The organism is Bradyrhizobium sp. USDA 3650 (assembly GCF_054057395.1).
This window is the reverse complement of record NZ_JBSRZG010000001.1, coordinates 1,346,878-1,404,239: the sequence shown is the minus strand read 5'-3', so window position 1 is coordinate 1,404,239 and position 57,362 is coordinate 1,346,878. Positions and strand designations below refer to the sequence as shown.

General features: G+C 64.1%; 51 protein-coding genes (2 of these 51 only partly in view). 35 read left to right on the top strand and 16 right to left on the bottom strand.

The window, feature by feature from the left end:
• The 11 genes from ACVIN2_RS06900 to ACVIN2_RS06850 all read left to right on the top strand — a co-directional run.
• Positions 1–46, top strand: the final stretch of a protein-coding gene (locus tag ACVIN2_RS06900; protein ID WP_456765011.1) for an SDR family oxidoreductase. The gene continues 704 nt to the left of window position 1, outside the view; the window shows 46 of its 750 coding nt (coding positions 705–750); its start codon lies off the left edge, out of view; the stop codon is at positions 44–46.
• Positions 43–1,479: an NAD(P)-binding domain-containing protein gene (locus ACVIN2_RS06895; protein WP_456765010.1), complete on the top strand. Its 1,437-nt coding sequence runs from the start codon at positions 43–45 to the stop codon at positions 1,477–1,479. The genes ACVIN2_RS06900 and ACVIN2_RS06895 overlap by 4 nt, the downstream gene beginning before the upstream one ends.
• A gap of 119 nt (positions 1,480–1,598) precedes the next feature.
• Positions 1,599–3,218 (top strand): ABC transporter substrate-binding protein, encoded by a 1,620-nt coding sequence (locus tag ACVIN2_RS06890; protein ID WP_456765009.1) that lies wholly within the window; start codon positions 1,599–1,601, stop codon positions 3,216–3,218.
• Positions 3,219–3,243: 25 nt separating this feature from the next.
• The gene (locus ACVIN2_RS06885; RefSeq protein WP_456765008.1) at positions 3,244–4,278 is read left to right on the top strand and encodes an ABC transporter permease; all 1,035 of its coding nucleotides are present in this window, start codon (positions 3,244–3,246) and stop codon (positions 4,276–4,278) included.
• Positions 4,275–5,123 carry an ABC transporter permease gene (locus tag ACVIN2_RS06880; RefSeq protein ID WP_007608569.1) on the top strand — a complete coding sequence of 283 codons (849 nt, stop codon included), beginning with the start codon at positions 4,275–4,277 and terminating at the stop codon, positions 5,121–5,123. Before ACVIN2_RS06885 ends, ACVIN2_RS06880 begins: the two co-directional genes overlap by 4 nt.
• On the top strand, positions 5,120–6,790 hold the full coding sequence (gene nikE, locus ACVIN2_RS06875) for a nickel ABC transporter ATP-binding protein NikE (RefSeq protein ID WP_456765007.1): 1,671 nt from the start codon (positions 5,120–5,122) through the stop codon (positions 6,788–6,790). The genes ACVIN2_RS06880 and nikE overlap by 4 nt, the downstream gene beginning before the upstream one ends.
• Before the next feature lie 141 nt (positions 6,791–6,931).
• Positions 6,932–8,533: an ABC transporter substrate-binding protein gene (locus ACVIN2_RS06870; protein ID WP_456765006.1), complete on the top strand. Its 1,602-nt coding sequence runs from the start codon at positions 6,932–6,934 to the stop codon at positions 8,531–8,533.
• 17 nt (positions 8,534–8,550) lie between these two features.
• Positions 8,551–9,492 carry an ABC transporter permease gene (locus ACVIN2_RS06865; protein WP_456765005.1) on the top strand — a complete coding sequence of 314 codons (942 nt, stop codon included), beginning with the start codon at positions 8,551–8,553 and terminating at the stop codon, positions 9,490–9,492.
• Positions 9,489–10,412 carry an ABC transporter permease gene (locus ACVIN2_RS06860; protein ID WP_456765004.1) on the top strand — a complete coding sequence of 308 codons (924 nt, stop codon included), beginning with the start codon at positions 9,489–9,491 and terminating at the stop codon, positions 10,410–10,412. Before ACVIN2_RS06865 ends, ACVIN2_RS06860 begins: the two co-directional genes overlap by 4 nt.
• Positions 10,413–10,431: 19 nt before the next feature.
• Positions 10,432–11,421: an ABC transporter ATP-binding protein gene (locus ACVIN2_RS06855; protein WP_456765003.1), complete on the top strand. Its 990-nt coding sequence runs from the start codon at positions 10,432–10,434 to the stop codon at positions 11,419–11,421.
• The gene (locus ACVIN2_RS06850; RefSeq protein ID WP_456765002.1) at positions 11,418–12,410 is read left to right on the top strand and encodes an ABC transporter ATP-binding protein; all 993 of its coding nucleotides are present in this window, start codon (positions 11,418–11,420) and stop codon (positions 12,408–12,410) included. Before ACVIN2_RS06855 ends, ACVIN2_RS06850 begins: the two co-directional genes overlap by 4 nt.
• Positions 12,411–12,570: 160 nt before the next feature.
• On the opposite strand, the gene ACVIN2_RS06845 is transcribed toward ACVIN2_RS06850, so the two are convergent.
• The 11 genes from ACVIN2_RS06845 to ACVIN2_RS06795 all read right to left on the bottom strand — a co-directional run bounded on the left by ACVIN2_RS06845 (position 12,571) and on the right by ACVIN2_RS06795 (position 23,440).
• A complete protein-coding gene (locus tag ACVIN2_RS06845) occupies positions 12,571–12,858 on the bottom strand; it encodes a YciI family protein (protein ID WP_456765001.1) in 288 nt (95 codons plus the stop codon).
• A gap of 74 nt (positions 12,859–12,932) precedes the next feature.
• Positions 12,933–13,907: a sugar ABC transporter substrate-binding protein gene (locus ACVIN2_RS06840; RefSeq protein ID WP_027517121.1), complete on the bottom strand. Its 975-nt coding sequence runs from the start codon at positions 13,905–13,907 to the stop codon at positions 12,933–12,935.
• Between the two features lie 42 nt (positions 13,908–13,949).
• Entirely contained in the window at positions 13,950–14,927 is a 978-nt protein-coding gene (locus ACVIN2_RS06835) for an ABC transporter permease (protein WP_456765000.1), read from the bottom strand.
• On the bottom strand, positions 14,924–15,874 hold the full coding sequence (locus ACVIN2_RS06830) for an ABC transporter permease (RefSeq protein ID WP_456764999.1): 951 nt from the start codon (positions 15,872–15,874) through the stop codon (positions 14,924–14,926). The genes ACVIN2_RS06835 and ACVIN2_RS06830 overlap by 4 nt, the downstream gene beginning before the upstream one ends.
• Positions 15,867–17,393 carry a sugar ABC transporter ATP-binding protein gene (locus ACVIN2_RS06825; protein ID WP_456764998.1) on the bottom strand — a complete coding sequence of 509 codons (1,527 nt, stop codon included), beginning with the start codon at positions 17,391–17,393 and terminating at the stop codon, positions 15,867–15,869. Before ACVIN2_RS06825 ends, ACVIN2_RS06830 begins: the two co-directional genes overlap by 8 nt.
• Positions 17,390–18,784, bottom strand: a complete 1,395-nt coding sequence (locus tag ACVIN2_RS06820; RefSeq protein ID WP_456764997.1) for an FAD-linked oxidase C-terminal domain-containing protein — start codon at positions 18,782–18,784, stop codon at positions 17,390–17,392. The genes ACVIN2_RS06825 and ACVIN2_RS06820 overlap by 4 nt, the downstream gene beginning before the upstream one ends.
• Before the next feature lie 55 nt (positions 18,785–18,839).
• Entirely contained in the window at positions 18,840–19,724 is an 885-nt protein-coding gene (locus tag ACVIN2_RS06815) for an intradiol ring-cleavage dioxygenase (protein ID WP_456764996.1), read from the bottom strand.
• 15 nt (positions 19,725–19,739) lie between these two features.
• A complete protein-coding gene (locus tag ACVIN2_RS06810; protein WP_456764995.1) occupies positions 19,740–20,642 on the bottom strand; it encodes an NAD(P)-dependent oxidoreductase in 903 nt (300 codons plus the stop codon).
• Between the two features lie 20 nt (positions 20,643–20,662).
• The gene (locus tag ACVIN2_RS06805) at positions 20,663–22,036 is read right to left on the bottom strand and encodes an amidohydrolase family protein (protein WP_456764994.1); all 1,374 of its coding nucleotides are present in this window, start codon (positions 22,034–22,036) and stop codon (positions 20,663–20,665) included.
• Between the two features lie 4 nt (positions 22,037–22,040).
• On the bottom strand, positions 22,041–23,120 hold the full coding sequence (locus ACVIN2_RS06800) for a maleylacetate reductase (protein WP_456764993.1): 1,080 nt from the start codon (positions 23,118–23,120) through the stop codon (positions 22,041–22,043).
• Complete coding sequence (locus ACVIN2_RS06795; RefSeq protein ID WP_456764992.1) at positions 23,117–23,440, bottom strand: Dabb family protein; 324 nt, start codon at positions 23,438–23,440, stop codon at positions 23,117–23,119. Before ACVIN2_RS06795 ends, ACVIN2_RS06800 begins: the two co-directional genes overlap by 4 nt.
• Before the next feature lie 108 nt (positions 23,441–23,548).
• On the opposite strand from ACVIN2_RS06795, the gene ACVIN2_RS06790 reads away from it, so the two are divergent.
• From ACVIN2_RS06790 to mdlC, 6 genes are all read left to right on the top strand, one after another.
• On the top strand, positions 23,549–24,472 hold the full coding sequence (locus tag ACVIN2_RS06790) for a LysR substrate-binding domain-containing protein (RefSeq protein WP_456764991.1): 924 nt from the start codon (positions 23,549–23,551) through the stop codon (positions 24,470–24,472).
• Between the two features lie 43 nt (positions 24,473–24,515).
• Positions 24,516–24,983, top strand: coding sequence for a MarR family winged helix-turn-helix transcriptional regulator (locus ACVIN2_RS06785; RefSeq protein WP_456764990.1), 468 nt, complete (start codon positions 24,516–24,518; stop codon positions 24,981–24,983).
• Between the two features lie 46 nt (positions 24,984–25,029).
• Positions 25,030–26,739 (top strand): FAD-dependent oxidoreductase, encoded by a 1,710-nt coding sequence (locus ACVIN2_RS06780; protein ID WP_456764989.1) that lies wholly within the window; start codon positions 25,030–25,032, stop codon positions 26,737–26,739.
• A 77-nt stretch (positions 26,740–26,816) separates the two neighbouring features.
• Positions 26,817–28,142, top strand: coding sequence for an MFS transporter (locus tag ACVIN2_RS06775; RefSeq protein ID WP_456764988.1), 1,326 nt, complete (start codon positions 26,817–26,819; stop codon positions 28,140–28,142).
• A gap of 28 nt (positions 28,143–28,170) precedes the next feature.
• Positions 28,171–29,619, top strand: a complete 1,449-nt coding sequence (locus tag ACVIN2_RS06770) for an aldehyde dehydrogenase (protein WP_456764987.1) — start codon at positions 28,171–28,173, stop codon at positions 29,617–29,619.
• Between the two features lie 35 nt (positions 29,620–29,654).
• Positions 29,655–31,262, top strand: a complete 1,608-nt coding sequence (gene mdlC, locus ACVIN2_RS06765; protein ID WP_456764986.1) for a benzoylformate decarboxylase — start codon at positions 29,655–29,657, stop codon at positions 31,260–31,262.
• Here the strand turns inward: mdlC and ACVIN2_RS06760 are convergent.
• Both ACVIN2_RS06760 and ACVIN2_RS06755 read right to left on the bottom strand, forming a co-directional pair.
• Positions 31,259–32,794, bottom strand: coding sequence for a glucosamine inositolphosphorylceramide transferase family protein (locus ACVIN2_RS06760; protein WP_456764985.1), 1,536 nt, complete (start codon positions 32,792–32,794; stop codon positions 31,259–31,261). The genes mdlC and ACVIN2_RS06760 overlap by 4 nt on opposite strands.
• A gap of 30 nt (positions 32,795–32,824) precedes the next feature.
• Entirely contained in the window at positions 32,825–34,000 is a 1,176-nt protein-coding gene (locus ACVIN2_RS06755; protein WP_456764984.1) for a glycosyltransferase family 4 protein, read from the bottom strand.
• 282 nt (positions 34,001–34,282) lie between these two features.
• Here ACVIN2_RS06755 and ACVIN2_RS06750 point away from each other — a divergent pair, with 282 nt between their 5' ends.
• Positions 34,283–36,376, top strand: a complete 2,094-nt coding sequence (locus ACVIN2_RS06750) for a GumC family protein (RefSeq protein ID WP_456764983.1) — start codon at positions 34,283–34,285, stop codon at positions 36,374–36,376.
• A 55-nt stretch (positions 36,377–36,431) separates the two neighbouring features.
• Here ACVIN2_RS06750 and ACVIN2_RS06745 read toward each other — a convergent pair whose 3' ends face one another.
• Entirely contained in the window at positions 36,432–37,778 is a 1,347-nt protein-coding gene (locus ACVIN2_RS06745) for a lipopolysaccharide biosynthesis protein (RefSeq protein ID WP_456764982.1), read from the bottom strand.
• A 434-nt stretch (positions 37,779–38,212) separates the two neighbouring features.
• On the opposite strand from ACVIN2_RS06745, the gene ACVIN2_RS06740 reads away from it, so the two are divergent.
• Positions 38,213–39,436: an FAD-dependent oxidoreductase gene (locus tag ACVIN2_RS06740; RefSeq protein ID WP_456764981.1), complete on the top strand. Its 1,224-nt coding sequence runs from the start codon at positions 38,213–38,215 to the stop codon at positions 39,434–39,436.
• Positions 39,437–39,465: 29 nt separating this feature from the next.
• Here the strand turns inward: ACVIN2_RS06740 and ACVIN2_RS06735 are convergent, their stop codons facing one another.
• A complete protein-coding gene (locus ACVIN2_RS06735) occupies positions 39,466–40,602 on the bottom strand; it encodes a GNAT family N-acetyltransferase (protein ID WP_456764980.1) in 1,137 nt (378 codons plus the stop codon).
• Between the two features lie 227 nt (positions 40,603–40,829).
• Between ACVIN2_RS06735 and ACVIN2_RS06730 the strand changes: the two genes are divergently transcribed.
• From ACVIN2_RS06730 to ACVIN2_RS06680, 11 genes are all read left to right on the top strand, one after another.
• Positions 40,830–42,140 (top strand): O-antigen ligase family protein, encoded by a 1,311-nt coding sequence (locus ACVIN2_RS06730; protein ID WP_456764979.1) that lies wholly within the window; start codon positions 40,830–40,832, stop codon positions 42,138–42,140.
• Positions 42,137–43,162 (top strand): glycoside hydrolase family 5 protein, encoded by a 1,026-nt coding sequence (locus ACVIN2_RS06725; protein WP_456764978.1) that lies wholly within the window; start codon positions 42,137–42,139, stop codon positions 43,160–43,162. The genes ACVIN2_RS06730 and ACVIN2_RS06725 overlap by 4 nt, the downstream gene beginning before the upstream one ends.
• A gap of 903 nt (positions 43,163–44,065) precedes the next feature.
• Entirely contained in the window at positions 44,066–45,214 is a 1,149-nt protein-coding gene (locus ACVIN2_RS06720; protein ID WP_027569289.1) for an ABC transporter substrate-binding protein, read from the top strand.
• A gap of 241 nt (positions 45,215–45,455) precedes the next feature.
• On the top strand, positions 45,456–46,160 hold the full coding sequence (locus tag ACVIN2_RS06715) for a GntR family transcriptional regulator (RefSeq protein ID WP_456764977.1): 705 nt from the start codon (positions 45,456–45,458) through the stop codon (positions 46,158–46,160).
• A 51-nt stretch (positions 46,161–46,211) separates the two neighbouring features.
• A complete protein-coding gene (locus tag ACVIN2_RS06710; RefSeq protein WP_456764976.1) occupies positions 46,212–47,180 on the top strand; it encodes an ABC transporter substrate-binding protein in 969 nt (322 codons plus the stop codon).
• Between the two features lie 2 nt (positions 47,181–47,182).
• Complete coding sequence (locus ACVIN2_RS06705) at positions 47,183–47,938, top strand: ABC transporter permease (RefSeq protein ID WP_027517148.1); 756 nt, start codon at positions 47,183–47,185, stop codon at positions 47,936–47,938.
• Complete coding sequence (locus tag ACVIN2_RS06700; RefSeq protein ID WP_456764975.1) at positions 47,917–48,723, top strand: ABC transporter ATP-binding protein; 807 nt, start codon at positions 47,917–47,919, stop codon at positions 48,721–48,723. Before ACVIN2_RS06705 ends, ACVIN2_RS06700 begins: the two co-directional genes overlap by 22 nt.
• Positions 48,724–48,730: 7 nt before the next feature.
• Positions 48,731–49,567: an ABC transporter permease gene (locus ACVIN2_RS06695; protein WP_456764974.1), complete on the top strand. Its 837-nt coding sequence runs from the start codon at positions 48,731–48,733 to the stop codon at positions 49,565–49,567.
• Between the two features lie 11 nt (positions 49,568–49,578).
• Positions 49,579–50,238 carry a polysaccharide deacetylase family protein gene (locus ACVIN2_RS06690; protein WP_456764973.1) on the top strand — a complete coding sequence of 220 codons (660 nt, stop codon included), beginning with the start codon at positions 49,579–49,581 and terminating at the stop codon, positions 50,236–50,238.
• Between the two features lie 3 nt (positions 50,239–50,241).
• Positions 50,242–51,111, top strand: coding sequence for a fumarylacetoacetate hydrolase family protein (locus tag ACVIN2_RS06685; protein WP_456764972.1), 870 nt, complete (start codon positions 50,242–50,244; stop codon positions 51,109–51,111).
• Between the two features lie 36 nt (positions 51,112–51,147).
• On the top strand, positions 51,148–52,191 hold the full coding sequence (locus tag ACVIN2_RS06680; protein WP_456764971.1) for a uroporphyrinogen decarboxylase family protein: 1,044 nt from the start codon (positions 51,148–51,150) through the stop codon (positions 52,189–52,191).
• A 49-nt stretch (positions 52,192–52,240) separates the two neighbouring features.
• Here ACVIN2_RS06680 and ACVIN2_RS06675 read toward each other — a convergent pair whose 3' ends face one another.
• A complete protein-coding gene (locus tag ACVIN2_RS06675) occupies positions 52,241–52,999 on the bottom strand; it encodes an SDR family NAD(P)-dependent oxidoreductase (protein WP_456764970.1) in 759 nt (252 codons plus the stop codon).
• A gap of 163 nt (positions 53,000–53,162) precedes the next feature.
• Between ACVIN2_RS06675 and ACVIN2_RS06670 the strand changes: the two genes are divergently transcribed.
• The 5 genes in view from ACVIN2_RS06670 to ACVIN2_RS06650 are tightly spaced (at most 22 nt apart) and all read left to right on the top strand, a layout consistent with a single transcriptional unit that may run on beyond the window.
• Complete coding sequence (locus ACVIN2_RS06670) at positions 53,163–54,422, top strand: extracellular solute-binding protein (protein ID WP_456764969.1); 1,260 nt, start codon at positions 53,163–53,165, stop codon at positions 54,420–54,422.
• A gap of 2 nt (positions 54,423–54,424) precedes the next feature.
• Positions 54,425–55,366 (top strand): carbohydrate ABC transporter permease, encoded by a 942-nt coding sequence (locus tag ACVIN2_RS06665; protein ID WP_456769661.1) that lies wholly within the window; start codon positions 54,425–54,427, stop codon positions 55,364–55,366.
• Positions 55,359–56,207: a carbohydrate ABC transporter permease gene (locus ACVIN2_RS06660; RefSeq protein ID WP_456764968.1), complete on the top strand. Its 849-nt coding sequence runs from the start codon at positions 55,359–55,361 to the stop codon at positions 56,205–56,207. The genes ACVIN2_RS06665 and ACVIN2_RS06660 overlap by 8 nt, the downstream gene beginning before the upstream one ends.
• A 22-nt stretch (positions 56,208–56,229) precedes the next feature.
• Positions 56,230–57,327: a Gfo/Idh/MocA family protein gene (locus ACVIN2_RS06655; protein WP_456764967.1), complete on the top strand. Its 1,098-nt coding sequence runs from the start codon at positions 56,230–56,232 to the stop codon at positions 57,325–57,327.
• Between the two features lie 10 nt (positions 57,328–57,337).
• Positions 57,338–57,362: the start of a ThuA domain-containing protein gene (locus ACVIN2_RS06650; RefSeq protein ID WP_085352425.1), read on the top strand. The gene runs 620 nt beyond the window's last position; only the first 25 of its 645 coding nucleotides appear in the window; the start codon lies at positions 57,338–57,340; its stop codon lies beyond the right edge, outside the window.

Sequence of the window (57,362 nt, the reverse complement as noted above, 5' to 3'; positions counted from 1 at the left end):
GACCGGCACGGTGATGGTGGTCGACGGAGGCTGGCTCGCGGCATGAGCAATGCGCTGACAGAGCTCGAAGTGAACGTTCGCGCCGATCTCGCCCGGATTGCGCATCCCGGTGCCGCCTGGCTCGAACCGAAGACAGGACCGGACGGCAAGCCGACGCTGGATGTGCTCGTGATCGGCGCCGGCCAATCCGGCATCGCCATCGGCTTCGGCCTGATGCGCTCCCGCGTCAGCAACATCCTGCTGCTCGACAAGGCCGAGGAGGGGAAGGAAGGCCCGTGGCTCACCTATGCCCGCATGCCGACGCTGCGCAGCCCGAAGGACTATACGGGACCAGACCTCGATATTCCGAGCCTGACCTATCAGTCCTGGCACGAGGCCCGCTTCGGCAAGGAAAGCTGGCAGACGCTGAATCTGATCCTGAGGGAGCACTGGGCCGAGTATTTGCTCTGGCTGCGACGTACGATCGCATTGCCGGTTCGGAACGGCTGCGAGCTCCTGGAAATCCGGCCGGCGGCGGATGGTTTGCTAGCTGCACGCGTGAAACGTGGCGATGGCGTCGAGACGCTCCATGCGCGCAAGATCGTGCTGGCGACGGGGCAGGAGGGGATGGGAAACTGGATGATCCCCGAGCCGCTGAGCCATCTGCCCATGAGCTCGGTCGCAACTGTCGCAGATGACATCGATTTCGAAAACCTTCGCGGCAAGCGCGTCGCCGTGATCGGCGCCGGCGCATCTGCCTTCGACAATGCGGCAACCGCGCTGGAAGCGGGCGCGGCGGAGGTGCATCTGCTGTGTCGTCGGGCGCAGATCCAGCTGATCCAGCCCTATCGCTGGCTGACGTTTCGCGGCTTCCTCCGCCATCTCAGCGATCTCGATGATGCCTGGCGCTGGCGCTTCATGCGCACCATCCTCGAGATGCGCGAAGGCTTTCCGCAGCCGACCTATGATCGCTGTGCGCGCCATGCCAATTTCACATTGCACGAGGGCGCTCCGCTTGAGGCCGCGCGCGAGACCGGCAAGGGCATCGAATTGCAGACGCCGCGCGGCGTCATCGCGGCCGATTTCGTCATCTGCGGCACCGGCATCGACATGGATTTTTCTGGACGTGGCGAGCTGCGCACATTTGCCGGCAATATCGCAACCTGGGCCGACCGCTACCATCCCCCGGAGAGCGAACGCAGCGCGCGGCTCGGCCGCTTTCCCTATCTCGCCGACGACTACGCCTTCACCGAGCGTGTCGCGGGCGGGACGCCGTGGATCTCGAATATCCATCTTTTCGCCATCGCCTCCACCATGAGTTTTGGCCCTTCGGGATCGTCGATCAACGCGATGACGACCGCAGTGCCGAAGCTGGTCAATGGCCTGACGCGCGGCCTGTTCCGCGCCGATGTCGAACGGCACTGGGCCTCGCTCCGCGCCTATGACGTGCCGCAGGCCGTGGTCACGCGGCCAGCGCGAAACATGGAGGAATCGCGATGATTGTCCATGCGCCGCCGCGACAAAGCGTCCGCAAGAGCGCATCATGAGACTGGCGCGCAACTTGCTTCTTTCTTAACCTGTCCTGCTGGCGTTCCTGTCGAGAATTTTGGGGAAAACAAATGCGTTTTGTGTCTTTCAGGTCGGCATCCTCCGTGCTCGCCACCACCGCGTTGTTGCTCGTCGCCACCGCGCCCTCGCAAGCGCAGACCAGGGCCGAGACGTTGCGCTATGTCACCGGCGCGTCCGTCAACACCCTTGATCCCAACATCCCGGGCTCGACGCGCGAATCCTTCGCGCTGAGCATGAGCACCTACGACCGCCTTGTCGCGTTCGGCCGCAAGCAGCTCAACGGCAAATGGGTGTTCGATCTCGACAAGATCACCGGCGAGCTCGCCGAATCCTACGACGTCAGCCCGGACGGACTGAAGCTGACGTTCCGTCTGCGCAAGGATGCCAAGTTCCAGGACGGCTCGCCCGTGACTGCCGAGGACGTCAAATGGTCGCTCGATCGCTGCGTCACCGCGCCGATCCTCGGCAAGGCGCAATTGCTGACGGGATCGCTGACGTCGGCCGACCAGTTCAAGGTGATCGATCCCCTCACGATCGAAGTGACGCTGCCGAAGCCTGACAAGCTCGCGCTGCCCAATCTCGCCACGGTCTACCCGCTGATCATCAACTCGAAGGTCGCCAAGGAGCACGCGACCCCGGAAGATCCCTGGGCCACGGCGTGGCTGAAGGAGCACACCGCCGGCAGCGGCGCTTACGTGATCGAGAGCTTCAAGCCTGGCGAGCAGGTGATCATCAAGCGCAACGAGGACTGGAACCGCGGCTCGCCCGGCAAGCCGGCGTTCTTCAAGCGCGTGATCGTGCAGTCCGTGCCGGAGCCCGCGACCCGCGCCAATCTGGTCGAGCGCGGCGACGCCGATCTCGTCGTCGATCTCCAGGCCAGCGACGTGCAGTCGCTCGAGGCCAAGGGCAAGCTCAAGGTGATCTCGACGCCGCAATACAATTCGATCACCTTCGTCTCGATGAACAACCAGATCCCGCCCTTCGACAACGTCAATGTCCGCCGCGCCGTCGCATTCGCGCTGCCCTATGAGGACATGTTCAAGGCTGCCCTGTTCGGCCGCGGCGCGCCGCTGTTCGGTGCGACTTGGCCGGATGGCAAGCCGCTGAACGGGATCTATCCGTTCCAGGCGCCGGTGAAGACCGATCTCGACAAGGCGAGGGAATATTTGAAGGCCGCTGGACTCCCGGAGGGTTTTTCGACCACCTTCAGCTTCAACGTCGGCCAGGCCTCGACCGCGGAGCCGATGGCGGCGCTCGTGAAGGAATCGCTTGCCAAGATTGGGATCAAGGTCGACATCCAGAAGCTGCCGGACGCGCAGATGTCGACGCAGATCAACGAGAAGAAGCTGCCCTTGTTCACGGAAGGCATCGTCGCCTGGCTGCCCTCGACCGATTACTTCTACCGCAACTTCTACACCGGCAATCAGCGCTGGAATTACAGCTCGATCAACAATCCGGAGCTGGCGACGATCGCGCAGGAAGCGCGCTTCGAGCCCGACAAGGCCAAGTACGAGGAGGATGGCCGCAAGCTCAATGCGATCCATTTCAGCGAGATGCCGCAGATCCCGCTGTGGCAGCCGAACCAGGACGCCGTGATGGCTTCGTCGATCGAGGGCTATACCTACGAGTTCCATCGTCAGGTCGACTATCGCGACGTCAGCCGCAAGTAATCTCGACATGCAAGGGCTCTGAGTGGTGATGACCGGTTTTGGTGCGACGGTGGTGCGGGCGGGAAGGCGGCTTCTGTCGTCGCTGCCGGCATTGTTCGGCGTGCTGGTCTTCACCTTTCTGCTGATGCGGGTCCTCCCCGGAGATCCCGCGGTATTCTTCGCCTCGGGGCCCAATGCCGGCAAGGAGGAGATCGAGCAGATCCGCAAGCAGATGGGGCTCGACAAGTCGGTGCCGGAGCAGCTCGTGTTTTATCTGTCCGATATCGGCCGCGGCAATCTTGGCCGCTCCATGATGACGGGACAGCCGGTCCTGAAGGACCTTCGCGAACGGCTGCCGGCCTCGCTGGAGTTGACCTTCACGGCGCTCCTGATCGCGCTGATCGCGGCGGTGCCGCTCGGCGTGGTCGCAGCCCTGAAACCGGGATCGCTGGTCGATCACGGCGTGCGGCTGTTCTGCGCGCTCGGCGTCTGCGTGCCGACCTTCGTCTCGGGCCTGCTGCTGATCTATGTCTTCTACTATCTGCTCGGTCTTGCGCCTGATCCGACCGGGCGGATCGACGTCTTCACCTCGCTGCCGCCGCAGCGCACCGGCTTCCTGTCGGTCGATTTCCTGCTCACGGGCGACATCGAGGGCTGGTGGGCGGCCTGCAAGCAGCTGATCCTGCCGGCGGTGAGCATGGCACTGTTCGTCATCGCGCCGCTGGCGCGGATCACGCGTGCCTCGATGCTGGTCTCGCTCGGCAGCGATTTCGTGCGCACCGCGCGCTCGGTCGGCTTGTCCTGGCAGAAGGTCGTCGTCACCTATGCGCTGCGCAATGCGATCCTTCCCGTCATCACCATTGCCGGCATCGTGTTCTCGACCATGCTTGGCGCGAACGTCCTCGTGGAGAAGGTGTTCTCCTGGCCGGGCGTCGCCTCCTATGCGCTCGACGCGCTGCTGTCGTCCGACTATGCGCCGGTGCAGGGTTTTGTGCTGCTGATGGCTGGCATCTTCGTGCTGGTCAATCTCGTGGTCGACATCTGCTACGGCATCGCCGATCCCAGGGTGTCGATCGGATGACCAGCGCAACCCTCCGCCATTCGGTCTGGATTTTGCGCGGCAACCCGCTGACCGGCGTCGCCGCGGCCGGTGTCCTGCTGTTTGTCCTGGTCGCGATCTTCGGACCGTGGCTCGTGCCCTATGATCCCGTCGTCTCCAATGTCTCGGAAGCCCTGCAGCCGCCGAGCGCGGCGCATCTTGCCGGCACCGACCAGCTTGGGCGCGACGTGTTCAGCCGCCTCGTCGTTGCGGCCCGGCTCGATCTCGCCATCGCGGTCTCGGCGGTCGGCATCTCCTTCGTGATCGGCGCCGTCGTCGGCTCCTTCTGCGGCTATGCCGGCGGCAGGCTCGACCGCTCGGTCGGCCGCTTCGTCGACGTCATGATGGCCTTTCCGCTGTTCGTTCTGGCGATGGCGATGGTTGCAGCCCTCGGCAACCGGATCGAGAATATCGTGATCGCAACCGCGATCATCAATCTTCCTTTCTACATCCGCTTCGCGCGCGCCGAGGTCAACGTCCGGCGCAATGTCGGCTGGGTGGAGGCGGCGCGTTCCTGCGGCGAGAGTCATTTCTCGGTGGTGCTGCGCTTCCTGCTGCCGAACATCCTGCCGGCGATGGCGGTGCAGATCTCGCTCAATCTCGGCTGGGCGATCCTGAACGCCGCCGGCCTGTCCTTCATCGGCCTTGGCGTCAAGCCGCCGACGCCGGAATGGGGCATCATGGTCGCGGAGGGCGCCCGCTTCATCTCGACGGGGCGATGGTGGCTGGTGGCCTTCCCGGGCCTCGCGTTGATGATGGCCGTGCTGTGCTTCAATCTCCTCGGTGACGGGATGCGGGACATTCTCGATCCGCGCATGCGCACATGAGCGGGGACTTGCTCAGGATCGACAACCTCCACGTCGCATTCTCGACGCGACGAGGGATGGTCGAGGCCGTGCGCGGCGTGACGCTCACGGTCGAAGCCGGGGAGGTGCTTGGCCTCGTCGGCGAAAGCGGATCGGGCAAGTCGGTGACCGGTTTTGCCACGACGCGGCTGCTCGATGCAGCCGGGCGCGTCACTGGCGGAAAAATCCTGTTTCGCGGCCAGGACGTCACAAAACTCAGGGGCGACGATCTCCGTCAGCTCCAGGGCGCCGCGATGTCGATGATCTTCCAGAACCCGCGGGCGGCGCTCAATCCGATCCGGGCGATCGGCCTGCAGATCGCGGACGCGATTCTCACGCACAAGCGGATATCGAAGGACGCCGCCCGTGCCGAGGCGCTGGAGCTGTTGCGCGCCGTCCAGATCCGCGATCCCGAAACCCGGATGAACGCCTATCCGCACGAACTCTCCGGCGGCATGTGCCAGCGCGTCATGATCGCGATTGCGATTTCCTGCAATCCCGCGCTGTTGATCGCCGATGAGCCGACAACCGGGCTCGACGTCACCACGCAGAAGGTGGTGATGGACCTCCTGGCGGAGATTGCCGCCGCGCGCGGCATGGCGACGATCCTGATCACGCACGATCTCGGCCTCGCGGCGCGATATTGCCGCCGCATCGCCGTGATGGAGCGCGGCCGCATCGTCGAAGAGGCAAGCCCGAGGACGCTGTTCGGCGCGCCGCAGCACGCCTATACCAGGCGTCTGGTGGCGGCGTCGCCGACTGCGACCTCCCAAATCGAAGACCTCGTGACGGAAGAGGAGCGGGAAGGCTACGCGGCCGTCGTCAGCAGGCCCAGGCAGGAGCCCGTTCACGGGACGCCGCCGCTGCTGGAAGTGCGCAAGCTCGCAAAACGCTTCGACGAGGGCGCCGCGGCGGTGGCGGACTTCTCCATGACGATGGCCGGCGGCGAGAGCGTCGGCCTCGTTGGCGAATCCGGCTCCGGCAAGAGCACGACGTCGCGCATGATCTGCCGCCTGATCGATCCGAGCGAGGGCGAGATCGTGTTCGACGGGCAGTCGATCGGCCACGTGGCGTCGCGCGACTTTCACCGCTCGCGCTTCCGCAAAGACATCCAGATGGTCTTCCAGGACCCGAACGAGAGCCTCAATCCGCGCTTCACCGCCTTCGACTGCATCGCCCATCCCCTGATGCGGCTCGATCGTATGCGTGGAGGCGATGCGCTGCGCAGGCGGGTGGAAGACTGCGCGGAACGTGTAGGGCTGCCGCTGGATCTGTTGCCGCGCTTTCCGCATCAGCTCTCCGGCGGCCAGAAGGCCCGCGTCGGCATCGCCCGCGCCATCGCCTGCCGGCCGCGGCTCCTGGTGCTGGACGAGCCGACCGCTGCGCTCGATGTCTCCGTGCAAGCGGTGGTACTGCAACTGCTGGACCGCCTGCGGCGCGAGAACGACATCGCACTGCTGTTCGTCAGCCACGATCTCAACGTGGTGCGCATGCTTTGCGACCGCACCATCGTGCTGCGCAATGGCGGCATCGTGGAGCAGGGCGAGAGCCGGGCGCTTTTCGACAATCCCAAGACCGACTACACGCGCAAGCTGGTCGAGGCGATCCCGCATATCGAGACCGGGCCAGTGCTGGCGGCCGCGCTTTGAGGTCTCGACCGGTCCAAATGGTGCGGATATCCCGCTGGCGAAGGTCCGGTTAGTGGCATACCATTTGCTCGCCAATGAGCTCTGGTTTCACCTGTTCTTGGCCAACGATGGCCGGCATCACGGCACTATTGGGAGGATTTCATGGATCGCAGGACCGTATTGAAGGGATTGGCCGGCGCAGGCGGTCTGGCATTGAGCGGCCTTTCGGCCCCGGCGATCGCACAAGGCGCCTCCGCGCGCACCCTGCGCTTCGTGCCGCAAGCAAACCTCGCCAATTTCGACCCGATCTGGGGCACGCAATATGTCGTGCGCAATGCCGCCGCGCTGGTCTGGGATACGCTCTACGGCGTCGATTCCTCGCTGCAGCCGCAGCGGCAGATGGTCGAATCCGAGGAAGTGACCGACGACGGCACCACCTGGACGTTCAAATTGCGACCGGGACTCAAATTCCACGACGGCGAGCCGGTGCTGAGCAAGGACGTCGTTGCGAGTCTCACCCGCTGGGCGGCACGCGACCCGATGGGGCTGATGCTCAAGGCGCTGCAACAGGAACTCACCGCTGTCGACGACCGCACCTTCAAATGGGTGCTGAAGCAGCCATTCCCGAAGATGCTCTATGCGCTTGGCAAGAACAACTCGCCTTGCGCCTTCATCATGCCGGAGCGCATTGCGCAGACCGACCCGTTCAAGCAGATTGGCGATTATGTCGGCTCGGGGCCGATGAAGTTCGCCAAGGGTGAATGGGTCCCCGGTGCGAAAGCCGTGTTCGAAAAGTTCGCCGACTATGTGCCGCGGCAGGAGAAGGCGTCGTGGCTCGCCGGCGGCAAGCAGATGCTGCTCGACCGCGTCGAATGGATCGTGATGCCCGATCCGGCGACCGCCGCGGCCGCGTTGCAAAACGGCGAGATCGACTGGTGGGAGAACCCGATCGCGGACCTTGTCCCGATCCTGAAGAAGAACAAGAACATCAGCGTCGACATCGGCGATCCGCTCGGCAATGTCGGCTCGTTCCGCATGAACTTCCTGTATCCGCCCTTCAACGACGTGCGAGCGCGGCGCGCAGTGCTGATGGCGATGAGCCAGGAAGACTATATGCGTGCGCTCGTCGGCGACGACAATTCGCTGTGGAAGTCGCTGCCCGGCTTCTTCACGCCCGATACGCCGCTCTACACCGAGGCGGGCGGCGAGGTCCTGAAGGGCAAGCGCGATCTCGACGCTGCCAAGAAGCTGCTCGCCGAGAGCGGCTATTCCGGCCAGCCGGTGACGTGCCTGGTGGCGCAGGACCAGCCGATCACCAAGGCGTTCGGCGATGTGACCGCCGATCTCCTGAAGAAGCTCGGCATGAATGTCGATTTCGTCGCGACCGATTGGGGCACGGTCGGCTCCCGCCGCGCGCAGAAGACGCCACCCGGGCAGGGGGGCTGGAACATGTTCCACACCTGGCATGCGGGTTCGGACTGCATCAATCCGGCGCCCTACACCGCCATTCGCGCCAACGGCGACAAGGCCTGGTTCGGCTGGCCCAACAGCCCCGGCACCGAGAAGGAGGTTACGTCCTGGTTCGAGGCCAAGAACCTCGACGAGGAGAAGGCCGCGGTCGCCCGCCTCAACAAGGTCGCGCTCGAGGACGTCGTCTACGCGCCGACCGGCTTCTTCCTCAGCTACACGGCCTGGCGCAAGAACGTCTCCGGCATCACGAAAGGACCGCTGCCGTTCTTCTGGGGCGTGTCGAAATCCGCATGACCCTGCGCTGAAACCAGATGCTCTCCTACATCCTCCGGCGTATCGCCTCGACCTTGCCCGTGATGGCGATCGTCGCGCTGTTCGTGTTCAGCCTGCTCTACATCGCGCCGGGGGATCCCGCCGTGGTGATCGCGGGCGATCAGGCAAGTCCGGAGGATGTGGAGCGCATCCGTCAGAGCCTCGGCCTCGATCGGCCCTTCCTGATCCAGTTCGGCAGCTGGGTCTGGCGCATTCTGCACGGCGATCTCGGCACCTCGATCTTCACCAATTTGCCGGTCTCGACGATGATCGGGCAGCGTCTCGGACCGACGCTGTCGCTGATGATGGTCACGCTCCTGCTCACGATCGTGGTCGCGGTGCCGCTCGGCGTGCTGGCGGCCTGGAAGGCGGGAAGCCTGATCGACCGGGCCATCATGGCCTTTGCCGTGTTCGGCTTCTCCCTGCCGGTCTTCGTCGTCGGCTATGTCCTCGCCTATATCTTCGCGCTGGAGCTCGAATGGCTTCCCGTGCAGGGCTATACGCCGCTCGCCCAGGGCGTCTGGCCCTGGCTGCAAAACCTGATCCTGCCGTCGATCGCACTCGGCTGTGTCTACATCGCACTGATCGCGCGTATCACGCGGGCCACCATGCTCGAAGTGCTGCAGCAGGATTATATCCGCACCGCGCGCGCCAAGGGCCTCGGGCAGGGCGGCATCCTGTTCGTCCACGCGCTGAAGAACGCGGCGGTGCCGATCATCACGGTGATCGGGATCGGCATCGCGCTCCTTATCGGTGGCGCGGTCGTCACCGAGAGCGTGTTCGCGATTCCCGGCCTCGGCCGGCTCACGATCGACGCGATCCTGCGCCGCGATTATCCCGTCATCCAGGGCATCGTGCTGCTGTTCAGCTTCGTCTACGTCCTCGTCAATCTGATGATCGACGTCATTTATACGCTCGTTGACCCGAGGATCCGCTATTGACCGACACGACCGTCAATCCGCAGGCGCTGCCGGCCGGCTTCGTCCTCGCGCCGCAACTGCCGGAGATTCTTCGGCCCGTCGTGATCCGGCGCGGCTTCATCGGCCTGCTGCGGGGGCATCCCACCGTCGCCATCGGCGGCACGTTGCTGCTGATTCTGGTCCTGATTGCGATCTTCGCACCTTATCTTGGAACGGTGGATCCGACCGCACTTGCGCCGGCCAAGCGCACCCGCGCGCCGTCGGCGCTTTACTGGTTTGGCAGCGACGTCCTCGGCCGCGACATCTATTCGCGCGTGCTGTTCGGCGCGCGGGTCTCGCTCACGGTCGGACTGTCAGTTGCGATATGCGCGTCCGCGGTCGGTCTTGCCATCGGCATCGTCTCCGGCTTCATCCGCTGGGCCGACGGCATCTTGATGCGCTTCATGGATGGCCTGATGTCGATCCCGCCGATTCTGCTGGCGATCGCGCTGATGGCGCTGACACGCGGCAGCGTCGGCAACGTCATCCTGGCCATCACTGTCGCCGAAATTCCACGCGTCTCGCGCCTGGTGCGCAGCGTCGTGCTGTCGCTGCGCGAGCAGCCTTATGTGGATGCGGCGGTCGCCTGCGGCACGCGTACGCCGATGATCATCCTGCGCCACATCCTGCCCAACACGCTGGCGCCGATGCTGATCCAGGCGACTTACATTTGCGCCAGTGCGATGATCACGGAGGCGATCCTGTCCTTCATCGGCGCGGGGACGCCACCGACCATTCCGTCCTGGGGCAACATCATGGCCGAGGGGCGGGCGCTGTGGCAGGTCAAGCCCTACATCGTGTTCTTTCCGGCGGCCTTCCTGTCCGTCACCGTGCTCGCCGTCAATCTGCTCGGCGATGGCCTTCGCGATGCGCTCGATCCGCGCATGGCCAAGAGCCTCTGATGTTTCGAGGCTGATCCCGATGGCGCTGCTTGAAGTCGAGAATTTGCAAACCCACTTCCGCACGCCCAGCGGCATCAACCGCGCGGTCGAAGGCGTGTCGTTCCATGTCAACAAGGGCGAGACCCTCGCCATCGTCGGTGAGTCCGGCTGCGGCAAGTCGGTGACCTCGATGTCGCTGATGCGGCTGATCCCGGAACCGCCGGGCAGGATCTCCGGCAGCATCCGCTTTGCGGGCAAGGACCTGCTTCAGCTGTCGGATCGCGAGATGCGCGCGATCCGCGGCAACGACATCTCGATGATTTTTCAGGAGCCAATGACCAGCCTCAACCCGGTCCTGACCGTCGGGCGTCAAATCCGCGAAACGCTGATGATCCACCAGGGCCTGGACAAGCAGGCCGCGGAGGCACACGCGATCGAGATGTTGATTCTGGTCGGCATTCCCGAGCCGAACCGTCGCGTGCGCGAATATCCGCATCAGCTCTCCGGCGGCATGCGCCAGCGTGTCATGATCGCCATTGCACTCGCCTGCAATCCCAAGCTGCTCATTGCCGACGAGCCGACCACAGCCCTCGACGTGACGATCCAGGCGCAGATCCTGAAGCTGATGCTGGATCTCAAGCACCGGGTTGGCGCGGCGATTATCCTGATCACCCATGATCTCGGTGTCGTCGCTGAGATCGCCGAGCGCGTCATGGTCATGTATGCCGGCCGTAAGGTCGAGGAGGCGCCGGTGGCGGACCTGTTCCGATCGCCGCGTCATCCCTATACGCAGGGCCTGCTCGGTGCAGTGCCGCGGCTCGGCTCGTCGCTGACCGGCACCGCGAGACGGCTGGCAGAGATCCCGGGGCAGGTGCCCGATCTGCGCAAGCCCATCGTCGGCTGCGTCTTCGCCGGACGTTGCGCGCTCGCGACCGATCTGTGCCGGCAGTACGCGCCGGGGCTCGAAGAGAAGGGGCCACGTCACGTTGCGGCCTGCCACTATGCGGCCAAGGGAGCGGTCGCGGCATGAGTCCCCCGCTGCTCCAGGTCAACGACCTCAAGAAGCATTTCCCGGTCAAAAAGGGCCTGTTCAGCCGCAAGTCCGAATGGGTCTATGCGGTGGACGGCGTGTCGTTCGAGATCGCGCGCGGCGAGACGCTCTCGCTGGTCGGCGAGTCCGGCTGCGGCAAATCGACGGTCGGCCGTGCGATCCTGCGCCTGTTCGACATCACGGCAGGGCAGGTCATCCTCGACGGCCAGCGTATCGACGACGCCCATCCGAGCACGATGCGCCAGATGCGCCGCCGCGTGCAGGTGGTGTTCCAGGACCCGTTCTCGAGCCTCAATCCGCGCATGCGCGTGCGCGACATCCTAGCCGAGCCGATCCGCAATTTCGGCCTCGCCAAATCCGCGATCGATCTCGAGACCCGCGTGACGGCGCTGATGGATACCGTGCGCCTGCCGCGCGAGGCGCTGAACCGCAGGCCGCACGAATTCTCCGGCGGGCAGCGCCAGCGCATCGGCATCGCGCGGGCGCTCGCCGCCGAGCCCGAGCTGATCGTCTGCGACGAGGCGGTCTCGGCGCTCGACGTCTCGGTCAAGGCCCAGATCGTCAATCTGCTGCAGGATCTCCAGCGCGAGTTCGGCCTGGCGCTGCTGTTCATCAGCCATGATCTCGCGATCGTCGAGCACATGACCCATCGCGTCGCGGTGATGTATCTCGGCAAGATCGTCGAGGTGGCGCCGCGCTACGAGATCTTCGCCGCGCCAAAGCATCCTTACACCAAGGCATTGCTCTCGGCGGTCCCGCTGCCCGAGCCGGGGGCCCAACGCAATCCCATCATCCTCAAGGGCGACGTGCCGAGCCCGATCAACCCGCCGAGCGGGTGCCGCTTCCACACCCGTTGCCCGCTCGTGTTCGATCGCTGCCGGACCGAGGAGCCGACATTGCGCGCGGCTGGACCCGAGCAGTGGGTGGCCTGTCATCTCGAAGATGGGGCGACGGTGATGAGCGGCTAGCGTTAGGCCGGCGGCAAACCTTTCGACAATCGGGTGAGGATGGCACTCTGCTCCTGTTTTGCCCGACGAGTCAAAGACGTTTGCGACGAAAATTCGTGTGTAAAAACAACGGCGTTCTACTGTGCATGGGGTTGTTTTCGCGTTTTTTGTTGAGTCGCCTTCAACCTTGGCGGCGCAGGAAGCCCGTGATCGTGACCTTTTCCCAGATATCGGCAGCCGCAAACGGATCGGCGCGATTGAAAGCTTCGACGTCGCCACGGCCCGGCGCCTCGATCAGGAACAGGCTGCCGATCATGGTCGCGCCGTCGTCGGAGACCAGCGGCCCCGACATCACGATCTCGACGCCGAAGCGCGAGGTGTCGCTCAGGAAAGCCTTGTGGGCGTCGTAATGGGCGAGCCGGGTCGGTAGCGCGCCGGCGCGGTCGAGGGCGTGAATGGCGAACAGCATGATGGTCTCCGTTTATGTCTCGTTTTCTTGGGACGGCCGCGACCGCGGCCGTCCGGGCTTATCGTGATGCTCGGTTACTTGCCGCCGAGCTTGCTGGCTTCCTCGAAAGTCGGGCAGCTCCGTTGCTCCAGCGGCACGTCGAACGGCTGGTAATTGTCCTTGGTGATGACGGTCGGCTTCAGCACGATCTCGGCGATGACGGGCTGGTTGCGCAAAGAACGGATCGCCATCATGGTGCCAAGGCAGCCCTGGAAAAATCCGTTGTAGTCACCGCTCGCGAGCAGCTTGCCGGACTTGATTGCGTCGATCGCTTCCTTGGTGCCGTTGATGCCGATCACCTGCGCCTTGCGGTTGGCGCCGTCGAGCGCCTCGATCGCGCCGACCGCCATGGCGTCGTTGGCGGCGAGCACGCCGTCGATCTGCGCGTTCGACTGCATCAGATTCTCCATCACCTGGAGCGCCTGGAGCCGCTGGTAATTGCCGGGCTGCGAGGCCAGCAGTTTTGCACCGGCATTTTCCTTCAGCGCGTCGTTGAAGCCGCGGACGCGGTCGACATTGGTCAGCGAACCCTTGACGCCCTCGATGATGACGATGTTGCCCTTGCCGCCCAAGGTCTTGAGCAGGAAGCGCGCGGTCTCGAGCCCGAGGCTGTAATCGTCGGCGCCGACGAAGGACAGGAACTTGCCGCCAGCCGAGCGATCGGTGATGTTGACGACGGGGATCTTGGCTTCGTTGATCTTCTCGACACCCGGCACCATCGCCTTGTAGTCGACCGGCGTGAAGACGATGGCGCTCGGCTTCTTCACCACGACGTCCTCGATCTGGCTGAGCTGCTCGGGAATGCTGTCGGGCTTGGTCGGGATGTACTGCAGCGTCTTCGCGTTCAGCGTCTTCGCCATGTTGTCGGCGCCGACCCGCACCGTCTGGAAGAACGGATTGGTCTGGTTCTTGGTGAAGACGGCGATGGTCTCGCCGTCGGCTCGCGCTTGCGTGGTGAGCGCGGCCGCCATCAGCAGCGGCAGCGCCAAATAACCCAGTGTCTGTTTCATGTTGCCTCCATCCCTCATTTTGCTTGTTGGTCGTTCAAGAACTCATTGCGCGCGGCGCCGGGTCTTCATGTCGAGCCAGACCGCGAGAATGACGATGATGCCGGTGACCAGCGGCTGCCAGTTGGCGCTGACCGACAAGAGGTTCATGCCGTTCAGCACCAGCGTCAGGATCAATGCGCCGATGAAGGTGCCGAACACGGTGCCGACGCCGCCGAACAGCGAGGTGCCGCCGATCAGCACGGCGGCGATTGCGGGCAGCGTCAGGCTTTCGCCGATGTCGGCCTCGGCCGAATTGAGCCGCGACAGGAAGATGATCGAGGCGAGCCCCGCCATGGTGCCTGAGACGGCGTAGACCAGCAGCAGGCGGCGCGCGACCGGAATGCCGGAGAGCCGTGCCGCGACCGGATTGGCGCCGATCGCATAGATCTCCTGGCCCCAGATCGTTCGCTGCGCAAACAGCGTCCCGATTCCGAGGAACACCAGCAGCAGATAGACCGGGATCGGCAAGCCGAACAGATAGCCACTGCCGATCTGGCGAAAGCCTGCCGGAAAGCCGTGAAGGGTTTCGCCCGCCATGTACCAATAGGTGAGACCGTTCAGCACCCAGAGCATACCGTAGGTCGCGATGAAGGAGGGGATGCGCAGCGCGGTGACCATGACGCCGTTGAGGAGGCCAACGATGCCGCCGCAGGCAAGCCCGGTGAGGATGCCGAGCGCCGGCGAGCCGGTCTTGTGGATCACGGTCCCGGCGATGCAGGCGGACAGCGCGACATTGGCGCCGACGGAAAGATCGAGACCCGCGGTCAGCACCACCAGCGTCAGGCCGGAGGCGATGAAGAAGGTCAGGCTCGCCTGCCTGAGCACATTGAGGATATTGCCGAGGCTCAGGAAGGAATCGCTGAGCACGGCGAGCACCGCACAGATCAGCAGCGCCGCGAGCAGGCGATAGAATACCTGGATCGCGTCCTGTGACAGGAACGAGCGGGGCGGCGCGATGGCCTCTTTGCTGATGTCGGTCATGCGCGGCTCCGCAGGCCATCCAGGAACAGCGCGACGATGACGAGCACGCCGACGCTTGCGACCTGGACCGAGGACGGCAGTGAGATCAGGTTCAGCCCGTTGCGCAGCACGCCGACCGAGAGCACGCCGAGCACAGTGCCGAGCAGCCAGCCATTGCCGCGCTCGAACGACGTGCCGCCGACGGCGACGGCCGCGATCGCATCGAATTCGAGACCGAGGCCCGCGGTTGGATGCCCGGAATTCATTCGCGCCGTCATTAGCAGGCCGGCGATGCCGGCCATGGCGCCGCCGATCGCATAGACCGCGATCAGCAGCTTGTTGGGCGAGAGGCCGGCATAGCGCAGCGCCTCGCGGTTGCCGCCGAGTGCGAAGATATAGGTGCCGAAGCGGGTGTGATAGAGCAGGCCATGAAAGGCGGCGTAGGTCACCAGCGCCATCACGATCGGCACGGGGATGCCAAGGAGCGTCGCCGAATAGATGTCGCGCACGCTGTGGGGGATGCCGACGACGCTCTGGCCGTCGCTGACGATCAGCGACAGGCCCTGCGCCATGCCGAGCGTGCCCAAGGTCGCAACGAACGGCGGGATGCCCACGATCGCAACCAGCCAGCCGTTGGCGAAGCCGAACGCCGCGCCGACGAGGAGCCCGGCACCGAGGCCGAGCAACATCGAATGGGTCGCGAGCGAGACGATGGCGACGCAGAGCGAGGTCAGCGTCAGCACCGCGCCCATCGACAGGTCCAGCCCCTCGGTCATGATGATCAAGGTCATCGGCAGCGCGAGCATGGTCAGGATCGTCGACTGCACCAGCACGTTGGAGAGGTTGGCGACCGACAGGAAGCCGGGCGCGATCGTACTGAACAGCGCGATCAGCAGCACCAGCACGATGGCAACGCCGGGAATGCGTTGCAGCGGATTCGGTTGAGAGACGACCGCGGCCTCACGCATGATGCATCCCCAGTCGCACGATGTTCTCCTCGGTCAGCTCGTTGCGCGCGAGGTGCCCGGCGATGCGCCCCTCGCGCATCACATAGGCGCGGTCGCAGACATGGCAGATCTCGACCTGTTCGGACGAAATCATCAGCGCCGCCGCGCCTTCTGCGACAAGGCGGTCGATGAGTGCAAAGATTTCGGCCTTGGCGCCAATGTCGATGCCCCTGGTCGGCTCGTCGAAGATGAAGAGTTTCGAGCCGGCGGCGAGCCACTTGCCGATCACGACCTTCTGCTGATTGCCGCCCGAGAGCAGACCGACGATCTGGCGCGCGCTGGGCGTCGCAATGCGTAGCTGACGGATCAGGCCGTCGGCGGTACGCTGCGCGCTGCGTTGATCAAACAGACCGCTCGGGAACAGCTTTCGCAGCGCCGACACCACCAGATTATCCCCCACCGACCGCAACAGCGCGAGGCCCTCGCTCTTGCGGCTCTCCGGGATCAGCGCGATGCCGCGGCGGGCGGCGAGATCAGGCTCGCCGGAGATAGTCTTGCCATCGAAGACGATCTCGCCTGATGTCACGGGATCGGCCCCGAAGATCGCGCGCGCGACCTCGCTACGACCCGAGCCGACCAGCCCACAGAGGCCGACGATCTCGCCACGGCGCACCTCGATGTTGACGTCGGAGATTCCGCTGGTGGCGCTCAGGCTCTTGACCTCCAGCAGCACTTCGCCGGGCTTGTCGGCAAAATTGCGCGGATAGGTCATATCGACATTGCGACCGACCATCATGCGGACGAGCTGGTCCGGCGTAACGTCGGCCGGGCGAACGCCGTCGATGCGACGACCGTCGCGCAGAACGGTGATGCGGTCGCCGAGCGCGAATACCTCCGCCATGCGGTGCGAGATGTAGACGATGGAGACGCCGTCGGCCTTCAGCCGCCCGATCAGCGCGAACAGCAGCTCGGTCTCCCGATCGGACAGCGCTGCGGTCGGCTCGTCCATCACGAGGATCCGCGCGTTCTGGCTGATCGCTTTGGCGATCTCGACCATCTGCTGCTGCGCCACTCCCAACTTGTCGACAATGGTGGAGGGATCGATGTCAAACCCGATCGTGCCGAGCACGCGCGCCGCGTCGGCCAAGATCCTGCGGCGGTCGATGGTGCCGGGGATGCGGCCCTTCGGCTCGCGGCCAAGAAAAATGTTCTGGGCGATATCGAGATGGGGCACCAGCGAGAATTCCTGGAAGATCACGGCAATGCCGAGCTTCTGCGCGTCCGCGGCCGAATTGATCGCGACCGGCTCGCCCTTGTAGTAGAACTCACCTGCATCGGCGCGGTAGGCCCCGCACAGCACCTTCATCAGGCTCGACTTGCCGGCGCCGTTCTCGCCCAGCAGCATATGAACTTCGCCGGGAAAGACGGCAAAGGACACGTCATCCAGCGCCTTGACGCCGGGAAACTCCTTGCTGATGCCGCGCAGCTCCAGCAGCGGCGTGGGGGCGGCGGGCTCGACGGCCAATGCGGCGGTGCTCATGCGCGCGCTCCGCTTGCAAAGATCTTTCCGGGGTTCATCAGGCCATTGGGGTCGAGCGCGGTCTTGATCGACCGCATCACATCGACGGCCTCGCCGAGCTCATCAGCGAGATAATCGATCTTGCCGAGCCCGATGCCGTGCTCGCCGGTGCAGGTGCCGTCCATGGCAATCGCGCGGGCGACCATGCGGGCCTGGAGCGCCGTGGCGCCTTCGACTTCCTCCGGCCTTGCCGGGTCGATCAGGATCAGCATGTGGAAATTGCCGTCGCCGACATGGCCGACGATCGGCGCCGTAAAACCATGCTCCTCCGCGTCGCGCCGGGTTTCTGTGAGGCATTCCGCCAGCCGCGAGATCGGCACGCAGACGTCGGTGATCACGGCACGCGCGCCGGGGCGGAGGCCCAGGCCCGCATAGAGCGTGTTGTCGCGGGCGTGCCAGAGCCGGCTGCGGTCTTCCGGTGCCTTGGCCCAGGCAAAGCCATGGCCGCCATGGTCGGCGGCAACCGCCTGTGCGGCTTCGGCCTGCTCGGCGACGGAGGTCTCGGAACCATGGAATTCGAAGAACAGGGTCGGGGCTTCGCGATAGCCGAGCTTTGCGTAGGCGTTGATGCCGCGCATCATGACCTCGTCGAGCAACTCGATACGCGCGATGGGGATCGCCGACTGGATCACGGAGATCGCGGTGTCGACGGCGTCCTGCAGGGTGTCGAAGCTGCACACCGCGGCCGAGATCGCCTGCGGCACCGGATGTACCTTCAGCGTGATCTCGGTGAGGAGTCCGAGGGTGCCCTCGGCACCGACGAACATGCGCGTCAGGTCGTAACCGGCGGCTGACTTGCGCGCGCGCCGGGCGGTCCGAATCACGCGGCCATCGGCCAGCACCACCTCCAGCGCCATGACATTGTCCTTCATGGTGCCGTAGCGCACCGCCATGGTGCCGGAGGCGCGCGTGGACGTCATGCCGCCGATCGAGGCGTCGGCGCCGGGATCGATCGGAAAGAAAAGTCCGGTGCCGCGCAGCTCGGCATTGAGCTGCTTTCGGGTGATGCCGGGCTGCACCACGACATCCAGGTCGCTGTCGTGCACCGTCAGCACCTTGTTCATGCGTGCGAAGTCGAAGCAGACGCCGCCCGCGACCGCGGCCGCATTGCCTTCGAGCGAGGTCCCGGCGCCGAACGGCACGATCGGCATATTCGCGCCCGCGCACAGCTTGACGATCTCCGCGACTTCCTGCGTGGTTTCAGGAAAGACGACGATGTCGGGCGGCAGGTTGCGATAATGCGACTCGCTCTGCCCATGCTGATCGAGCACGCCACGCGCGACGCTTGCGCGCGGGCCGATCATGCTTGTGAGGCGATCGGCCAATATGCTCGTGCTGACCCGCGGTCCCATCCTTGCTCCCTGTCTGCCTTGTTGTCGGACTCTTGTCTGGTCCGCGATGTTCAGCTTATGCGGCTCTCGCGCTGCTCGCGACCTGCTTCAGGCCGAAATCATAGTTGAGATGAAAATACTCGTTGTCCACCATGCGACCATCGGGCGCACGACCGGGCGGGCACCGCACAAATTCGCGGATCAGGCTGTCCTTGACGCCGAATACCACGTCGGAGTCGAGATACTGGTCGCCGGCCACGAACACATGGGTCACGAGTTGCTCGAAGCCGGGCGCCGAGATCATGAAATGCACGTGTGCCGGGCGCCAGGGATGGCGGCCCTGGACCTCCAGCATGTCGCCGACCGTGCCGTCATGCGGGATCGGATAGGCAGCCGGCTTGATCGACCAGAAATTGAAGCGACCATTCTGGTCGGTGTGGAAGCGCGCCCGCATCGCGAGGTCGCCGATCTTGTCGAGCTGCTGCACGTCGTAATAGCCGTCATGGTCGGAATGCCAGACGTCCACGACGGCGCCGGCAAGCGGCCGTCCGTCGACGGTCGACACCGAGCCGGTGACGAGCATCGGATCGCCCTCCTTGGGACCGGAGATGTCCTCGCCGTTGTCTTTCTCGGGCGACGCCTGCACGAAGAACGGACCGAGCACCGTGGTCTCGGTCGCGCCTTCCGGCACCGGATGATTGATCGCGTCGACCAGCATGGAGACGCCGAGCGCGTCCGACAGCAGGATGAATTCCTGGCGCTTGTCGTCGCACATGTGACCGGTGCGGGTCAGGAAGTCGATCCCGTACTCCCATTCCTTCTGGGTGGGTCGCACCTCGCGGACGAAGGCATGGAGGTGGCGCACCAGCGCTTCGCTGACCTGCTTGATCCGCGGGTCGGTAGCGCCCGCGATCCGTTCCAGCACCGCGTCCGTGATCGTGTTCTCATTGAAATTGCGCATGGGTGCCTCCGTGGATCAGAGTTTGGGTTCGCCAAGCCCGGACAGCCGTTCCAGATGCTTGACGGTCGCGATGAAGTCGGCGTCGCCGTCGCCCTGCGCGACCAGCGAGCCATAGGTCTCGCGCACTTGGGCCGCGAGCTGAAGCGGCACGCCGACGGCGTGGCCGGCGCCGAGGATCAGGTCGAGATCCTTGGCCATCTGCCTGCAGGAGAAGGTCGAGTCGAAATCGCGGCTGCGCAGCGGCTCGGTCTTGTATTTCACCATCGGTGAGGCCACCGCGCTGTCGTCGAGAACCTTCAGAATGTCCTGCCAGCCGATGCCGCCCTTGCGCGCCAGCGCCAGGCTCTCCGCCATCATGGCGGCCGACACCGCAATCATCAAATTGACCGCAAGCTTGGCATATCGCGCTTCCTCGCCGGGCCCGAGATAGGTCTGGGCGCGGGTGAAGGCGGCGAGCAGCGGCTTTGCCTTTTCGTAAGCGTCCTTCGGGCCCGAGACGAAGCAGCTCAGCGCCCCGGTGTGGACGATGCTGGCATTGCCCGAGACCGGAGCCCGCAGGTAGAGGACACCGCGCGCCTGGGCGGCGGCGGCGACCTCTGCGGACGCCTCGACGCTCACGGTGCTGGTCTCGATCAGGACAGATCCAGCCGCCATGGCGGCGATGAGGCCGGTGGGGCCGAGCAATGCGCCGCGCAAGGCAGCGTCATCGGGCAAGGACGTGACGATCGCGGCCTTGCCGTCCACGGCCTCGGCCGCTGAAGCGGCAATCGAAATGCCTTGCGCGCGGGCCTCGTCGAGCCGTGCGGCACTCCGGTCGAACGCGGTCACGGTGTAACCAGCCTTGGCGACAAGCACCGACATCGGCAGGCCCATCTTGCCGATCCCGATGAAAGCGATGTTCTTTGGCATATCAGTCATTGTTGTTGTCCTTGGGACGCTCAAGCGGCGCGTCCCTGTCGTTCGATGTCCTGCACCAGCCGCCGGCCCGATTGCACGAGCAGTTGCTTTTTCGCCTCCAGGCCGTCGGCCAGCAACCGACCATTCCGTTTCTTCCAGACGCCGCCGATCATCACGGCCTCGATGTTGGCAAGGCTCGTCTGCATGACCACGGTGGACACAGGATCGTGCACAGGGACGAGGTTGAGATCGCTGGCATCAATGACGACGAGGTCGGCGAGCTTGCCCGGTGTCAGCGAGCCGATCTGGTCCTCGCGGCCGAGCATGCGGGCGCCTTCCGTCGTGATCCAGCGCAGCGCCTCGCGGACGGGGATTGTGGTCGTTGCCGGAATGGCACCGCTGGCCTTGCGCGACTCGGCGTTGTCGAGTGCCCGCTGCATCGAGAGTGCAACGCGCGCGGCGGAGAGGAGATCTCCGGCCAGCACGGATTCCAGATCGATGCCGATAGTCGGCCGCACGCCGCGCTCGAGCAGCCGTCCGGTGATCGGAAAGCCGTGGCCCTGGATCATCTCGTTCTCCGGCGTCACCGAGAAGGAGACGCCGAGATCGACCATCCGGTCCAGGAGATCGTCAGGCAGGTCGTTGCCGTGCACGATGTTAATTCCAGTGCCGACGAGACCCGCCTCGATCAGCTTCTCCCAGCCACCCTGCGTCTTGGCGGGACCGCCGCCCTGATGCATCGATGCGATCAGCTTGAACTCGCGCGCCAGACGGAAATCGTGCATGGCGACGTCGAGCGTCGAGTAATGCGGGCCGAGGATCGCGAGCCCAAGCGTGACGAGGCCGTCGCGGTCGGCGAGGGGCCCCGCCAGCAGGCGCTCGATCTCACGGCGTGGATGCGGGATCTCCGAGAAATGCGGCTCGCCCGGTTTCGGTTCGGGCTTGGGCGAGCCGTGGAAGAAGGCCGCGCGGATACCGCTCTCGATCAGGCCGCGCACGGCGGCGTCGGTATGATCGGGCGTCGGATTGTTGTGGCACCAGTCGACCAGCGTGGTGGTGCCTTGGTTGATCTGGTTCAGCGCGCCCACCAAGGTCGCGACATAAATGTCCTCGGGCCTGAACACCGTAGCGAGCCCGGCATGCATGCGGCGGAAATATTCCAGCAGCGTCCAGTTGGCGGCATAGCCGCGCAAGCCCGTCTGCCAGGTGTGCATATGGGCGTTGATCAGGCCGGGGATGACGATGCGCCCGGTGCCGTGGATGATCTCGGCCTCAGTCGCGCCGCTGCCGAGATCGATCGATGGACGCAAATCAACGATGCGGTTCCCCTCGATCAGCACGTCGCCACTCGGTAAATCTCCGATCGTGTCATCCATGCTGATGATGACAGCGGATTTGATCAGCATGCGCCGCATCGAATCAAACTGCCGCTTTGGTGGCGTCGGGCGGCTCACCGGCCCAGGCGCGCGCGATCAGGTCGCGGATGGCGTCTCGTTCCAGCGGGCGCGGGTTCCAGTAGGCGTTGGTGACCGCGAGATCCGCAGCCTTGTCGATGCCGGCTTCGGGCATGCCGATGTCGTGCAATGCGAGCTTCGCACCCAGCCGCTTCGCCAGCTCGAAAAGCCCCTGCGATGCATCGGCGGCGCCGATGGCGCGGGAGATCCGCGCCATCGCGTCGGGCACGGCCGGGGCGTTGTAGGCCAGCGCGTGCGGCAGCACGATGGTGTGGGTCTCGGCATGCGGCAGATCGAAGGTGCCGCCGAGCGTGTGGCAGAGCTTGTGATGCAGCGCCATGCCGACGGTGCCGAGGCAGACGCCGCACAGCCAGGCGCCATAGAGCGCTTCGGTGCGAGCCTCGCGATCGTCGCCCTTGGCGGCGATGGCGGGCAGGGCACGTGCCAATGCGCGTATGCCTTCTTCCGCCATCAGCGACGTGACCGGATTAGTGTCGCGCGCGTAGAGCGCTTCGGCTGCATGCGCGATCGCATTGATGCCTGATGTCGCGGCCAGGCTCGCCGGCAGCGTCAAAGTGAGATCGACATCGTAGATCACCGTCTCCGGCAGGATGGCGGCGTCGCGTACCGTGGTCTTGAGTCCGTTCTCGGTCTGGCCGACGATCGGCGTCATCTCCGAGCCGGCATAGGTGGTGGGAATGCACAGTTGGTTGATCCCGGTGCGCAGGGCGAGCGCCTTGCCGAGCCCGGTCGTGGATCCGCCGCCGAGCGAGACGACGCAGTCGGCATCGCACGCCTTCATCGCCGCGAGCGCCCGCTCCGTGACCTCGACCGGCGTGTGCATGGTCGCGCCCGGAAAGATGCCGGCGTAGAGCAGACCGAGCGCCGCGCCCAAGCTCTTGCCTTGCGCCTCCTGCTGCGGCGTTGTCAGCACCAGGGCGCGCTTGCCGCCGAGCCGCTCGACCTCGGCCTTGGCCGAGGCCAGCGTTCCGCTGCCGAACACGACGCGGCAGGGCAGGTTTTCAAAGGTGAACGTACCGATCATGTGCCGGTCTCTTTGATGGGATAATCGACCTGGAAGCGTCCGATCCGCAAGTCGCCCAGTGCCTCGCGTACGCGCAGATGTTCCGGGTGGGTGGCGTAGGCCTGGAGCGCAGCGTGGTCGGTGAATTCGGAGAACAGAACGACGTCGCAGGCGTAGTCGACGTTGCTGACATCGACACCGACCTCGATATGGGTGAGGCCGTCGATCCGGCCGCGCAAGCCCTCGAACAGGGTCTTGACCTTGACCCGGGCGGCGGAACGCTCCGCGGGCGTCTCCCCGCGCAGCCGCCACATCACGATGTGCCTGATCGGGCCCGACATTTCCCTGCTTCCTCGCCTGCCATCTTGCTTCTGTTTGGGTCATTTTGACTTGCGGGATGTGGAAATAAAGGTCAATAATCGTAAGTCTCTTTTCCTGTTTGCGAAAAAATGGACCGCCTGCTCCAATTGGAAGTGTTCGCCAAGACGGCCGAACTCGGCAGCCTGTCCAAAGCTGCCGAAGCGCTGCGCATGTCGAATGCTGCCGCCAGCCGGCATCTCAGCGCGCTCGAGGAGCGCCTTGCGGTCCGGCTGATCGAGCGCAACACCCGTCGGCTCTGGTTGACGGAGGCGGGGCAGGAGCTGCTGGAACGCTCGAGCCGGGTTTTGAGCGAACTGGCGGAGGCCGAGGACATCGTCAGCGATCGCGCGCTGTCGCCGCAGGGCACGCTGCGGGTCACGAGCTCGCTGTCCTTTGCAGTGATCTATCTGGCGCCGATGCTGCCGGCCTTCCGCGCGCGCTATCCGAAGCTCAACATGCAGATCACCACCGCCAACCGGTACTCCGATTTCATCGAGGCCGGCATCGACGTGGCGATCAGGACGCGCGAGCAGGAGCCGGATTCAAACATCATCGTCCGCCGCATTGGCCAGATGCGGCGTGTGCTCGCGGCTGCGCCGTCCTATCTCGCAAGCTGCGGCGAGCCGGAACAGCCCGTCGATCTCGCGCGCCACAACATGCTGGTCTACAATCTCGCCAACGATCCCTATTCGCTGCGCCTGCGCAAAGGCAACGGCGCGCAGACTGTTCGCATCACGCCGACGCTCGACAGCAATGACGGCCAGGTCATCCGCGGCGCCGCACTGGCGGGACTCGGCATTCTCATCCAGCCGCTGTACATCGTGCAAAGCGATATCGCGGCGGGCCGTCTCGTCCCGGTTCTGATGGACTGGGAGCTGCCGCTGCTGACGATGAACATCGCCTACCAGAACCGTGCCGGACTGCCCGCCAAGATCAGGGTCTTTTCCGACTTCCTGGTCACCCACATCCGCGAGCATTCGCAGCCGGGGATCTGGATCGACGCAGCGAAGTGAGCGACATTTTCGAATTCAGGCGGCTTTGCAGAAGGCACATCCATTGAAAGCCAGGACATCCGGCACCGCATGGCGGCATGCCAACATCGGTCGGCTGCTCAACAACGCAGTGCGGCGCTTCGAAGGTCGTGTGCTCGAGCTGATGAGCGAGAAGGGGCATGGCGAAACGCGGATCGCGCATGTCGGCCTCACACGCAATCTCGACGTCGAGGGGACCAGACTGACGGAGCTCGCCCGCCGCGCCTCCATGAGCAAGCAGGCGATGGGCGAGCTGGTCGATCAATGCGCCGAGCTCGGCCTGGTCGATCGCATCGCCGATCCCACCGATCGGCGCGCGCGCATCGTCATGTTCACGCCGGCGGGACGCAAATGGCTCGATGCGTTCCGCGACGCCGTCGACGTTGCCGAGCAGGAGATGCGCGCCGAACTCGGCAAGGCCACGATGGATGCGATCCTGAAGGGATTGGCAGTCTACGGCGCGCAATTCGACACGCTCCACGAGCTCGAGTAGTCAGGCTACTTGACGATATCGTCAGGCATCCTTACCATGCAGGATAATGCTGGTAGGGAGAAGCGCCTTGGAAACATGTCTGACGGCCGCGGTGCTCATCGTGGGCGGGGGGCCCTGCGGGCTGATGCTGGCCAACGAACTCGGCCGGCGCGGCGTGTCCGCGATCCTGGTCGACGAAAAGCCGGGCACGGCCTTCAATCCCCAAGCCAACGCGACGCAAGCGCGCTCGATGGAGCACTATCGGCGGCTGGGTTTTGCCGACGAGATCCGACGCGAAGGTCTGCCTGCGGATTATCCGACCGACGTTGCGTACTTCACGCGCTACACCGGCTACGAGCTGGCCCGATTTCAGTTGCCGTCGTCGTCACGCGCGGGCGAACTCGTCAAGGGCATGTCGGGCTCCTGGAGCGCGGCCGAGCTGCCGCATCGCGTCTCGCAAAAATATGTCGAGGCGGTGCTGCGCCGCCATGCCGAACGGCTTCCCGGAATACGGCTCAGCTACGGTCATCGTCTGATCAGCTACGTCGAGAGCGATGACGCCGTCGTCGCCCAGATCGAACGTCTCGATGACAACAGCCGCTTTGAGGTCCGGGCCGACTTCCTGGTCGGGGCCGACGGGCCGCGCTCGATGGTCCGGCAATCGCTCGGCATTGTCTACGGCGGCGAAACCGGGACGCAGCGCGATTTCATGGGCGGCCGCATGCTGGCCGTCTATCTCCGTTCACCCGGATTCTACGCGAGCATCCCGCACGCCAAGGCGTGGATGTACAATTGCTTCAACGGCGACCGCCGCGCCTTCATGGCATCGGTGAACGGTCGCGACGAATTCGCGTTTCACACGCAGCTTCGGCCCGACGAGGACGAAAGTGCGATCACGATCGACGAAGCCAAAGCAGCGTTCCAGCGTGCCTGCGGCGCGCCGATCGACTGCGAGGTGCTGTCGTTCCTGACCTGGACCGCCGGTCACGCGCTGGTCGCGAATGGAATGCAGCGGGGCAGGGTCTTCCTCGGCGGCGACGCGGCGCATCTGTTCACGCCAACCGGCGGGCTTGGCTACAACACCGCGATCGAGGATGCGGTCAATCTCGGCTGGAAGCTCGCAAGCGTCGTCAAGGGCGTGAGCCCGGCGGGGCTGCTCGACAGCTACGAGGTCGAGCGGCGTCCGGTGGCACTTCGCAACACCGATTACGCGCGCCGCTTTGCCGACTCGCTCGGTCTGTTCGCTCCCGCGCCTGACATCGAGGACGCCACCGAGGCCGGCGACGAGGCGCGGCGGATCGCGGGCGTCTATCTCGAACAGCACGCCCGCGCCGAATTCAACATCCCCGGCGTCACCTTCGGCGGGCGCTACGACGGCTCGCCGATCATCGTCCCCGACGGCAGCCAGCCGCCGCCCGATGCCGCGAACGTCTACGTTCCGAGCGCCTGTCCCGGCGGCCGCGCCCCGCATGCGTGGCTGGAAGACGGCGTCTCCCTGTACGACCTGTTCGGGTTCGAGTGGACGCTGCTCCAGTTTGGCGAAGTCATGTCCGCGCATTCGTCATTCGCCGAGACCATCCGGGCGATCGGGGTCGATGTGAAACTCGTCACGCTGCCGAAATCCCTGCGCGATCTCTACGAGGCGGATCTGGCTTTGATACGCCCCGACCAGATCGTGGCCTGGCGCGGCAGCGCGTCACAGGCTGGCACGATCGGGCGCGCCCTTGCCCGAGCACTCGGACACAATGCAGGCGACGGCGCACGGCTCGCAAGCTGATCGACTCTCGCCGTCGCATCCGATCAGCGGCTGCGCGGCCAATAACAAGACAACAAATGACACCGGAGGAGGAAACCGTGACGACAAGAGCATTGGAGGACTACGACGGTCATGTTGCGACCGTCGCCATTGCCGAGCAGACGGCGAGCAGCCGCCGGCGTATCCTGATCGCCGGCACCATCGGCACCGCGATCGAATGGTACGACTTCTTCATCTACGGCCTGATCGCGCCGCTGGTGTTCGACCAGCTGTTCTTTCCGAAGTTCGACCAGCTCACGGCGACCATTGCGGTGTTCGCGACGTTTGCCGTCGGATTTCTGGCACGTCCGCTCGGCGGACTAGTGTTCGGTCATTTCGGCGACCGCCTCGGCCGAAAGTCCGTCTTGCTGTGTACGCTGCTCATGATGGGACTTGCGACCATGTCGATCGGATTGTTGCCGACCTACGCCAGCGTGGGCGTGGCCGCGACCGTCGCGCTCGTGGCGTTGCGCTTCGTCCAGGGGTTTGCGCTCGGCGGCGAGTCGACCGCGGCGATCCTTATGGCAATCGAGACGGCGCCCGGGCACCGGCGCGGCTTCTCGGCCGCGGTGATCCAGGCCGCAGGACCCGTCGGTGTCGTGCTCGCCTCGTTCGCGGCGCTCACGATTTCACGGCTGCCGGAAGCGGACCTGCTGTCATGGGGCTGGCGCGTGCCGTTCCTGATCAGTGCGGTGCTGGTCGCGCTCGGCGTCTACATGCGCCTGCGCATCGAGGAGAGCGCGACGTTCCGCGAAGCGAAGGTGACTGAAGTGGCGCCTGTGGTCGAGGCAGTGCGGGAGCACTGGCGGCCGATCCTCATCGTGTTCTTCGCCGAGATGGCGCAGACTTCCTATTTCTATCTGACCGCCATCTTCACCATCTCCTTCGCGACCCGTCAGCTCGGCGTCCAGAAGGACGTCATCACGCAGGCCGTGCTGTTTGCCAATCTCGTCGGGCTCGTTGCGATGCCCCTCATCGGCGCCTGGTCCGACCGCATCGGACGAAAGCGTCTGTTCCTGGCCGGCGTGGTGCTCGCAGCCATCTCGATGTTTGCATTCTACGGTGTGGTCGCGAGCCGTGACACGATGCTGGTGACGTGCGCGGTGATCCTCGCCGCGGGGGTGATCCATCCGCTGATGTTCGGCAGCGAAGGGAGCTATTTCCCGGAGCTGTTTCCGACCCGCATTCGCTTCACCGGCGTGTCGATCGGAAAGCAGCTCGGGACGGTGCTCGGCGGCGGCATCGCGCCGCTGGTCGCCACCAGCCTGTTTGCGCAGACGGGCTCCACCTACGCGATTACGGGATACTACGTCGCGCTCGCGCTCGCGGCGATGATCGCGCTCGGCTTCGCGCGTGAAACCGGCAAGTCGCGGCTGCTCGGCTGAGCTTGGCCACAACACCAGGGAGGTTTTCATGGACGTCAGTCTTCTCATCAACGGGCAGGATCAGGCCGCTTCCAGCGGCAAGGTGTTCGAGCGGCGCAATCCGCTGTCGCAGGAGGTCGCAAGCCGTGCGGCCGCCGCGACCGCTTCCGATGCCGACGCCGCAGTGGCGGCGGCTTCCGCCGCATTGCCAGGATGGTCGGCGCTTGGCCCAAATGCGAGGCGAGCCCTGTTGCTGAAGGCCGCAGATGCGCTCGAGGCCAAGCGCGACGCCTTCGTCCGGATCATGATGGCCGAGATCGGCACGACGGAGATCTGGTCCGCCTTCAACGTGAAGCTCGCGACCGGCATGCTGCGCGAGGCGGCGTCGCTCACCACGCAGATCGCGGGCGAGGTGATCCCGTCGGACAAGCCGGGATGTCTCGCAATGTCCGTTCGCCAGCCGGCCGGCGTTTGCCTCGGCATCGCACCGTGGAATGCGCCGATCATTCTCGGCGTTCGCGCCGTGGCGACGGCGCTTGCCTGCGGCAATTCGGTCGTGCTCAAGGCCTCCGAGATCTGCCCGGGAACGCACCGGCTGATCGGCGAGATCTTCAAGGACGCAGGCTTTCCGCCCGGCGTCGTGAATGTCCTGACCAACGCAGCGGCCGACGCGCCCGCTCTGGTCGAGCGCCTGATCGCCAATCCTGCGGTGCGGCGGATCAACTTCACCGGCTCGACCCGCGTCGGCCGCGTCATCGCCGAACTCGCCGGTCGCCACCTCAAGCCGGCGTTGCTCGAGCTTGGCGGCAAGGCGCCTCTGATCGTGCTCGATGACGCCGACCTCGACGCCGCCGTCGCGGCGGTCGCGTTCGGGGCCTTCATCAATCAGGGCCAGGTCTGCATGTCGACCGAGCGGGTGATCGTCGACGAGGCGGTGGCGGCCGCCTTTGTCGAGAAGCTTGCGAAGAAAACGGCTGCGCTTCCGGCGGGCGATCCGCGCTCCGGTCCGGTCGTCATCGGCTCGATGATCGACGAGGCGCCGGCCAAGCATGTCGTTGCACTGATCGACGACGCGATCGCCAAAGGCGCCGTCAAGCTCGCGGGCGGCGACCGGGTTGGCACGGTCGTCCCTGCCACCGTGCTCGACCGCGTGGTGCCCGGCATGCGCATCTACACCGAGGAGAGCTTTGGTCCCGTCGTCTCGGTGATCCGGGCAAGTGGCGTGGACGACGCCGTGCGGCTCGCCAACGACACCGAGTACGGCCTCTCGGCCGCCGTGTTCGGCCGCGACGTTGCGCGTGCATTGACGGTGGCGCAGCGTATCGAAAGCGGCATCTGCCACGTCAACGGCCCGACCGTGCATGACGAAGCGCAGATGCCGTTCGGCGGCGTGAAGGGATCGGGCTACGGCCGCTTCGGCGGCCAGGCCGGGATCGCCGAGTTCACCGATCTGCGCTGGATCACCATCGAGACCCAGCCGCAGCACTATCCCTTCTGATCGCGCAGCAAGCGAAGCCCACCAGGACGCCATTGATGAATTCGAAAGTTCTCACGGTTCGGGAAGCGACCCTCGGTGTGCTTCGTTCCTTCGGTGTCGATCGCGTTTTCGGCAATCCCGGCTCGACCGAGCTTGCCTTCCTGGGCGACTGGCCCGACGACATCGACTACGTGCTTGGTCTGCAGGAAGCCTGCGTCGTCGGCATGGCCGACGGCTATGCGCAGGCGACGGGGCGTCCGGCTTTCGTCAATTTGCACTCGGCGGCCGGGCTCGGACATGCGCTCGGCAATCTCTTCACCGCGTTCCGCAACAAGACGCCGATGGTCGTGACAGCCGGGCAGCAGGCGCGCAGCCTGTTGCGGATGCGACCCTATCTCTTCTCCGAGGACGCCGCACAGTTTCCAAAGCCCTATGTGAAATGGAGCGCCGAACCGGCGCGCGCCGAAGATGTTCCAGCGGCGATCGCGCAGGCCTTCCTCACCGCCATGCAGCATCCGCGCGGTCCGACATTCGTGTCGGTGCCGTCGGATGATTGGGCGCGGCCCGCGGTTGCTCCGCCGGTCCGCCACATCGCGACGGAGTTTGCGCCGGATCCGGCGGCGATCGTCCGGCTCGGCGCGGCGATCCGCGCCGCCAAGAGGCCAATCTTCGTTGTCGGACCCGAGATCGATCGCAGCGGCTGCGTCGACGCGATGATCGCTGTGGCCGAGCAGGCGAGCGCGGCCGTTTGGGCAAGTCCGATGTCGAGCCGTTCGAGCTTTCCGGAACTGCATCCGCTGTTTGCCGGCTTTCTTCCGGCAGCGCCGGGAGGTCTCGCCCGCGCCCTGCGCGGCGCCGATCTGATCGTCGTGGTCGGTGCGCCGGTGTTTACTTTTCATGTCGAAGGACAATGCGAATTGCTCGACGACGGAACGCCGGTCTGGCAGATCACGGATGATCCGACGGAAGCCGCATCCGCTTCTGTCGGTGACACCATCATCAGCACGCTCCCGAAGGCGCTGGCTGGACTGCTGTCGGCGATGCCCGACATCGCCGAGCGCGAGGTGCCGGCCGCGCGGATGCGGCCTGCCGCTCCTGCCGCGCAAGATCCAATTCCGCCGGCCTATGCGCTCGCCCGGCTCTCGGCGTTGATGCCGGGCGATGCGATCGTGGTCGAGGAGGCGCCGTCGCACCGTCCCGCCATTCAACAATTCCTGCCGCGGCCGGGCGCGGACAGCTTCTACACGATGGCGAGCGGCGGACTCGGTTACAGCCTGCCGGCTTCCGTTGGCGTGGCGCTGGCGCGGCCGGGCCGCCGCATTGTCGCCCTGATCGGTGACGGATCGGCGATGTATTGCATCCAGGCGATCTGGACCGCGGTGCAGCGCCGCCTGCCGATCACCTTCGTGATCATGAACAATTCAGGCTATGGCGCGATGCGCGCCTTCAGCCAGCTGATGCAGGCGCATCGCCCGCCCGGGATCGACCTGCCCGGGCTCGACTTCGTGGCGCTCGCAAGGGGAATGGGTTGTCCGGGGCAGCGCGTGACCGATGCCGGCGACGTCGACGCCATCTTGACCGAAGCGTTGGCATCAAGCGGTCCCGCGCTGGTCGATATCGCCGTCGACGACGCCACGACGGATCTGTTCAACCATCCGCGCTAGCTGGCGGTAGAGGGACTGGTTCGCGGCGACAGAACAGCCGATGGAAATTTGCTTGTCAAGGCGCGGGTCTTGGGTTGGACACGCGATCCGTCGATCACCTCGAGCTGTCCGCAGCGGTTCAAGGTATGCAACTTCCTGCCGGGCCATGCCGGTCCGGGCCGAAGAGAGTGGCGGACGATCTGCTTGAACGCCGTCGGCGACAGCTCGACGATTTCCGCCAGGGCGAGCGCTGCGCCGTATCCGCCGGCACAATCCTGGACCGGGCGCCACAATTTGTCATTGATGATGACGAAATTCCCCGCAGGCCGCGTGCTCGCGCGGTCGATGAGGACCGGGTTGCTGGCATGCGGCAACCACGGGCCCACGAGGTGCTCGGCGTAATAGATCGCCAGCGAATCCGAGTAGCCGCCGGTGCCGTCGCGCCAGGCCCCGAACAGATAGTTCAGGCCGTTGTGCCGCGTGATCGTGGCATCGGCCAGCTCGACGCCCGAAAGCAGCGTCGCGTGCCGCTCCCATTTGTCGGGAAACCGAACGCATTTATAGATGGCGACGTCCCCATTGGTCGAGCTCTCCGGGATCATCCACAACGCGCCATCGTCCTCGATCAAGAACGGATAGGAGAGGTGCCAGGGCTCGTTCAGCACTGGCACAACTTCTCCGACGGGGCCGGCGTCGTCGAACTCGATTGCGGAAATGATTCCTTTTCCAACCCGGTGATCGAGGTCTTCGAAGAAGACGAATGTTCGTCCCTGCCACGTGATGGGGAAAGGATCGGCGTAGAAGTGGTTTCCGGGATCGGCAAGGACGTTCCAGCGAGGGCCTGACAGATCTCCGGTCTGCCAGACGCCTACGCCCTTGTTGATACGCCATCCGACATGCCAGTGCGGGGCATAGCAGCAGAGGCGATAGATCTCCTTGGCGATCGATGTCGCTAGGCCGCGCGCGACGTACGCCGCCGGCGGGCGGCCGTTACCAGTTCGGGCGGGTCGTGCCATCAGCGGCACGATGCGCGGCCTTCCCGACAGGATGGCCTTCACCATGGTCAGGGTTCGCGCCATGACGGTTTCCAGTCCGCCGCTCAGACCGGCCGCGATTTCGGCGGAGGGGTGGCCGCGATCGAGGATGGCACCGTCGACCTCGTCGACGATTTCGATCACCGGCAGATCGCCGGCGAGAATGGCGGCAAGAGCTGCGTTTTCGCCTGCGACTCCATTGAACAGCGGGCGGAGATACTGCCGGGCGGAGCAGTTCGGATCCCGCGCGGCACCGGTGAAATCGACGATCACGTCTGCCGTGCCGGCGCGAGCCTGCATTCGTTCCGGACTGATCTTCAGCCTGTCGGTGCCGCTGTGCTTGCCCTTGTGCAACACCAAACGTTCGAGCTCGAACAGCATGTCGAGACCGGTCGGCCGCGGCTCCGCCGTTGCGGTCCATGCGATCTGGACCGGTACATCCCGGCCGTCGATCGACAGCATCTGGCGGCCCATCCACTGCCGCGCATGCTCAATTTCACAGCGAAACTCGATGGTCATGTCGAGCCGACCCGTTTCAATGCGTCCCGATCAAATGACCTGGCCGAGAATTCGAACGTATTCCTCCACCATGGCATCCACTGAATAGCGCAGCTTCAGGCCTTTGGCGTTTTGCCGCAGTTCGTCGCTCAGTTTTTGGTCCGTCAGGAGCCTGGAGACGGCGACCGCCAGCTTGGTTTGATCGGCGGCATCGACGAACAGCGCTGTCGGTTTGCCTTCGACGGACAACACCTCGCGCAAGACCGGAAGATCGGTGACGACCGAGGGGACGCCGGCATTTGCGGCCTCTACAGCGGCGAGGCCGAAGGTCTCCGCCTGCGTCGGAAATACGAACACGTCGAGAGCGGCGAGAAACTCCGCCATCTGGCGCGGGGTGATTTCGCCGAGCAGATGCAGCCTGTCCGATACTCTCAGCTCGTCCGCCAACTGCCGCAGCCGGGCTTCGTCGGCTCCTTGGCCAGCCAGCGCGAGGTGCCAGGAGGGTTGATCCGGCAACAGACGGATCGCCGCGTCAAGCCGCTTATGCGGGTGCAATCTTGCTGCGCAGCCGAGCAGGGTGCGATCCGGCGGCAGATTGAATTTCTGTCGCGCGGCTTGCTTCGTCAGGGTGAGCGCCTTGTCGTCGAAGCCGTGCGGGACATGCACCATGCGCGCGCGATAGGCCCTCGGGTAGCGCGAATACTCGCGCTGCATGTCCAGCGAGTTGAGCGTGATGCGGTCGAAGAAGCCGAGACTGCCCATGACGATGTCGGCCGTGCGGACTGGCCAGCTCATCGACAGCGCGGATGAAACCTGATTGGCGATGACAGGCGCGCGGCAGATCAGGCGCGCCACACCGGCGCCGATGACATTGCCGAAGTGCTGAAACGTCAGAACGGCGTCGGGCCTGGTGGCCCTGATATGGCCGCCGAGCGTCCACAGCATTCGCAGCAGCGCCAGCGGATTTCCGGGCCGGCTCGACGCGCAATAGATCGTATCGGGCGGCTCGTCGAACGAATCCGACTTGCGGAAGAAGAACAGATTGGTGACCCGGTAGCCGCGAGCTGTCAGCCCGGCGCCAAGCAGGCGCGAGATCTCCTGCGCACCCGCATTCTCGGCCTGGGTCTGTACGAGGAGCACGTGCAGCTTTTGTCCGCTACCGTTAGGCGGCGGGAGTGCTGTCGCAGTCGTCTCGCCCAACGCCTTGTTTGGCTGGTAATGGAGCACGGATCCCGACCCACTGAAGATACGAATTTTTCAACTTCTTAACCCCGTATCTACCATGCGGGTATCACGCGGACACCGACTAGCAATAAACGGAGTTAATGGGCGCCCTGCAGCAAGGGCCTCGTTAGCGAATGAATTCCGCTGGTTCCCGACAAAACGAGGCGAGCGCGTTAACCAATTGGTCATGACCGCGCCAGGCGCGGGTAACCGCGGATTAACCATAGATATTTACGTTGGAGCAGGCACTGAACAGTGTTCGCCAGTTGAATCCGAGTAAAATCCATGACGTTCGGTCGCCGCGCAGACCCGACAAGCTCCGGATCGACCGGTGTTGCCGCGTCGTGGCAGACGCGACATGCGTCGAACGGCGAGTCGCGCGAATCCGCCGCACGCTTGGGCGGTGCGCTCACGGCCGCAGGTGCGCTCTCCTTCATGCGGGACAATGCTCGCCGCATCCTGACGCTCGCTCTCGCGATTTTTGCCCTGGGCGTCGTCGTTCTCTTGGTGATCCCGGTGCGATTTGCGGCGACCGCGCTGGTCGTGGTCGATCCCCGCGAGCAACGCGTGACCACGGAACAGGACGTTCTGCCGGGCATCGGGCAGGACAGCGCCGCGCTGCAAAGCCTGGTCGAAGTGGCGAAGTCCGACGGCTTTCTCGAGCCGCTGATCGAGCAGCTCAAGATTCGGGATGACCAAGACATTTCCGGGGGACATACCGACCCCGCACGCCTGCTCGAGAGATTCCGCAACCGCCTCGACATTTCCCGTCGCGGGCTGACCTATGTCATCGCCATCCGCTTCACCTCGAACCGGCCGGAGCGGGCGGCCTACTACGCCAATGCCATCGCCGAGGCGTTCGTCGCCAGCCAGGGCCGCAGCCGCACCGATGCGACCGACGAGGCCGCCGACTGGCTCAGTGGCCGGCTCAAATCATTGAACGAACGGTTGAAGGCGTCAGAGGACGCCGTGGCCACGTTCAAGCTCGAGCACAGGATCGTCAACGCGGGCAAGGATTCCACCACCCAGCAATTGCGGGTCACCGAACTGTCGCAGCAGGTTGCCGCTGCGCGGGCCCGGACCGAAGAGGCGAAGGCCCGCTACGAGCAGGCACAGCGCGACGTGAAGGCGAATGTCGATAGCCCCGTCAAGCAGGATCTGCTGAGCGCCCTGCGCGCACAGCGATCGGCGCTCAATGACCAGATTGCGCAGAAGCGGGCGGTGTTCGGCGATCGCCATCCCGACCTCGTCATGTCCTACAGCCAGTTGACCGATCTCAACAGGCAGATCGAAGTCGAGCGGACGAAGGGCATCGATACCGCAAAATCGGAATACGAGGCCCAGCGCGAACAACAGAAGGCGCTGGAAGGCCAGATGAAGGCGGCGGAATCGCAGCTTCTGGTCGATGGTCAGGCTCTGGTCCGGCTCCAGGAGCTGCAGCGCGACGCCGAGGCCAACAGAAACATCTACGAGCAGTTCCTCTCGCGCTCCAAGACGACGAACGAGCAGCGCCTCTTGCAGAGCTCCCAGACCAAGATTGCGTCGTCCGCCATTCCGCCGCTGCGCTCGACCCTTCCACCACTGTCTTTGCTGCTCGCCGCTCTTGCGATCGGTTCGCTGCTGACATCGACGGCGGTCGTTGCCGCCACGGGACGCGGATCGGACAAATCCGCTCCTGATATCCGCGACCCCGAACCGGCTCCGCGCCAGCCCGCGACGTGGTCACGTCCGCCCGTGTGGGCCCGCATTCCCGACCTGACGCCTGGCGAAGTCCCCAGAAACATCTGGCAAGGTCCGGTGTCCGCGACGACCGAACTTGATCTTGGTCCCCATCTGCGTCCGCTGCTGGACCGGCTGGAGAGGGTACCGAGACCTCGTGGCAAGGTCGTCCTCGTGATGTCGGTCGGAAAGCGGGCCGGCGGCAACACCGTCGCGCGATCGCTGAATCGATGGGCGGTGAACACGGGGAAGCTGAGCGTCCTGATCCGGGTCGAGCCGGACCTCGGCGGTGCCGAGGCTGGCCTTGCCAAGGGCCAGGCCGACGGCATGACCACCGCGGACTTTCGCAGCGTCGATGAGCTTCTGGGCGCCAGCAAGAGGCCCGAGCCGATGCCCGCGGACGATATTCGTTCGGAGTTCGATCTGATCGTGGTCCACGCCACCTCCCTGGCCTTGCAGCCGGAGGCGGCGGCGCTGGCTGCTCACGCTGATCTTGTCATGCTGGTCGCGCGCGAAGACGCAGTCGACTCGGCCGCAATGCGCAGGGCAATCGCTGCGCTCTCCCGGTTTGCCGGCGTGCCGACCGGCATCGTCGTCAATCGTGTGCCGACCGGCCCCTCGGCGTCGCGTCGCGGCGAAGTGCTGGGGCTGGCTGGTTGAGACGCCAACCGGCAACGGATTGCCAAGCCGTGCAATCGTCTCGCTGAACAGACGCCTATTCGCCGGAGTCCGCGCCACGGACCGCGTAGGCGCTGGGCTTCGATGTCGAGAAGCGCAGAAGCCCCAGAATCGAGGGGTCGACCCCGGTTCGCCGTCGACAGAGGATGTTGAGGGCGATGGTCGCGAGCGCCAGCGACACAGTGGCCGAGATCGCTGCGCCAAGAACGCCGAGCCAGGGAATGAGGACGAGAAATCCGACCAGCCGCAGCGCTACGTTTCCGGCGATCACGGGGACATACTCGCGCTCATAGCCGGTCAGCTGCAAGATCGCCGCAGACGGACCGCCCGCTGCCTGGAACGCCGTTCCAATCGCGAGCACGATCAGGACCCAGTGCTGCGCGGCGAAATGCGGACCGAACAGGTTGAGCAGATGGGGACCTCCAACCCAGATCAGGAGAAGTCCGCTGACCACGCACACCGCGGTCACTTCTGCCATGAGCCGCAACGTTCGCTCGAATTCCTGGTGGTTCTTGCTGAAGTACAGCGAGGGGAGCCGACGTGCGCCAAAACTGTACAGTGCGGCCGAGAGCATGGCGAAGATGTTGGCCAGGCGCGAAGCGGCAAAGTAAATTCCGGCGGTTGTCGGGTCCAGCATCCAGTAGACCAGGATGACGTCGAAATACTGGTTCGCGGCTTCGAGGATGGACGCGACCCAGAAATGAAGCGCGCTCGATCTCCAGCGCGACGTCTCGGACCCCACCGCCGTGCCGCGGAAATCCGGCAGGGTTCGCGCAATCGCGATGATCTGTGCGATGAGTCCGACCGACATGGCGATCGTCATCACGGCGATCAATTCGGCGGGATCGAGCTGGCGATGGCCGAACATGATTGCAAGCAGGAACAACACGACGCTGACGCGCCAGAAGAACTCCCTGTTTCCTTCTCCCATGAGAATGCTGACCAGCGAGCGTGCGATCTGGCTGCCAAGCATCAGCCCCGCATTCACGGCCGTGTAGGCCGACACCGCGATGATCAGCAGCCACGAGGCGCCTTTGATGTTCGCGCCGATCGCCATTGTGCCGATCGCAATCAGCATCGCGATCGAGGAAATCTTCAGGCTCGATAGCAGCACGCCTTTGGTGAGATCGGGCTGATTTCCCACCCGATACTCGTTCAGAAATCGCACCAGCAGCGATTCCTGGCCCACCAGACCGACGACCGCTGCCATCTGGGCCACCGAAAGCCAGGTCGCAAAGATGCCGAACCCATCGGGCGACATCGTTCGTGCCGCAAGCGAGAACAACGCGAACGCAAGCGCGCCGCTACCAACCTTGAGAAGGATGGTTCCGGCAACACCGCGCGTCACGTCGCGCCGCATGAATTGGACGATGGATTCGATCATGGAAATTTAAAAGGCAACTTCCCCTGAAGAGACATCTTTCCGATTACCTGCAAAAGCCTAGCATGCCGAAAAACCGCGAGTGTTAATGGACGGCCTCCATGATCCTGCCGACCGCGGCGACGTCGCGGCCATGCCTGTTGCTTCACTATGGAACATCGCTGACCCCATTGTCCCAGATAGAGCAAAGTGCGGCCCGATCGCGTGGCGGCATAGCGCCGCATCGACGGCCGATGAGGCGAGATGAGCCGCTGGAATGCGGACCGGCTCGCCGGGAATGGCCTTCCCGAGCAAGGCGCGTGCCGAATCTCATCGGGCCGGGCAGGTCTCCGCTGCATTAACCGAGATATCGAGAAATGATCGCGTTTGGTCCTGCTATGCGACATCAGGCGAGAGAATTGCACGGGCAACCATCGTTGACCGTGGGAGCCTGGATCATGACGGCGGATAGCAACGTGACCGAGCCGAACGCCGCGGCGGGCACTTCGACGATCGCCGCCGACATCGCGATCGTGGGCGGCGGCCTTGCGGGCTCGCTCGCGGCGGCCGTGCTCGCGCGGGCAGGGCATCGTGTCGCTCTCGTCGACAAGCGCGCGGTCCATCCGGACGAGTTCCGGGTCGAGAAAATCGGCGGCCACCAGCTGGAGATGTTGCGCAAGCTGGGCTTCCTCGACGCGCTCGACAACGTGGCCTGCCGATATGATCAGGTGCTCAATGTCAGGGACGGCAAGGTGGTCGACGTCAACGTCGGCCGGGCTTACGGACTAGCCTATGCCGATCTCGTCGCCATGGCGCGCAGTCAACTGCCTGATCCGTCCAGCCTGATCGTCGACGAGGTCACGGCCGTCAACTGCAGCGACGATATCCAGCATATCGAGCTCGCGTCCGGGCGGCGCATGACAGCGCGCCTTGTCGTGTTGGCCACGGGCATGGCGGGCGTTCTCGGCTACAAGCTCGGTATCAAGCGGCGGGTGCTGGCCGAGCGCCATTCGGTCACGTTTGGATTCACGATCGCGCGCCGGGACGATGTGCCGTTCGATTTCGAGGCGCTGACCTGTTACGGCGAGCGCACGGCGGACGGCATCGATTATCTCAGCCTGTTTCCCGTGCGTGCCGGCATGCGGGCAAACCTCTTCATGTTCCGCGACCCGGCCGATCCGATCATGCGCGAATTGCGCCGCGAACCGGAAGCGACGGTGTTGCGCCTGCTGCCCGGATTGCGGCCTTACCTTGGCGATTTCCACGTGACCGACCGGGTGCAGAATTGGGTGATGGACCTGTCCGTCGTGGAAGGACATCTCCAGCCCGGCGTCGTGCTCATCGGCGATGCCTTCCAGACCAATTGCCCGGCCGCCGGCACCGGCGTTGCCCGCCTGTTGGTCGACGTCGAGCGGCTCTGCACTGAATATGCGCCGCGTTGGCTGGTGACCGAGGGCATGAGCCAGGAGAAGATTTCGGAATTCTATTCCGACCCTGACAAGGTCGTGGCGGACCAGCAGTCGCTCAAGATGGCGCGCTTCCGGCATGCCCTGACGTCCCGCAACGATATCGGCTGGGACCTGCGGCGGCGGCTGCACTTCCTGCGACGCAGGATCACCCACCGCGTCGATCAGATGCGGCCAGGCTGGCTCGCGCATGTTCGAAGCGCGCTACACGCCTGAGAGCCGCGCCTGTCGGGGCCTCGCGTCGGTCAGCGCGTGGGCGTTGAGGTCCGGGTCGGCAGGAGCCTGAACTCCGACATTCGCTTGGCGGCGAGTTTAAGCCAGGGGGCCTGTTTCAGTGCGAACAAGGAAATGGCGCCCACGGTGCTGCCGGCCTGCGTAACCGCCCACATCGGCGAAGGCTGCGCGCCGAACAGTTTCTTGTAGGGCTCGTCACCGATGGTGAAATCGAGCATCTGATCCCCGCGCTCGATGCAATCCTTCGCCACCTGCTCGAACATCAGCGCGCCCAGGGACTGGCTCTTGTATCCGGCAATGTCGAAGGCGCTCATGATGACGAGGAAGCTGCCTCGATGGCAGAGCCCGAGCACGGCGGCGATCACCTCGCCATCCATCTTCATGGCATAGAGCCGGACAAAGGAGCCGAGGCCGCGCTGCGCCATCTCGGAATAGAAGCCGTAATATTCGGGGCGCTGGAGCAGATCTCCATCGCCTTGCGCCTGAAAGCGCGGACCGCGGAATTTGCGCATCACGTCCAGCGCCTCGATCACGGAGGCGCTGTCGCTGCAGCATGAAAAACTCAGATCGCCCTTCTTCTGGAGCTGCCGGGATTTCTTTGCGAGCTCCTTCTGGTAGGAACGGTCCATCGCACTGGCGCGCCATTGCTCGAACGGCGCGACAAGGACGGTCGCATAGGCATTGGACTCCATCGCGACGCGGCGGGGCGTCGCCAGCAGGTTCTCGATCGGAAGCCGTCCGTCCGGCAGCTTGGTCATTCGGAGCAGATCGAACGGGCGGACGAGGTACCTGATTTCCGCGCACGCACTCTCGTCCTTGAGCAGTTCGGAAAATACCTGCGGACTGCACACCGGCGCCAGATAGTCGGAGACGCGGAGGTCGGCGAATTCGACGGTCCGTATCGGGCCGCGCCGGATCCGCAGCAAGGGCAGCACCATCGCAAGGGCGCCCGTCGCGCGGTGGCGTACCACGACAACCAGAGGCGTTGCGCCTGCATGAGACGCGAGCCGGGTGTAGAGGGTGTCCAGCCAAAGCGGATGCTGGAACGCGGTGGCAGCCGAGTTGTCAAACAGCTCCGCGTAATCAGGCGACAGGAAGTCGAATCCCTGCTGGATGGCGATGTCGAACGTGTTGCTAGCTTTGTTCATGCACAACCAGGGAAACCGGATAGCTCGGGACGGGGCGCTCGAGCCGGATCTGCGCTTTATAGCAGGGTCGTTACGGGCGAGACACCGGCGGCGTGCAGTTTGCATTAACGCCTCGCGCAAGGCTCATATCGTTACCAAAACGTTAATTTCGCAACGGCGCCGCGTCGCAGCGATGGAGATCGACCTGCGCTAGCGAATTATTAACCGCGCTTAAGGAAGGTCATCTCATGGCCAGCCTGCAGACCGAGGTGGATTCCGGAGCACCCGGGAGCGCGATCTGGACGACGCGCAGCGTTGGCGTCGAGAAGATAGCCAGGGTCGCGATCAGCTGTTCGATCACCATCAACGTGGTCGCATCGATGGGCATCTTCAACGCCGCGCTGCTGCCGGCGGAGCTGAGCTTTCTGCAACAGGCCATAGCCCTTCTGATGTGGGGCGTCCTGATCTACGCAAGTGCATTCGTGCAGCCGCGCCTGCGGTTGCAGGTCAACCCCGATCTGGTGGCGCTGGTCGCATTCTACGCCTTCGCAATTGTCTCGGTGTTCTGGTCCAGCCTGAGCGTCGCGGCGATCATGAAGAGCGCGGCGCTTGCGATGACGACGTTCGGCGCATTCTGCCTCGTCACGCGCGTCGACCTGGACGAGATCGTGAAAGCCACGGCCCTTGGGCTCTTCATATTGGTCGCCGCGTCGGCTGTCTGTGCGTTGGCTGTGCCCGACATCGGGATCGACCACAGCTGGATGCATAACGGTCAATGGCAGGGCGTCTACGAATCCAAGCAGACGCTCGGCTTCGTCGGCGCGTATCTGATGTTCTTGGCCTGCTATCGAAAGATGACGGGGCAGGGGTGGCTGGCTTTCCTCGCCGTGTTCCTGCTGGCGTCAACCTGTGTCTTCGCGTCGGAATCGCGCGGCGCCGGCGCTGTCGCTCTGGCCGCCTGCGCCATGCTCGTGACCTCGATGTGGTCGGTTGGCTGCATGAGGCTCTATGCGCTCCTGCCGTTTGTCATGTGCATTCTGGCCGGCCTTCTGATCCTGTATTTCTACGCGACGGGATACGACGCCATCCATATCGGCGATGCCAGTATCGATTTCACCGAACGGACCTTCATCTGGCACTACGCGATAAGTCATTTCAACGATGCGCCGCTGCTCGGCTTCGGCATCAACGGCTTCTGGACGATCCCCTCAATCTACGATTATTTCGAACAGAATCACGGCTGGGTGCTCGACAATTATCACAGCGGCTACATCGCGATCCTGATGGAGACCGGATTTCTGGGGTACATGCTCTTTGCCGCCAGCGTCCTCCTGTTTTCGCACAAGATCCTCCATCTGATTTCCGCTCGCACGATCGATCGGTCGCACTGTGCCCTCATCATCGGATTCGTCGTCCTCAGCTTTCAGACCAATTTTACGGAGACGACGTTCCTTCGTTCGACGATGTTCACGTCCGTGCTCCTGGTGGGGCTGTTCTTCGCGACGTGCAGGCCAGTGCGGCCGACGGAATTCCAGGCTTTAGGAATGGAAGCAGTATGACCGCCATGCGAGCTCGCTGGCCGAGAAGCTTCAATCTTGCGGCTATTGTGATTTTCCTTGCATCGCTGTTCTCTCATGCTCATTGCGCCGAGCAGACCGCCGCCCGTGACATGCCAAAACTGGGGCGCGGTATCAACATTCTCGGCTACGATGGGATCTGGGAAGGCGGCCAAAACGCGCCGTTTCGCCTGGACAATCTGACCGCGATCAAGAAGGCGGGGTTCGCGCATGTCAGGATCAATTTCTTCGGCTTCAAGTTCATGGGCCCGGGGAACGTCCTGGACGAGATCGTCCTGAGGCGCCTTGACGCCGTCATCAAGGAGGTTCTCGCGAGGAAGCTCGTTCCCATCGTCGACGAGCACGATACCCACCTTTGCCAGCGCGATGTTTCCGAATGCGCCGAGAAGCTCAAGGCGTTCTGGCGGCAGATCGCCGAGCGCTATGCCGGCAAATATCCGGCGCTCGTCTTCGAGGTGTTGAACGAGCCTGGTGGAGAAATGACGTCCGCCGGCTGGAACTCGCTCCTCAATGAATGTCTCGGCATCATCCGCCGCACCAATCCCGAACGGCCGGTCATCGCCGCCGTTCTCAACACCGATGAGATCCCTGTCGACGAGCTGGTTCTCCCGGCCGATGACAGGCATCTCATCGTCACGTTTCATTATTACGCGCCGATACGGTTCACCCATCAGGGCGCGCCGTGGTCTCCGACGTTTTCGCGGATCGGGCCCCTGGACTGGGGCAGCCCGGAGGATGAAGCGAAGGCTGCCGCCGACTTCAGGAAGATGAGCCTCTGGGCGGAGAAAGAGCAGCGCCCGGTTTATGTCGGCGAGTTCGGAGTGTACGAGCGTGCGCCATCCGACAGCCGGCAGCGATATTTGTCGTTCGTGGCGAGAAGCGCCGACCGGCTCGGCTGGTCATGGGCCTACTGGCAGTTCGATCACGACTTCGCGGCGTTCGACAGTGCGCGCCAGGCGTGGAAGCCGGGTATCCTGCGTGCGCTGATGCCGCCGGCGCGTTGAAATCGCGCCCCGAGTCCGCTCATTCCGCGGAAGGGGTGCCGGGCAGGACCCGTCGGGCAAAACACCCGCCATCCCGTCAACCCCTTTCCGCAAATATATTCCACTTTACCGAAATTCGGAAACGGCGTATGTGTCGCCAATCCCGGCTCATCCTTGAGGGGCGATCTCGTTGTCGTCTTGATTGCGAGCCGGGCTTGCGGTGGACGCGGCAGCGTCGGCACGAGAGGTGCGGGCAGGGCGGGTAGTCCCTGTGAGCCCGTGGCCACGTGCGGACGAGCGGCGCTGTGAAGTTCGTCTCGTCGGTATTTCGATGGCTACGTGCACGATGCCGTCGAACCCTGCGACGAAATGGCGAATGCGCGTACGGCAAAACCGTGTGGTCCTGGCCGTCGTTGCTACGGTCAAGTTTCGCGGAGGTGTGTGCGAGCCCAACCGGGCAGACAGCATCATCCAATTCGCGAGGCGAGGGAGGCCAGAAGGAAAGTTCGGCTCCCGGGAGAGCACGGCATAAGCCGTCCAACCATCGCGCAGGGAAGGCCGAGTGATTGGCTACACCTGTATGCTGCTGTGCGGTTTTCCTGCGTGTGCTTTTCGCGCAGCGGACCGCGGGTGCCAGCCGGCACCCGGCCTTCCCTGCGCCCTCTTGGATTTGAGGGTGACGTGACGAAGCAAAGCTCGGGCGATTTGCGCCGCGAGGATGCGGCGGTGCGTCCGCCTACTTCTTGTCCCTAACGCTAGGGACAGACTCGTTGCTGCGATCCGCTTAGCATGATCCGCCTGGTTGCTCGGGACCGCGGGACGCCTTCTGGGCAGCGACGGCGCCTCCTGGGGAATACTGCAAGCCGAGCCGGGGCGCCCGATGTACCCGGCGGAGCCATCAAAGCGGACAGGGAGGAACAGGACATGAAGATCGGTTTCGCGCGAGCCTCGCTTCTTGTGGCATGCGTCCTTTATGGACATGCTGCTCACGCGGACATCAAAATTGGAATCGTGATTTCGGCAAGCGGCCCGGGATCCGCACTGGGCCAACCGCAGCTCAAGACGGTTGCAGCTCTTCCGAAAGAGATCGGTGGAGAGAAGGTCACCTATATCGTCCTGGACGACGAGTCGGATTCGACCAAAGGAGTCCAGAACGCACGCCGGCTGGTGATCCAGGACAAGGTCGACGTGCTGGTCGGCTCCTCTCTGACGCCGGTGACCATGCCGATGCTGGATGTCGCGCTCGAATCGAAGACGCCGCTGCTGTCGCTCGCTGCCGCTACCGCCATCGTCCAACCGATGGATGAGAAGCGCGCCTGGGCTTTCAAGGTCGTTCCCAATGACGACCTCATGGCGGCCGCCATCCTCAAGCATATCGCGACATCAGGGGTAAAGACGCTCGGCTATATCGGTGTTTCGGATGGCTACGGCGAGGGCTACTACAAGGAGGTGAGCCGCCTCGCGCCCGCGCTGGGCCTGACCGTGACCACACACGAGGTCTATGCACGCGCCGACACCAGCGTCACGGGTCAGGCGCTGAAGGTGATGTCGACCAATCCCGATGCCGTCTTCATCGCGTCCGCAGGAACTCCGGCGGTCCTGCCGCAGCAGGCGCTCCGCGAGCGCGGATACGCCGGCAAGATATTTCAGACACATGGCGTGGCCAGTGAGGAGTTCATCAAGCTCGGTGGCGCGAACGTCGAAGGTGCGGTATTCGCGGGCGAGGCTTTTACCATTGCCGCCGATCTTCCCACGGGAGATCCGTTCCGTCGCTCGACGGAGGAGTTCGTGACCGCGTATGAAGCGGCGAACGGGCAAAAGCCCAACATGTTTGCTGCTCACCTCTGGGATGTCGTCGCGCTGATCGGAAAAGCCGCGCCGGATGCGCTGAAGACGGCAAAGCCTGGCACAACCGAATTTCGCGCGGCTCTGCGGGACGCACTTGAGCGAGGGCAGAACATCTATCTCAACAATGGGCTGTCGAACATGAGCAAGGCCGATCACAACGGCTATGATGAGCGCTCGGCCTTTCTGATCAAGGTCGAAGGCGGGAAGTTCCGCCTGGCAAAGTAGCGGCGCGCCAATCCGCTTTGTACGAGCGCAGTGGGCGGGGGACACCATGCCTGCGCCCATCTGATCCGGTGGTCCGTTTTGGGCTCCAGGGATGGCTGATCGCGGATGAAGCCGCTGCATTTGCCGGGGCGTCCGACAGGGCGTGAGACAATTTCGGCCAGAAAAATCGATTTTCGATTTTCTATTGACCCCTCCGCGTTGCCTTGTCATCATTCGACCCATGGGTCCGCTTCAGTTTCATATGACCGGAAGCCCCGGGGATGGTCCGCGCAGCCTGACATCGGCATTGCACGAGCGCTTGCGCGCCGACATCCTGGCGACGCGGCTGCTTCCGGGCCAGAAGCTGCATATCGCCGGCCTCGCCAAGCAGTTTTCCGTGAGCCTCGCCGCCGTACGTGAGGCACTTTCCCGACTGGTCGCCGACGGGCTCGTGCTGGCGTCCGACCAGCGTGGCTTCCGGGTGAGCCCGGTGTCGCTCGCCGATCTCGCCGACGTGACGCAGACCCGGATCGACATCGAGGGCCTTGCGCTCCGTCGCTCGATCGAGCGGGGCGACGATGCCTGGCTTGCCTCGGTGATATCCGCCTGGGCGGACCTGAAGGTCGTTCCCTATCGCTATCCCGACGATCCGACGGTGCATTATGAGGAGTGGGTGGTCCGCCACCGCATCTTCCATCGTGCACTGGTCAATGCCTGCGGCTCACCGTGGCTGCTCGGCTTCCGCGACGTGCTGCACGAACAAAGCGAGCGATATCGCCGCCTCTCGATCCGCAGGGAGGTCGGCAAGCCGCGCGACGTCGAGGCGGAACACAAATCGATCGTCGCTGCCGTCGTCAAACGTGACGCGGATGCGGCGGTTCGCGCCTTGGCAAAGCACTTCGGCATCACCAAAGAGTTTGTCGAGCTCGCCGCGCCTCGCATTGCGGAGGTGAACGGCGCGAACTGACGATCCGGAAAAATCCGGCAAAGAAAAACAGAGACCGGGAGGAAACAGATCATGAAAACAACTCGCCGCAAGGCGCTATTGGCGTCGCTCTTCGCAGCCGGCGTGCTCGCCGGCCCTGCCGCCGCCGCCGAAACTATCCGCGTCGGCCTGCCGACCAAGACCTACTGGCCGACGACGATCGCCGAGACGGCCGTGCGGCAGAAATTGTTCGAGAAGGAAGGCATCCAGGCCGAGCTGACAATCTACCGCAGCGGTGCAGAGACGTTCGAAGGCATGGCTGCGGGCGCGGCCGATATCATCCTCGATCCGCCCTCGCTGGTCTCCGCGGGACGCAAGAAGGGTGTGATGTCACGGATCGTGGCCAATGCCGCGATGGGAAATTTTGGCTGGCAGTTGATGGTCCCGGCCAAGTCGACGCTCGACGTCAAGGGCCTCAACGGCAAGAAGGTCGCGATCACCGCCGCCGGCTCCGGTTCCGACCTGCTCGCACTGTGGACACTCCAGGACAAGAAGATTGATTTCACGCGCGTCCCGGTTGGTGGCGGCGGTCTGGTGCCGAACCTCCTGGCAGGCAACGTCGAGGCCGCCGTGGTCTATTCGCCGCTGAGCTTCCAGATCGCGAAGTCGGGCGAAGCCAAGTCGATCCTCGATTACGCCACGGCGGTGCCGCCGAACCTCACGGCAGGCTGGATCGTGCTCGACAAATTGGCGGAGACAAAGCCTCAGCTGGTTCAGAAGGCGGTGAACGCCCTCTATGGCGCGGTTGCGTTCATGCGCGCCAATCGCGACGTGACCGTCAAGCTGATCGCCGAGCTCTACGAAATGCCGGCCGAGATCGCCGCCCTGGAATACGACAACACGATCATGAAGCTCGAGACCAGCGGCGACATGGGCACGCCTGACGTGAACGCGGCCGTGCAGCTGTCGCTGGACCTCGCCAAGCTCGGCGGGCTCAAGGACATCGTGCCGGTCGAAGACGTCATCTCGACCAGGTTCAAGCCGGTTCCAACCAAGCCGTAACGATGCAGAACTCGCTCGCCATCAAGCTCGCACGGATCGCGATCGTCATCGCGGTCCTGGCGCTATGGGAGTTGCTGTCGCGCACCGGCATCGTCAATCCGCGCCTGCTGCCCTCGGCGTCCGACACGTTTGCGACGCTAGGCGACCTCCTGCAGCGCGCGGCCGTGCGGAAAGACCTGATGGTGACGGCGACCGAAGTGCTGGCTGCGTTCGCGCTAGCCGTCCCCTTCGGCGCCGTGATCGGCTTCCTGGTTGCGGAGAACCGCTACTTCGCCGACGTGGCCAAGCCGCTGCTGTTCTTTGCCTTCAGCATCCCGAAGTCGATCTTCCTGCCGATGTTCATCCTCGTATTCGGCGTCGGCTTCGCCCAGAAGGTCGGCTTTGGCTTCTTCTCCACGATCTTCATCGTGATCATGTCGACGACCACTGCGGTGGAGTCGGTCAAGGTCGAGCATCTCACGGTGGCGCGCTCCTATGGTGCAACTCCGATGCAGACCGCGTTGCGGGTCTATCTGCCGAGCATGCTGCCGGTGCTGCTGGAGGCCCTGCGGATCTCCATGATCTTCAACCTCACCGGCGTGATCCTTGCCGAGATGTACGCCTCGCGCGACGGCATCGGCCACCAGATCGCGACCTGGGGCGAGAACTTCCAGATGAAGCAGCTCCTCGCCGGCGTCGTGATGGTCGCCGCGATCGCCATGACCTTCAACGAACTTGTCAGGTGGGTGGAAACGCGATGCAGCCATTGGCGAACGTGACCCCGTTGAAGCCTCCCGCGCGCGCCGGCGCGATCGAGGTGAAGAATGTCGGCCAGGTCTTCAAGACCAGGTCTCAGGACGTGGTCGCCCTGGAAGACGTTTCGCTCGATATCAAGCCGGGCCGCTTCGTCGTGCTGGTCGGCCCGAGCGGTTGCGGCAAGTCGACCCTTCTGATGATGATGGCGGGCCTGCGCCAGCAGACCTCGGGCACGATCACGATCAATGGCGCGCCGATTCCGCAGCCCGATCCGGACAGGGTCGGCGTGGTGTTCCAGGAGGCGAGCCTGTTTCCCTGGCTGACGGCCGAAGACAATGTCGAGTTTCCGCTGGCCCTGCGTGGCGTGCCCAAGGCGGAGCGCCGCGCCAAGGCGCAGGATGCGCTCACGCTGGTCGGCCTCGACGGATTCGGCAGGCGCCATCCGCACGAGCTCTCGGGCGGCATGAAGCAGCGCGTCTCGATCGCGCGCGGGCTGGTGCAGGACCCGCCGGTGCTGCTGATGGACGAGCCGTTTGCTGCGCTCGACGAGCAGACCCGCATGACCATGGGTGACGAGCTTCTGCGCATCTGGGCGGCGACCGGCAAGACCGTGGTCTTCGTCACGCACAGCCTCACCGAAGCGGTCTATCTCGCCGACGAGGTGATCGTGATGTCGGCGCGGCCCGGCCGCATCGTCGATCATCTCCAGGTCCAGCTGCCGCGGCCCCGCACCTACGAGATGCTGAGCGGCGATGCCTTCGGGAGTTTGCGCGACCGCATCTGGCGGCATATCCGCAAATCGGCGTGAGGCGGAGATGAGCGCCGAGATGACTGCGAAGAAGATTACCCCGAAGATAAGTGCCAAGACACTGCGACATCTGATCGTGATCGGCATGATTGCGCTGTGGGAGCTGCTGCCGCGCACCGGTCTCATTCCCGAGCTGTTCCTGCCGTCGCTGTCGTCAACGCTGATGGCCGGATGGACCGAGGCACCCGAATACGGTCATGCGCTCGCGGTGACGCTTTACGAGGTCGTGGTCTCCATGGCCTTCGCCTGCGGCGGCGGCATCCTGCTCGGCGCTATCGTCGGCAGCCTGCCGCGTCCGCGCGTCCTGATCATGCCGATGGTATCGAGCCTCTATGCGGTGCCGCTCGTGATCCTCTATCCCGTCTTCACAGTGTGGCTCGGCATCGGCTCGGAATCCAAGATCGCCTTCGCCTCGATTTACGGTTTCCTGCCAACGATGCTGGCCACCGCCGCCGGCATCCAGACCATCGACCCTCAGCTGCTGCTCGCGGCACGCAGCATGGGCGCCACGCTGAGCCAGCGGTTGGTTCGCGTCATCATTCCCGCGGCGATTCCGACCGTGCTGTCGGGGCTCCGCGTGGGAGGCGCGCTGGTCATCGTTGGCGTCGTCGTCTCGGAGATGCTGATTTCCTCGGCCGGCATCGGTTATCTGATCTCCCGCTACCGCACGATCCTCGACAGTCCGCACGTGTTCGCCGGCGTCCTCCTCGTGCTGTTCATGGCGATCGCCTTCAATGCCGCGATCCGGGGGATCGAGCGCAAGGCGGCGATCTGGCAGACCGGCACGCGCGCTGGTCAGGCCAACGATGACATCGCATCGGGCGCGATGCAGCCGGCGACCTGAGGAAACTCCGCGTGTTCGATCTGACCTTGACATTCGACAACGGCCCCGATCCCAACGTGACCCCGCGCGTGCTCGACATTCTCGGAGAGCGCGGCATCAAGTCCACGTTCTTCGTCATCGGCGAGAAGCTCGCCGATCCAGCGCGACATCGCCTTGCGATGCGTGCGCACGGGGAGGGGCACTGGATTGGCAATCACACCTTCACCCACAGCATCCCGCTCGGTGAGCAGCCGGATCGCGATACAGCAAAGAGCGAAATTGGCCGCACGCAGGCCGCGATCGGTGATCTCGCCCATCCGCAGCGCTGGTTCCGGCCGTTCGGTGGCGGCGGCAATCTTGATACGCGGCTGCTGAAACCATCCGTCGTCGACTATCTCACCCGCAACAAGCACAGCTGCGTGCTCTGGAATGCGATCCCCCGCGACTGGGACGATCCCGACGGCTGGAGCGAGCGCGCCGCTGTCCAGTGCAGCCGGCAGCTCTGGACGCTGATGGTCCTGCACGATCTTCCAACCGGTGCGATGGACCATCTGGAGCAGTTCCTCGACCGCGCGGAGGCGGCCGGTGCCCGCTTCCGCCAGGATTTCCCACCGCAATGCGTTCCGATCCGCAACGGCGCGATCGCACTCCCGATCAACGACTATGTTTCCTCCATCGAAGAGAGCATTTGACTGATGAAAATCGCAAGTTTCACGATCGCCGGCACCGCGAGCTTTGGCATTGTCACAGACAACGGCGTCATCGATGCCAGCAAGCGTCTCAAGGCCTATCCGACGCTGAAGATGCTGCTTGCCAAGGGATCGCTCGACGAACTGAAGAAGCTTGCCGGCGAGAAGCCCGACTACGCGCTGCAGGATGTCACGCTGCTGCCGACGGTCCCCGATCCCGACAAGATTTTCTGCATCGGCGTCAACTACGCCTCGCATCTCGCCGAGAGCGGCCATCCCACTCCGCCACACCCGATGATCTTCACCCGCTTCGCCAACAGCCAGGTCGGACATGGCCAGCCGATGATCCGGCCGCTCGAATCCGAGCGATTCGACTATGAGGGCGAGATGGCGGTTGTCATCGGCAAGGCCGGCCGCCGCATCTCGCGCGAAGCCGCGTTGAGCCATGTCGCCGGTTATGCCTGCTACAATGACGGCAGCATCCGCGACTGGCAGCGCCACACCTCGCAATTCGCGCCCGGCAAGAATTTCGCCGGCACAGGCGGCTTTGGGCCATGGATGGTCACGACCGACGAATTGACCGACGTCAGCAAACAGACCTTGATTACCCGGCTCAACGGCGTCGAGGTACAGAAGGCCCCGATCTCCGATCTCGTCTTCGACGTGCCGGCGCTGATTGCTTACTGCTCGACCTTCACCGAGCTCGCGCCAGGTGACGTCATCGTCACAGGTACGACAGGCGGTGTCGGCGCTTATCGCAATCCGCCGCTGTGGATGAAGGGCGGCGACGTCGTGGAGATCGAGATTTCCGGGATCGGGATTCTCCGCAATCCCGTCAAGGACGAAGTGCCGGCTAAGGCGACGCGGGCAGCCTGATTGGCTGCGCTCGATAACAAGAAGAAGGAGACCCTCATGCCGACGCCAACGCATATCCTCCCGACCACGGTGGTCGGAAGTTATCCGCAGCCGGAATGGCTGGTGAATCGCGCCATGCTGTCGAAGGTGGTGCCGCGCACGCGCCTGCACGACATGTGGCGGCTGCCAGCGGAACATCTGGAGGAGGCCCAGGACGATGCGACGATCGTCGCGATCCGCGACATGGAGCGCGCCGGCATCGACATCGTGACCGATGGCGAAATCCGCCGCGAGAGCTACTCCAACCGCTTCGCCACGGCGCTCGACGGGATCGACGGAGACAATCCCGCGATAATCGTTGCGCGCACCGGTAACACCCAGACCCCGGTGCCGCGCGTCGTCGGCCCGGTGAAACGCAAGGGACCGGTCGAGCTGCACGACATGCAGTTCCTGCGCAGGAATACCGATCGTGCAGCGAAGATCACCCTGCCGGGTCCGTTCACCATGAGCCAGCAGGCCAAGAACGAGTTCTACAAGGACGACGAAGAGCTCGCGATGGCCTTGGCGGAGGCCGTCAATGCCGAAGCGCTCGATCTGCAAAGAGCAGGCGCAGACGTGATCCAACTCGACGAGCCTTGGGTGCGGAACAATCCGGAGTCCGCCAAACGCTACGCCGTAAAGGCGATCAACCGCGCGTTGGAGGGCATCACGGTGCCGACCGTCGTGCATCTCTGTTTCGGCTACGCGGCGGTCGTGCCAGGCTCGAACAAGCCGGCCGGCTATTCGTTCCTCGCCGAGCTCGACGATACGACTGCCGACCAGATCTCGATCGAGGCGGCGCAGCCAAAACTCGATCTCGGTGTTCTGAAGGACCTCTCCTCAAAGAAAATCATGCTTGGCGTGCTCGACCTCGCAGACCCCCAGATCGAGAGCGTCGACACGGTCGCCGACCGCATTCGCAATGGCCTGAAATATGTGTCGCCCGATCGTCTCGTTCCGGCGCCCGATTGCGGCATGAAATACATGCCACGCGCCGTCGCGTTCGGGAAATTGAAGGCGATGTGCGATGCGGCGGCCAAGGTTCGGCAGGAGCTTGGTTGACGAGGTTCGAGCCGTTCGCCAGCGATTGCACGATCCAGGCTGGTTCGCCTCAGACCCAGCCGCCATCGACGATGTAGTGCTGAGCTGTGCAGGCGGAGGCCTCGTCGGAAGCGAGGAAGATGGTGAACTTCGCGACCTCGTCCGGCACGAGCTTGCGCTTCAGGCATTGTCGTTGCATCAGCTCGACCTCGCCCTGTGGCGTCATCCATTTATCGAGCTGGCGCTCGGTCATGATCCATCCCGGCGCGATTGCGTTCACGCGGATGTTGTAGGCGCCGTAATCGCGCGCCAGGGAGCGCGTGAGACCGATCACGCCTGATTTGCTGGCGGTGTAGGCGGCCATGCCGCCTTGTCCGGCGATCCACGACACCGAGCCGAAATTGATGATGGCGCCGGCGTTCGCCGCCTTCATGTCCGGCAACACGGCCTGCGCAGCAAAGAACTGGTGCTTCAAGTTGACCGCGACACGGTTGTCCCAATATTCGGGTGTCATTTCCTCGGTGCTGTGCCGCTCGTCATGCGCGGCATTGTTGACGAGGATGTTGATTGCGCCGTGCATGTTGCGCGCCTCCGCGACGCCGGCACGTAACGCGGCGATATCGGTCAAGTCGACACGCATGAAACGCGCGCTAAGACCTTGATCCGACAGCTCGCGTGCCAGGGATTGGCCCTCGTCGACTTTGATGTCGAAGAACACGACATTGGATTTCTGCTGGGCGAAGCGCCGCACGATCGCAGCGCCAATTCCGGATGCGCCCCCGGTGACGAGAACGACCTTGCCGGCGAGGTCGGAATAAACGGCAGTCATGGATATCCCTCGATTTGCGTTGGGGCAGCGCGACGCGCCGCCCGACTCTCCCGCGCACCTTAGCGATCTCCTTCGTGAGGTGCATAGATCAGAATTTCAGTTGCGTACCTCAAAAATCGAAGGCAGGATTGCACCAAGAATAAGAGCCGTTGGGAGGAATGTGATGAGACTGCTCGGGAAACTGGGACTGGCCGTTGTCGCATGCCTGTTCGGAGCGAAACTCGCTGCGGCCGATACGACGGTGAAATGGCTGCACATCGAGGCCAACCCGGCCCAGGTCAAAATCTGGGAGGAGGTCGCGCGTGCCTATGAGGGGTCGCATCCGGGCGTCAAGGTCGAGATGCAGTTCCTCGAGAACGAGGCCTACAAGGCCAAGCTGCCGACCATCCTGCAATCCAAAGATCGGCCCAATATCATCTACAGTTGGGCCGGCGGTGTCCTGAAGACGCAGATCGAGGCCGGCGTGCTCGACGACATCACCGATTCTGTGAAGGGTTACAGCGACAATCTCACACCCGCGGCACTCGCCGCCTTCACCAGCAACGGCCGGGTTTATGGTCTGCCCACGGCGCTCTCGCAGGTCGGCTTCCTCTGCAACAAGGAGCTAATGGCCAAGGCGAAGGTCGATCCTGCCGGGATCAAGAGCTGGGACGATCTGCTTGCTGCCGTGAAGGCGTTGAAATCCGCCGGCGTGACCCCGATCGTGGTCGGCGGCGCCGACAAATGGCCGCTGCACTTCTACTGGACGCATCTTGCGGTGCGCATCGGCGGCAAGGCGGCGTTCGATGCGGCGCTGCGCGGCGAGAACGGCGGCTTTGCCGGGGAAACCTTCCAGAAATCCGGCGAGCTGTTCAAGCAGCTCGTGGATCTCCAGCCGTTCCAGAATGGCTTCCTCGGTTTCAAGAACCCGCAGGCGGTCGGCTATTTCGGGGACGGCAAGGCGGCGATGACGCTCGCGATCAGCACGGTCTATCATCTGCAGCGCGCTCTCGCCGCCGACAAGGTCGGATTGACCGAGGACAAGATGTGCTGGTTCGACTTCCCGGTCGTGACCGGCGGCAAGGGTGCGCCCACCGATACGCTCGGCGGCATCACCGGTTGGCTGATTACGAAGGGCTCGCCGAAGGAGGCTGTCGATTTCCTGAAATACTTCGTCTCCAAAGAGGTGCAGACGCGGCTTGCCGCCGGCAACTTCATCATCCCGGTGGTGCAGGGCGCGGACGCAGGGCTGAACAACAGCTTCATGAAGCTGATTGCCGCCAATCTGGCGAAGTCGAACTACCACCAGAACTTCTATGACCAGAGCCTGGGTCCGTCGGTCGGCCGCGTCGTCAACGACGTCACGGCCGAAATCGCCGGCGGCAGCATGAGCCCGCAAGAGGCTGCCAAGGCGATCGAGGCGGCGTGGAAGCAGGGCAACTGACGGTGGCGCGGCGGACCGCGAGCGTGTCGGCGATCGGCGCTGCTGGCGAGATGGTGCCCCAGGTCACGGTCCGTGGCCCGAGTTGGGACGGCAGGCTGACGGTGCTCATCCTGTTCCTGCCGCCGGCGCTGCTGTTGTTCACGTTGTTCGTTGTGCTCCCGATCGGCGAAGCAGCCTGGTATTCGGGCTTCAACTGGAACGGGTTCGGCAGGCCGACCAACTGGATTGGCTTGGACAATTACCGCTTCGTGCTCGAGACCCGCGCCTTCTGGCTCGCGCTGCGTAACAACGGGCTGATCATCGCTGTTTCGCTCGCCATCCAGCTGCCGCTTGCGCTCACGCTGGCCTTAATGCTCGCCGAGCGCTTTCGCGGGGCAGTGGCGCTGCGCATGCTGTTCTTCATGCCCTATATCCTGGCGGAGATCGCGACCGGGCTGATCTTCAGCTTCGTCTATGACGGCGACTACGGCCTTGTGGCTTCGATCTGGCGCAGCTTCGGCGCCGAGCCTCCGCATCTGCTTGCCTCCACGGATACGGCCATGCTGGCGGTGCTGATCGTGATCGTCTGGAAGTACTTTGGCTTCCACATGATGCTGTTCATCGCAGCGCTCCAGGGCCTCGACAAGAGCCTGGTCGAGGCGGCGCGCATCGACGGCGCGACCCGATCGCAAGCCTTGCGGCATGTGGTCATCCCCTTGCTCTATCCAACGATAAGGCTCTCCGTGTTCTTCGCCATCGTCGGCTCGCTGCAGCTGTTCGATCTCGTCATGCCCTTGACGCGCGGCGGGCCGGCAGATTCCTCGAACACGATGGTGAGCTTCCTCTACAACAACGGCATCTCGCGCATGCGGGTCGGCTACGGCAGCGCCATCGGGGTGATCCTGTTTGCGATCTGCGTGACCTTTGCCTTCACCTACAAGCGATGGTTCATGCGCGATGAGTAACGCCAAGGCCATCCGCGCGCCGTTCGACCCCTCAATGCTGTTCAAGATGGTGTTCCTCGCCGTCGTCGCCATCATCGTGGTGGTGCCGCTGCTCGCGACCTTGTTCGGTGGCTTCAAATCGCTCGGCGAACTGCGCGTCAATCCGTTTGGCTTGCCACGTCACTGGGAGTGGCAGAACTATGCTGATATCCTGTTCTCTGCACGCTACTGGCAGCTCTTGCGCAACTCGCTGATCATCTCGACACTCACAGTGGCCTTGACCCTGATCATCGCCTCGATGGCCGCGTTCACCTTTGCCCATATCAGGTTCTATGGCAGCTCGATGCTGCTGAGCTACCTAACGCTGGGCCTGCTGTTTCCGGCCGCGACGGCGGTGCTGCCGCTCTTCATTAAGGTGCGCGATCTCGGGTTGCTCGATACATATTTTGGCGTTGCCCTGCCGCAGGCGGCCTTCAGTCTTGCGATGAGCGTGCTGCTGCTGCGGCGTTTCTTCAAGGACATCCCGTACGAACTGCTGGAGGCCGCGCTGGTCGACGGCTGCAGCTATATCAAATTCTTCCGCTATGTGACGTTGCCTTTATCCCGGCCGATCCTGGCGACCGTCGGTACCATCACCTTCGTCAACAGCTGGAACGCCTATCTGCTGCCGCTAGTGATGCTCAACACCGACGCGCTCTACCCCTGGCCGCTCGGTATCATGGTTTATCAAGGCGAGTATTCGTCCGAGTGGCATCTGATCCTGGCCTTCATCACGTTGACCATCCTGCCGACGATCATTCTCTTCCTCCTCGCGCAGAAACACATCGTTGCAGGCCTCACCGCCGGCGCGGTCAAGGGATGAACGGTACCTCACGGAGATCACAATGAGAAAAGTCGGCATCGGCATCATCGGCTGCGGCAATATCAGCACCGCTTATCTGAAGGCGGCCCAGCGCTTTCGGGTCATGGAAATCAAGGCGCTCGCCGATATGCGCAGCGATGCGGCAGAGCGGCAAGGCGCCGCCTTCGGCCTGCCGGCAATGCGGGTTGATCAACTGCTCAAGCGGGACGATGTCGAGATCGTCATCAATCTCACCGTGCCACTCGCCCACACTGACGTCAGCCTGGCGGTGCTGAACGCCGGCAAGCACGTTCATTCCGAGAAGCCGCTCGGCATCAACGTCACGGAAGCCCGCAAGGTGATGGACCTCGCCGCGCAGAAGAGCCTTCGCGTCGGCTGCGCACCCGATACGTTCCTTGGCGGTGGGCATCAGACCGCGCGCAAGCTGATCGACGATGGCGCGATCGGCACGCCTGTGGCCGGCAGCGCGTTCTTCGGCTGCCCCGGCCACGAGCGTTGGCATCCGGCGCCGGGTTTCTACTATTTGCGCGGCGGCGGGCCCATGCTTGACATGGGTCCGTACTACATCACCGATCTCGTGCAGCTGCTCGGCCCCGTGGCGAGCGTGATGGGCTCGACCGCGCGTCCGAAATCTGAGCGGCTGGTCACCAGCCAGCCGATGAACGGAACGCTGATCCCGGTCGAAGTTGCGACCCATGTCGCCGGCACGCTCGAATTCGAGAGCGGGGCGGTCGTCTCGATCGCGATGAGCTTTGATGTGCCCAAGCACCGGCATGCGCCAATCGAGGTCTATGGCGACAAGGGCAGCATGCTTGTGCCCGATCCGAACCGCTTCGGCGGCGAGGTGCAAGTCGCGAAGACCGGCGGCGAATGGGAGCCGGTGCCGCTGACTCACGGTCATGTCGACGGCGAGTTCCGTTCCATCGGCGTCGCCGACATGGCCTCCGCGATCCTGAACAACCGGCCGCATCGTGCCAGCGGTGCGCTCGCGTTCCACGTGCTGGAGGTGATGGAAGCGTTCCAGACCTCTGCCGACGAAGGCCGGCGCGTCAAGATCGAGAGCCGCGTCGAGCGGCCGGCGATGCTGCCGGCCGGGCGTGAAACCGGACAGATCGACTGAGGGAATGACCATGCGCAAGGCAATGATTGTATGGG

What these genes read in the sequence shown, in the direction of transcription:
- ACVIN2_RS06895 (WP_456765010.1), top strand. Translation starts at nt 43, where the DNA reads ATGAGCAATGCGCTGACAGAGCTCGAAGTGAACGTTCGCGCCGATCTC.
- ACVIN2_RS06890 (WP_456765009.1), top strand. Translation starts at nt 1,599, where the DNA reads ATGCGTTTTGTGTCTTTCAGGTCGGCATCCTCCGTGCTCGCCACCACC.
- ACVIN2_RS06880 (WP_007608569.1), top strand. Translation starts at nt 4,275, where the DNA reads ATGACCAGCGCAACCCTCCGCCATTCGGTCTGGATTTTGCGCGGCAAC.
- nikE (WP_456765007.1), top strand. Translation starts at nt 5,120, where the DNA reads ATGAGCGGGGACTTGCTCAGGATCGACAACCTCCACGTCGCATTCTCG.
- ACVIN2_RS06870 (WP_456765006.1), top strand. Translation starts at nt 6,932, where the DNA reads ATGGATCGCAGGACCGTATTGAAGGGATTGGCCGGCGCAGGCGGTCTG.
- ACVIN2_RS06865 (WP_456765005.1), top strand. Translation starts at nt 8,551, where the DNA reads ATGCTCTCCTACATCCTCCGGCGTATCGCCTCGACCTTGCCCGTGATG.
- ACVIN2_RS06855 (WP_456765003.1), top strand. Translation starts at nt 10,432, where the DNA reads ATGGCGCTGCTTGAAGTCGAGAATTTGCAAACCCACTTCCGCACGCCC.
- ACVIN2_RS06850 (WP_456765002.1), top strand. Translation starts at nt 11,418, where the DNA reads ATGAGTCCCCCGCTGCTCCAGGTCAACGACCTCAAGAAGCATTTCCCG.
- ACVIN2_RS06845 (WP_456765001.1), bottom strand. Translation starts at nt 12,858, where the DNA reads ATGCTGTTCGCCATTCACGCCCTCGACCGCGCCGGCGCGCTACCGACC.
- ACVIN2_RS06840 (WP_027517121.1), bottom strand. Translation starts at nt 13,907, where the DNA reads ATGAAACAGACACTGGGTTATTTGGCGCTGCCGCTGCTGATGGCGGCC.
- ACVIN2_RS06835 (WP_456765000.1), bottom strand. Translation starts at nt 14,927, where the DNA reads ATGACCGACATCAGCAAAGAGGCCATCGCGCCGCCCCGCTCGTTCCTG.
- ACVIN2_RS06830 (WP_456764999.1), bottom strand. Translation starts at nt 15,874, where the DNA reads ATGCGTGAGGCCGCGGTCGTCTCTCAACCGAATCCGCTGCAACGCATT.
- ACVIN2_RS06825 (WP_456764998.1), bottom strand. Translation starts at nt 17,393, where the DNA reads ATGAGCACCGCCGCATTGGCCGTCGAGCCCGCCGCCCCCACGCCGCTG.
- ACVIN2_RS06820 (WP_456764997.1), bottom strand. Translation starts at nt 18,784, where the DNA reads ATGGGACCGCGGGTCAGCACGAGCATATTGGCCGATCGCCTCACAAGC.
- ACVIN2_RS06815 (WP_456764996.1), bottom strand. Translation starts at nt 19,724, where the DNA reads ATGCGCAATTTCAATGAGAACACGATCACGGACGCGGTGCTGGAACGG.
- ACVIN2_RS06810 (WP_456764995.1), bottom strand. Translation starts at nt 20,642, where the DNA reads ATGACTGATATGCCAAAGAACATCGCTTTCATCGGGATCGGCAAGATG.
- ACVIN2_RS06805 (WP_456764994.1), bottom strand. Translation starts at nt 22,036, where the DNA reads ATGCGGCGCATGCTGATCAAATCCGCTGTCATCATCAGCATGGATGAC.
- ACVIN2_RS06800 (WP_456764993.1), bottom strand. Translation starts at nt 23,120, where the DNA reads ATGATCGGTACGTTCACCTTTGAAAACCTGCCCTGCCGCGTCGTGTTC.
- ACVIN2_RS06795 (WP_456764992.1), bottom strand. Translation starts at nt 23,440, where the DNA reads ATGTCGGGCCCGATCAGGCACATCGTGATGTGGCGGCTGCGCGGGGAG.
- ACVIN2_RS06790 (WP_456764991.1), top strand. Translation starts at nt 23,549, where the DNA reads ATGGACCGCCTGCTCCAATTGGAAGTGTTCGCCAAGACGGCCGAACTC.
- ACVIN2_RS06780 (WP_456764989.1), top strand. Translation starts at nt 25,030, where the DNA reads ATGCTGGTAGGGAGAAGCGCCTTGGAAACATGTCTGACGGCCGCGGTG.
- ACVIN2_RS06770 (WP_456764987.1), top strand. Translation starts at nt 28,171, where the DNA reads ATGGACGTCAGTCTTCTCATCAACGGGCAGGATCAGGCCGCTTCCAGC.
- mdlC (WP_456764986.1), top strand. Translation starts at nt 29,655, where the DNA reads ATGAATTCGAAAGTTCTCACGGTTCGGGAAGCGACCCTCGGTGTGCTT.
- ACVIN2_RS06760 (WP_456764985.1), bottom strand. Translation starts at nt 32,794, where the DNA reads ATGACCATCGAGTTTCGCTGTGAAATTGAGCATGCGCGGCAGTGGATG.
- ACVIN2_RS06750 (WP_456764983.1), top strand. Translation starts at nt 34,283, where the DNA reads ATGACGTTCGGTCGCCGCGCAGACCCGACAAGCTCCGGATCGACCGGT.
- ACVIN2_RS06745 (WP_456764982.1), bottom strand. Translation starts at nt 37,778, where the DNA reads ATGATCGAATCCATCGTCCAATTCATGCGGCGCGACGTGACGCGCGGT.
- ACVIN2_RS06740 (WP_456764981.1), top strand. Translation starts at nt 38,213, where the DNA reads ATGACGGCGGATAGCAACGTGACCGAGCCGAACGCCGCGGCGGGCACT.
- ACVIN2_RS06735 (WP_456764980.1), bottom strand. Translation starts at nt 40,602, where the DNA reads ATGAACAAAGCTAGCAACACGTTCGACATCGCCATCCAGCAGGGATTC.
- ACVIN2_RS06730 (WP_456764979.1), top strand. Translation starts at nt 40,830, where the DNA reads ATGGCCAGCCTGCAGACCGAGGTGGATTCCGGAGCACCCGGGAGCGCG.
- ACVIN2_RS06725 (WP_456764978.1), top strand. Translation starts at nt 42,137, where the DNA reads ATGACCGCCATGCGAGCTCGCTGGCCGAGAAGCTTCAATCTTGCGGCT.
- ACVIN2_RS06720 (WP_027569289.1), top strand. Translation starts at nt 44,066, where the DNA reads ATGAAGATCGGTTTCGCGCGAGCCTCGCTTCTTGTGGCATGCGTCCTT.
- ACVIN2_RS06715 (WP_456764977.1), top strand. Translation starts at nt 45,456, where the DNA reads ATGACCGGAAGCCCCGGGGATGGTCCGCGCAGCCTGACATCGGCATTG.
- ACVIN2_RS06710 (WP_456764976.1), top strand. Translation starts at nt 46,212, where the DNA reads ATGAAAACAACTCGCCGCAAGGCGCTATTGGCGTCGCTCTTCGCAGCC.
- ACVIN2_RS06705 (WP_027517148.1), top strand. Translation starts at nt 47,183, where the DNA reads ATGCAGAACTCGCTCGCCATCAAGCTCGCACGGATCGCGATCGTCATC.
- ACVIN2_RS06700 (WP_456764975.1), top strand. Translation starts at nt 47,917, where the DNA reads ATGCAGCCATTGGCGAACGTGACCCCGTTGAAGCCTCCCGCGCGCGCC.
- ACVIN2_RS06695 (WP_456764974.1), top strand. Translation starts at nt 48,731, where the DNA reads ATGAGCGCCGAGATGACTGCGAAGAAGATTACCCCGAAGATAAGTGCC.
- ACVIN2_RS06685 (WP_456764972.1), top strand. Translation starts at nt 50,242, where the DNA reads ATGAAAATCGCAAGTTTCACGATCGCCGGCACCGCGAGCTTTGGCATT.
- ACVIN2_RS06680 (WP_456764971.1), top strand. Translation starts at nt 51,148, where the DNA reads ATGCCGACGCCAACGCATATCCTCCCGACCACGGTGGTCGGAAGTTAT.
- ACVIN2_RS06675 (WP_456764970.1), bottom strand. Translation starts at nt 52,999, where the DNA reads ATGACTGCCGTTTATTCCGACCTCGCCGGCAAGGTCGTTCTCGTCACC.
- ACVIN2_RS06670 (WP_456764969.1), top strand. Translation starts at nt 53,163, where the DNA reads ATGAGACTGCTCGGGAAACTGGGACTGGCCGTTGTCGCATGCCTGTTC.
- ACVIN2_RS06660 (WP_456764968.1), top strand. Translation starts at nt 55,359, where the DNA reads ATGAGTAACGCCAAGGCCATCCGCGCGCCGTTCGACCCCTCAATGCTG.
- ACVIN2_RS06655 (WP_456764967.1), top strand. Translation starts at nt 56,230, where the DNA reads ATGAGAAAAGTCGGCATCGGCATCATCGGCTGCGGCAATATCAGCACC.